This window comes from Flavobacterium lacustre, from assembly GCF_027474525.2.
Classification (GTDB): domain Bacteria; phylum Bacteroidota; class Bacteroidia; order Flavobacteriales; family Flavobacteriaceae; genus Flavobacterium; species Flavobacterium lacustre.
Genome location: NZ_CP114882.2, coordinates 2,767,333 through 2,825,003 on the forward strand (window position 1 = coordinate 2,767,333; position 57,671 = coordinate 2,825,003).

Sequence of the window (57,671 nt, forward strand, 5' to 3'; positions counted from 1 at the left end):
TGAATTTATCTCAGCACCTTTTTAAATAAGGAGCTCAATGTGTTATAATTTAGGATTAAATAATCTGAAATGAGTTCAGATTAAACAAAAAAAATCCCGATTTACATCGGGATTTAGTAGTATGAATTAAGAAATTATGCTTTTTCAGCAACAATTTCGTAAGCTAATTCTACGATTACATCTCTGTGTAAACGAACGCTTGCAGCGTATTTACCAGTACGTTTAACGATACCGCTAGTGATGAATTTTCTGTCAATTACTTGACCTCCTTTAGCTAAAGCTTCAGCGATATCAATATTCGTGATTGAACCGAATAATTTTTCACCACCTGCTTTTGCAAAGATTTTAATTTCGATAGCTTTCAAAGCTTCAGCTAATGCTTTTGCATCTGCTACAACTTTAGCTTCTTTGTGCGCTCTTTGTTTTAGGTTTTCAGCTAATACTTTCTTTGCAGAAGGAGTTGCTAATTGTGCGTGACCTTGTGGAATCAAAAAGTTACGACCGTAACCATTTTTCACAGTTACTACATCATCTTTAAATCCTAAATTTTGAACGTCTTTCTTTAAAATAAGTTCCATGTTGTTGTCCTTTATTATAGAAGTTAGGTTTCATGTTTCAGAAAACCAACAACTGAGTTAAATATTATTTTAGTAAATCAGCCACATATGGCATTAAAGCTAAGTGACGAGCTCTTTTTACAGCTACAGACACTTTTCTTTGGTATTTTAATGAAGTTCCAGTTAAACGACGTGGAAGAATTTTCCCTTGTTCGTTTACGAATTTCAATAAGAAATCAGCATCTTTATAATCAATATATTTGATACCTGATTTTTTGAAACGACAATACTTTTTAGTTTTGTTAGTTTCTATGTTCAAAGGCGTAAGATATCTGATATCTCCGTCTTTTTTTCCTGAAGCAGATTGTTGTAATGTTGCCATGATAATTAAGCTTTTTGAGATTTAAGTTTTGCTCTTCTTCTTTCAGCCCAAGAGATAGCATGTTTGTCAAGACTTACAGTTAAGAAACGCATAACTCTTTCGTCACGTCTGAATTCAGTTTCAAAAGCAATAAGAACTTCTCCTGATACTTTAAATTCGAACAAATGGTAAAAACCACTTTTCTTGTTTTGGATTTCGTAAGCCATCTTTTTAAGACCCCAGTCTTCTTTAGATACCATTTCAGCTCCTCTACTAGTAAGAAAATCTTCAAATTTGCTTACTGTTTCCTTTACCTGAACTTCAGATAAAACGGGATTTAAAATGAAAACAGTTTCATAATGATTCATAAATAATGTATTTATTTGTTAATTTGGGTGCAAAAGTAATGATAATTTTTTAATGCACAAAGAAATTTTGGCTTTATTCGTTGTACTACGAAAAAAACCGATAAAAATTAGTTTTTCTAATTATTTCGTGGTATATTTACTTTATATTATTAATAAATATACTATTATGAAACTAAATTGTGTTGTTGTAGATGATAGCTCCATACAAAGGATGATCATTGCAAAGTTAGTGAATAATCACCCAAATTTACATTTAATTGGTGATTTTTCTAATGCAATTGAAGCAAGAAGTTGTATGTCTATTCACACCGTGGATTTAATATTTTTAGATGTTGAAATGCCGGTAATAAGCGGATTTGACTTTTTGGATGGTTTGAAAATAAAACCTCAAATTGTTTTTATCACTTCTAAGGCCGAATATGCAATGAAAGCCTTTGATTATGATGCCACAGACTATCTCCAAAAACCAATTGCCATAGATCGATTTAATGCTTCTGTAAAAAGAGTAATGGATTTGTATATGCTTAAAAAAGAGAATAAAGAAGACGAAGGCGAACATATTTTTATCAAAAGTAATTTGAAAAAATTAAAAATTTTCACTTCCAAAATAAAATGGATTGAAGCTTTTGGTGATTATGTAAGAGTCGTAACCGAAGAAGACAGCAATCTGGTTCTTTCTACTATGAAATCTTTCGAAAATGATTTGTCCAAAGAGAAGTTTATACGCGTACACAAATCATATATTATCAATATTGATAAAGTAGAACGTTTCAACAGTAAATTTGCCGAAATCGGTCTGACAAAAATTCCATTAAGCAGAAACAAAAAAGAAGATTTAGTAAAAGCACTAACTTTTGCATAAGCAATATTAGTACTTTAATAAAAATCGACGTTTAACGTAACTTTAATTGCTCTGTAAAGCGCAACAGCCTCAAAACTATTCAATATTTTTTGAATAGTTTTTTTTGTGCTTCCTATCGGCGTATTTTGCGGTATCTTAATCAATATTGTTCGAATATATTCATTTCTGATTCGGCTGATGGCGGGTTCTTCCGGCCCCAAAACCGGCATATTCAGATTTTGACTCATTACTTGATACAACCACATCGCTCCTTCTTTTAATTTATCAAAATCACGGTGTTTGAGCGTCACTTTTATAATTCTGAAATAAGGCGGATATTTATAAATTTGTCGGTCGTACAATTGCTCCTTGTACATACCAAAATAATCATTATTTGTAACCTGCTGAATTGTATTATGATTGGGATTATAAGTCTGAATAATCACTTTTCCTTGCTTCTCTGAACGACCTGCACGACCTGCAACCTGCGTCATCATTTGAAAACTTCGTTCGAAAGCTCTAAAATCAGGATGATACAACATCGTATCGGCATTCATTATTCCTACTAAACTCACGTTGTCAAAATCTAATCCTTTTGCAAGCATTTGAGTGCCCACCAAAATATCTACTTCCCTATTTTTGAAACTGTCGATAATTTTCTCGAAACCAAATTTCCCTCGCGTTGTGTCCTGATCCATTCGACCAGTTTTTGCCAATGGAAAAATAGAAATCAATTCTTGCTCGATTTGTTCGGTTCCAAAACCCTTAGTCGTCAAATCAATACTGGAACACGAATGACAGTTTGTAGGTTTTGCCATCGAGTAGCCACAATAATGACAACGCAATTGATTCTTATGCTTGTGATAGGTCAAACTAACATCACATTGCTGGCATTGTGGCACGTGTCCGCAAGTCATGCATTCTATAATAGGAGAATATCCTCTCCTGTTTTGAAATAAAATTACTTGTTCTCCCAATGACAAAGCCAAAGTAATATCGTCTATCAAAGTATCACTAAAATGTCCCGTCATTCGTTTACGGAAGTATTTATCTTTCAAATCAACCAATTCAATTAGGGGCATTTGTACGTTCCCAAAGCGTTCTGAAATTTCGACTAAACCATATTTTTCTGATTGTGCATTAAAATAGGTTTCTAAACTAGGTGTTGCCGAACCCAAAAGTACTTTTGCCTGATGCGAATGTGCCAAAACAATCGCTGCATCACGCGCATGATAACGTGGCGCAGGATCTACCTGCTTAAAGGTCTGCTCGTGCTCTTCATCGACGATGATAAAACCAAGCTGATAAAAAGGCAAAAATAAGGCCGACCTCGCTCCTATTACGATTTGAGCTTTTGGCGAATTCTCTAGAACCTGTTTCCAGACTTCAACTCGCTCGTTGTTGTTGTATTTAGAATGAAATACGGCTACTTTATCTCCAAAATAAGCTCGCAAACGACCTACTAATTGTGTCGTCAAAGCGATTTCGGGTAACAAATACAAAACTTGTTTGCCTGTAACCAAGTATTCTTCAATAAGCTTGATATATATTTCTGTTTTTCCACTGGAAGTTACGCCGTGTAACAAACAAACTTCTTTTTGAGTGAAACTGTCTTTTATTCCGTTAAAAGCCGTTTGCTGTGCCTGACTCAATAACAAGGCTTTTTCTTGTGCCTTTCCGGCAAAATTTACTCGGTCTTCCTGAATAAAATATTCCTCGAATATTTCTTTTTCAATTAATGCTTTAACTACCGCCGAGGAAGAATTAGCAACTTCTATTAATTTTTTTACAGTAATGGGTTTAGCTTCGCCTCGGGTCTTTTCGGAAGCGCTGAGTTGAAAATAACTCATCACAATTTCCCTTTGCTTATTAGCATTTTTCAAGGTTTCAATCAATTCGCTTAAACCGGTATTCGATTCGTATTTAGAGTGCAAACGCACATAACGAACCAGTTTGGGTTTATAACTTTCTTGAATTTCTTCTTCGAGTACCAATATATTTTTGTCTATCAATTTTTGAAGAACAGGAACTATATTTTTCTTGTTTAAAATGGAAATGATATCATGTACTTTCAACGAACTCTGCTGTTGCAACGCCTGATATACCAAAAATTCATCATCCGAAAGCTGACTTTCATCTACAAACACATCCTGTTTATGAGTAATAACCGTTTCACTTTCTAATAGCAAAGCACTGGGCATGGCACCACGATATACATCACCGATAGCACACATATAATAGGTCGAAATCCATTGCCAATGTGCAATTTGTATTTCGGTTACAATGGGTTTTTCATCCAGAATTTGATGAATTTCTTTGGCTTCGTATAAAGTGGGTTGGTTTTGATGTGTTGCTATAACCAGAGCCGTGTACATTTTGCTTTTACCAAATGGCACTGCCACGCGCATTCCTTTTTTGATATAATGGAATTCGGTTTCCGAAATACGGTACGTAAAGGTTTTGGCTAGAGAAAGTGGTAAAATTACTTCGACAAAATACATGGAAAGAGATTCAGGTTACAGGACAAATTTACGATTCTATTTTAATTTTTTACCCGATACCAATATTGGGTTCTTCCAAACAATGAAACCCCAATATAACCGCGCACTTTGAGTTTATCTTTGGATTCTAAAGTGATGTAGCATTTATAAAGCTTTCCGTTTTTGGGGTCCAGGATTTTACCTGAGCTATATTCGGATCCTTCTTTGGTTAATCCTTTGATGATAATCATACCAAGAATGGGTTTGTTTCTATCTTCACCTGAACAATTTAAACAAACTTTGTCGCGGTGTTCGGCTTCTAAAATCGCCGCTACTTTGCCATAGATTTTTCCTGATTTCTCGTAAATTTCTACAATTGATTTGGCTTTTCCGGTTTCATCATCGATGGTTTTCCATTTTCCGATGACGGTAGGTTGTTGCGCATGAAAAAGTATTGTAAAAAATAAAGTCGAAAGGTAAACAATCCATTTGTTCATAATTGAGTGGTGTTTTAGCCCAGATAGTAGTGAAAATCCTTGTGTGCCGGCGTTCGGCACATAAGATTGTAACGTATAGCTGGATTAGCTTCTGAAAAATTAAACGGTATTTTTCTTTTTTAATTTGTTGATGGTAGCATTCAATTCGAAGCCCAAAAGCAGAATCATGCAGTTAATCCAAATGTAAAACATCAGGATAAGCAGGGTTCCGATGGAGCCGTAAAGTTCGTTGTATTTAGAGAATTTCACTACCCAAATTCCGAAGAAATAGGAAGAAATAATAATCAGAATGGTTGTAAAAACAGAACCAATACTGATGAATTTTGGTCGATGAACTTGCTTCGTTCCAAAGCGCAACAAAACCGAAGAAGTCACCAAAATCATCAAAATAACAAATGCATATCGCCCGAGAATAATCAACGGAATACGGTCGCTTAATACATCCTGAATGATGGTTCTCTGGATGAAAACCTCAAAGACTACAATGATTGCCACGGTAACCAAGAGTATAAAAGACAGGACTAATGACATGCCTAAAGCAACTAAATATTGATGAAAAAAACCACGTTTGATTAATACATGTTTTGAGGATTCGAAACCGCCGAGTATGCCCGATAATCCGTTGGCCATTAAAAAAATGGACAAGATAAATCCGGACGATAATAAGCCGGAATGACTGTTGTTCAGGATATCGCTGATGATTTTATAAATCGCATCATAGGTATTGGGCGGAACTCCTTCCTTGACAAATTCGAGAAAATCATCCTGAAAACCTACTATTGGTATGTATGGAATAAGATTTAAAATAAAAAGCGCAAAGGGAAACAACGCCATAAAAAAACTGAAGGCAACGGCGCTGGCATGGTACGAAAAAGCCCCTTCGATAATGCCCAAAATATACAATTCAAGCAAATCATAAAGGGATAATCCTTGCAGCCATGGCAGTTTTATCTTCTTGAGTACGTTTGCGATGTTGCGTACTATGGGGATTTTTTGGAGCTTTACTTCTATTTCCGCTGACATGATTTATATCGCTTTTAGACTTAAATCCATATTAGAAACAGAGTGTGTTAAAGCCCCTGAGGATATGTAATTTACACCACATTCAGCATACAATCGTATCGTGTCCTCATTGATGTTACCGGAGGATTCTGTTTGGCATTTGTCCCCTATTAAAGCTACGGCGGTACGAGTATCTTCGTAGTTAAAATTGTCTATTAGGATTCGGTGAATGCCTTCGCTTTGCAGGATTTCTTTGATTTCGTCGAGGTTTCTGGCTTCGACTATGATTTTTAAATCTAGATTATTTTCTTGTAAAAAAGCTTTGGTTTTGGCTATTGCCAAAGTGATGCCGCCAGCAAAATCATTATGATTGTCCTTGAGCATAATCATGTCATAGAGGGCAAAACGGTGGTTTTCGCCTCCTCCTATTTTCACTGCCCATTTTTCGGCAGCACGGAAACCGGGTGTGGTTTTACGGGTATCTAATATTTGGGTTTGGGTTCCTTCGAGTAGCTTAACGTATTCCTGAGTTTTTGTAGCAATAGCAGACATGCGTTGCATGGAGTTTAATACTACGCGTTCCGATTTTAAAATAGATTGTGAACTTCCCGAAACGTGAAAAACTACATCACCATATTGTACGGCAGTTCCGTCGTTGATAAAAGTCTCTATTTGCAAACTTGGATCGACATATTCGAATATCATTTTGGCCAAAGCGACACCGGCAATGATACCGTTTTCTTTGACTAACAATTTGGCTTTTCCGTTAGCAGTAGCAGGAATACATGCCAATGAGCTGTAATCTCCAGGACCTACATCTTCGCGGATGGCATTAGCAATTAAGATTTGTAATTCGTTTTGAAACTGGGATTCGCTAATCATTTGGTTGCTTTTTTTAGAACTGCTAAAGTAAGATTTATTTTGCGGACTTGAAAATTTGAAGGTTTGATAATTTAGGTGCGTTTGAAATTATAATGAAATAATATAGCCGTTGTGTGTAATTCATTTTAACACATAGAAACAGAGTAAAAAAGGCATTCCATGTAAAATAAAATGCATAGTGCCATTTGAAAAAGATATTTTGAAAAAGTAATTAAACATAAATGTATGCTTTTCGTTCCATTCTATTTTTTATTATTTGAGGCTCTAAAATAAGTAGCTAAACGTAAACCTTTACCCTTTTGACCTAAAATTTTACGTACAGTAGCGTAAAATTTTACGCTGTACCACCTAAAATTTTACCTTGCCAACCTAAAATTTTAGGTTCAAGACGTAAAATTTTACGTAGGGATACGTAAAAACTTAGATTCTTGACGCAAAATTTTAGGTTATTTTTGAGTTTTTATTGAAAAAATCAACACTTGTTTTTACAACTTATAAATGAAATACTACTAATTCTTTTTTATACCTAATTTTTGAAAATAGCACAAATTATTATTGGAAAATAATCACCCTTTCAGGAATTTATTAACACTACAACGTTTTCCTAAAAACAAAAAAATAGGACACTCTCGTTTTAAAAAGTGTTTTACCTACATTTAACCAACTACAATAATTAATTTCTAAATAAATGAAAAAAATACTTTTTTATGTACCGCTTTTGGTGACTTTCTTTGCTTCGGCTCAAAAGGATTTCACACCCAATTGGAGTAAAGGCGTGGTTTGGTACCAAATTTTCCCAGAGCGTTTCAGCAATGGTGATTTTACAAATGACCCTAAAGGCAGTGATCAGGAAGGTGCTTATCCGTTTGACAGCACTTCGGAATTCCAAGTACATCCTTGGTCAAGTGACTGGTATGAATTACAGCCGTATGAACAAAAAAACGGGAAAGACATTTGGCATAATATTCAACGTCGTCGTTATGGTGGCGATATTCAAGGTATTATTAACAAACTCGATTATCTGAAATCTTTGGGGATAACCTCTCTTTATTTGTGTCCGGTTTTCTGGTCGCCATCTTCACATAAATACGATGCGTTGACGTACCATCATATCGACCCTGCCTTTGGGCCTGACCCAGAAGGAGATAAAAAACTAATTGCTGCGGAAGATCCGTTAAATCCAGAAAAATGGGTTTGGACCAAAGCAGATCTTTTAGCTGTAAAACTGATTGAAGAAGTCCACAAACGCGATATGCACATTATTTTTGACGGAGTTTTTAACCATTTAGGAATTAATAGTTTTGCCTTTAAAGATGTGATTAAAAATCAGGAAGCTTCGGCTTACAAAGACTGGTTTATGGTCGACAGCTGGGACAATGCGGCCAAAAAAACCAAGTTTGAGTACAAAGGTTGGTTTGGCGTAACCACATTACCCGAATTAAAGGAAGATGCCAACGGAATTGTGGAAGGTCCTAAAAACTATATTTTCAATGCTACAAAACGATGGATGAATCCAATGAATAAAGGCAGTCAATACGGTATTGACGGTTGGCGATTAGATGTGGCGTATTGCGTGGCGCATCCGTTCTGGAAAGACTGGAGAAAATGGGTGAAAAGCATTAACAGCGAAGCGTATTTAACCGCAGAATTAGTAGATCCTATTGCTAAAACCCTGCCTTACTTGAGCGGAGATGAATTTGATGCTTCTATGAATTATAATTTTGCTTTTATTACGCACGACTTTTTTGTACAAGATACAACAGGCAGTTCGGTAACCGAATTTGACCAAAAACTGAAAGAATTACGAGATGGTTTTGGCGAAGGTGTTGCACAAAACATGCAAAATTTAGTAGGCAGTCACGATGCAACACGTATTAGTAGTGCGGTGGCCAATCCTGACGGAAAGAAATTTGGAGATTGGGGCGCGTATTTTAATTGGAGTCAAAAGAGCGGTAACAAAACATACAATACTCAAAAACCAACGCCTGTACAACTACAAAAACAAAAATTGATTGCGGCATTCCAAATTTTGTATTTGGGTTCACCAATGATTTATTATGGAGACGAAGCTGGAATGTGGGGAAGTAACGATCCTGATTGTCGCAAGCCTATGGTTTGGGACGACATTAAGTATGACCCGGAAACTACTAATCCGGATCAAAGTAAACATGAGCCAGACCTTGTAGGTTTTAATACCGAACTGTTTCAATGGTACCAAAAATTCTTAGCGGTACGCAATCAATACGATGCGGTTAAAAAAGGAAATTACACCACCATCTTGACAAATGATGCTGAAAAAGTGTATGGTTTCAGTCGTAAATATGAAAATCAGGAAGTATTAGTGTTCATCAATCGAGGTGCTACAACTGCAACGATTACGTTGCCAATCCTCAATAAAGGAAAATACAAAGACGTATTTACCCAAAAGCGCGTAAAGAAACTTTCTGTCTCACCAATGGATATTGTGGTTTTAACTGGAATTTAAACCGTAAAAATCAAATCGAAAAAGGGCAACATTTCAATTGGAATGTTGCCCTTTTTTTATTGTACATGATTTTCAATTCAGGCTAAAATATATTGAAAATTATTTCGTTTTGTAAAATCAACAATAAACAACGCATACCACTGATTATTAATAAATTATCAATATATTTAATACCTGTAAAAGTCCCCGATATTTTAACTGAAAATCATTTTAAATTCGTTAAAAAAACAAAATAAACCTACCAAAAGAAGCTTTTAGAAGATCATTCATAAACGCAAAAAATGGTATGCAACCCACATCTACAGATAACTTTTGGCAGTTTGACACTGACTATTGGTTTAAAAAGCTAAAGAGTTCCAGACAAGGAATAACAAAATTAGAAGCGGAAAAAATCTTACTTCATGCAGGACTGCATCCCAAAAGTAAATCGATACTAAAAAAAGATTTTTTACTTTTTATCCGTCAATTTAAAAGTCCAATTATGTTATTGTTGATAGGAGCAATATTTCTTTCTGCATTTCTAGGCGACACCTCTGATATGTTTATTATTATATTTATTGTGACATCATCGGGACTGCTTAGTTTTTTTCAGGAAAGAAACGCCAGCAGAATTGTAACGCAATTGCAATCGATGATTTCTATAAAAAGTAGCGTGTTGCGCGATGGAATTGTAACAGAAATTATTTCGAAACATATTGTGGCCGGCGACGTACTACTTTTGAATGCCGGTGATTTGTTACCCGCAGATTGCAGAATCATCGAAGCCACTGAACTCTATGCGAATGAATCCAGTTTAACCGGAGAATCGTTTCCGGTGAGAAAAGAAGTTGGAATTCTGGAAGAGTTGACAGAACTTTCCCAAAGAAAAAATTGCCTTTGGGAAGGAACTAATATTGTTAGTGGCAATGCCAAAGCTTTAGTGATACAAACTGGAGACCAAACTGTTTTTGGTTCTATTGCCCAAAGCGTAACTAATGTAGTGGAAACCTCTTTTGAAAAAGGAATTAAGGACTTTGGTTTTTTTTTATTAAAAATAACATTGCTACTCGCCGTTTTTATTTTGGTAGTTAATTTATTAAATCATAAAAACCCAATTGAATCTGCATTATTTGCATTAGCGTTAGCTGTTGGTATGGCTCCTGAACTACTTCCTGCTATTTCAACTATTGCCATGAGTGCCGGTGCAAGACGAATGCTGGATAAAAAAGTAATTGTAAAAAAATTATCTTCAATTCAAAACCTTGGAGAAGTAAACTTATTATGTACTGATAAAACGGGTACTATAACGGAAGGTAACATCAAAATATCAGGTTTAATTGATGGTTTTGGACAAGAAAGTGATTTTGTACAACAACTAGCGTATTGGAATGCCACTTTTGAAACTGGCTACTCTAATGCTATTGATGACGCCTTACGACAATTGAAATTAAAAACCGGAGAAAATGCACAAAAAATTGGAGAAGTTCCTTATGATTTCATCAGAAAACGATTAAGCATTGCCATAATAACCAACTCCCAAAAGCTATTAATCAGTAAAGGTGCTTTTCTACCTATTCTCAGCATTTGTACCAAAATAAAATTAGGAGATGGAACTCATGATGATATTGCTCTGTACAAAGAGGAATTAGAAAATAAATTTGAACACTTTGGTTCCGATGGTTTTCGTGCCATTGGAATTTGTTACAAAGAGATATCATCCGAAAATATTTCTAAAGAAATGGAAACCGAAATGGTTTTTGCCGGTTTTATTCTGTTAAATGATCCCGTAAAAGCTGATATAATTGCAACCATTATCGAATTACATAAACTGAATGTAGGTTTAAAAATTATAACCGGAGACAATAAAAATGTAGCGAAATCAATTGCACAACATATTGGTATAAAAAATCCTGTAGTGCTGACTGGAAAAGAACTTTTCAACATTAATCCGGAAGGCCTAAAACAGCTCGTAAAGAAAACACATATTTTTGCCGAAGTAGAACCGCAACAAAAAGAACGCATCATTTTAGCTTTACGAAAAACCTACACAGTTGCTTATATGGGTGATGGAATCAATGATGTTTCGGCAATTACAGCAGCCGATGTGGGAATATCTGTAGAAAATGCTGTTGATGTGACCAGAGAAGCCGCAGATTTTGTATTAATGGAAAAAAATTTAATGGTTATCGTTGACGGAATCAAAGAAGGAAGAAAGACCTTTGCGAATACGCTCAAATATTTATATATCAGCACCGGTTCTACCTTTGGAAACATGTGCAGTGTTGCTGCAGCTTCCTTAATATTGCCTTTTTTACCCATGCTCCCAAAACAGATACTATTAACTAATTTTCTAACCGATTTTCCTTTTCTCACCGTAACATCAGACAATGTGGATGCGGAACAAATAGTAAGACCCGGAAAATGGAACCTAAATTTAATTCGTAATTATATGGTTATTTTTGGAATTCATAGTGCGCTGTTTGACGTTATTACTTTTATCACTCTTTTGTTTGTCTTAAAAGTTAAAGAATCCGAATTTCAAACTGGCTGGTTCATAGAATCTGTATTATCTGAACTCTTTATTCTTTTCATCATTAGAACCCATAAAAGCTTTTTCAGAAGCAAACCCGGAACATATCTTTTTATATTGAGCAGTATTGCCTTATTAACAACAATTGGACTACCCTATTTACCTATTGCTAAAGAAATTGGCCTAAGTCCTTTACCTCTAATCAATCTTTTTGCTATGCTGCTTATTGTAATACTTTATATCATTACGGCAGATATTTTGAAAGTTTGGTTTTTCAAAAAATACCATCGTGCCTGAAGTAATATAAGTGAATCTATTTATAAAAAAGGGCAACATTTCAATTGGAATGTTGCCCTTTTTTATGATCTAAAAGTAGTTTTTAAGAGTTGCTTTGTCTTGCTACTTCTCCGTGATGTAAAATATCTAATCCTACCGTTTGATCCTCTTCGTTGATGCGAACCGGAATAAATCGGTTGATAATTTTAAATAATAACACCGTAAAGAAAAAAGCATAACTGGTAGCAAACAAAATTGCTATACATTCTTTGAACAGTAACATTCCGTCACCACCGTAGAATAAACCATTTGGAATTGCTTCATTAATTGTGCTGTTCGCAAAGAAACCCATACAAATTGTTCCAATGATACCTCCCATCCCGTGAACGCCCCATACATCAAGCGCATCATCCCAACCTTTGTGTTCTTTGAATTTAACCGCTGCAAAACATCCAAAAGCAGCGATAATACCAATAATAGCCGATGAATAAATATCGACATAACCGGCAGCTGGAGTAATTGTTGCTAATCCGGCTACTGCACCAGTCATTAAACCAATAAACGTTGGTTTCTTTTTACCGGTATTCCATTCGATTAGTAACCAAGTCACAGCGGCAAATGAAGCGGCAGTATCGGTGTTAAGAAAGGACGAAATAGTAATTGAATTCACAGCCAATTCACTTCCCGCGTTAAAACCGTACCAACCAAACCAAAGCAAGGCGGTTCCAATTGCCACCAACGGAATATTATTAGGTTCGTGTTTCGTTTGTCTTTTCCCTACAAAATATACAGATGCCAAAGCAGCAAAACCTGCAGTAGCATGAACGGTAATTCCACCTGCGAAATCAAAAACACCCCATTCAGCAAGCAATCCGCCACCCCAAACCATATGAACGAATGGATAATAAACGAATATTTGCCACAAAATAAGGAAAACAACATATGATTTAAACGAAACTCTATTGATAAAAGCACCTGTAATTAAGGCTGGCGTAATGATGGCAAACATCATTTGGTATGCAATAAATATATATTCCGGAAAACGTTTGTCAGCAGAATATAAAGTAGAAGGTGTAATTCCGTGATAAAAGGCTTTATCAAAATTCCCTATGATTCCAAAAAAATCAGTTCCGGAGTCCACATTTCCACTAAAACAAAGCGAGTAACCGAAAGCAAACCAAAGTACTGTTCCTATTCCCATAGAAACAAAGCTTTGCATCATAATACTCAAAATATTTTTATTACAACCCAATCCGCCATAAAAAAAAGCAAGACCAGGTGTCATCAACATTACCAAACTAGTGGCAAGAATCATAAAGGTGGTTAATCCAACATCTAACATAATATTTTTTTTAGTTTTGCGCAAAATTATACAAATCCGCTAATATTTTTACGCCATTTTTATATCATTTTTTATAAAAATTGTTAATTTTATATAAAACGAGGTGGTACAGACTGCTATTTTACATTATTAAAGATTATTACCCCCTAAAAATTAGCAGTGTATAATTAAAATAAATGAATTATTTTAATTTTTTCAGGATTTGACTTCATTTTTTTAAGTCTACCAAATCATTTATATTTACACCCGATTTAGTCTCTTATGAAGCCCTTATTTTATGGTGACTAATGCTTTTTAGACCTAAAATAACTCCTATGAAATTACACTATACTCTTATTTTTTCAATAGTTATGCAGCTTGGTTTTGCGCAATCTGCCAGCCTTTATTTTGACAAAATAAGAACCAATGAAGCCGCTTTGACCGCATTCTTTTCTCAAATGCCCAAAGGAGGCGATTTACACCACCACTATTCCGGTTCTATATATGCGGAACCCGTTTTAAACTATGCCATTACCGAAAATTTTTATTTAAATACCGAAACAATGGTCGTTGCCAGAGAAAAGCCGACCAAAGGAAATTGGGTTCTTTTTTCGGATTTAAAAAATGAAAATCAATTAGACCGTTACAAACAACAGATTATGCAAAAATGGTCTGTCAAGGATTACAATCACGTGGATTATCCATCGGATAAATTATTTTTTGAGTCTTTTGAAAAGTTCATGCCCGCTGCAGACGAAATGTTTAAATCAGGTTTATTAGAATTGAAAAACAGAGCTATAAAAGAAAATTTGAGCTACATAGAAACCCAATTGTCTACCATTCCGGCGCCAATAAATCTGGAGAATTGGACAAAATTTAATGTCCAATTGCGGGAAATGGCAGCCAAAAAAGACGAAAAAGCAATTTTGGCTTTATTAGACAAACTGTATATTGCTTTGCAGGAAAAGAATGTTTCAGGCTACGCCAAAGATTTTAATACCAATTTTGTCGCAAAATTACATACTGATTTAAAGATTGACGATGAACGTTTCACGATGCGTTACCAGAATTTTGTATTGCGTTTTATGGAACCGACTGAGTTATTCAAGAATTTGGTTGTGGCTTTTATATCAGCTGATACGAGCCCTTTAATGGCGGGTGTAAACATTGTTTCTCCCGAAGATGGGGAAACTTCAATGAAAGATTATTGGTTGCATATGCTGATGTTTAAATATTGCCATTCTCGTTTTCCAAATGTAAAATATACATTGCATGCGGGCGAATTGACTTTAGGATTGGTTCAACCGGAAGAATTAACTTGGCATATAAACTCCGCAGTTTATGATGCAGGTGCCAATAGAATTGGCCATGGAGTTGACATGGCGTATGAAGCAAAATCATATGAGTTGTTGCAATACATGGCTAAAAACAAAATTGTTATCGAAATTAATTTGGTTAGCAATGAGTTTATTTTGAAAGTAAAAGAAAACCGTCATCCTATAAGTTTGTACAAAGAATTTGGTGTTCCCATTGTTATCAGTACGGACGATGCGGGGATTTTAAGAACAAATATGACTGAACAATACGTTTTATTGGCCAAGCGCTATACAGACATTTCATACTCAGACATCAAAGAATTTGTATACAACAGCATCAATTACAGCTTTATCAAAGACGCATCGGTAAAGAAAGAATTATTGCGAAATCTGGATGCCCGATTCAAAACTTTTGAGAAAAATTTTGAAAAGAAGTAATTCTTTTTTCTAATTATTTTATTTCAATTCTAAATTTCCACCTTTGAAATTATAATCAAATGAACATTAAACTCATCGCAATTGGCAAAACGGATAATAAAGCATTACAATCTTTAATTGATGATTATACCAAGCGTTTATCTTTTTATATCAAATTTGAACTGGATATTATTCCTGATATTAAGAATGTGAAAAATCTGTCTGAAGATCAGCAAAAAGAAAAAGAAGGCGAATTGATTTTGGCAAAAATAACTCCGACGGACCAACTTATTTTATTAGATGAAAACGGAAAAAACTTCTCCAGCGTAGGTTTTTCAGCCGAATTACAGAAGAAAATGAATTCAGGTGTAAAAACATTGGTTTTTGTAATTGGTGGTCCTTACGGTTTTTCGGATGCCGTTTATGCTAAAGCGCAAGGAAAAATTTCACTCTCACTTATGACATTTTCTCATCAAATGGTTCGTTTGTTTTTTATAGAGCAAGTATATCGTGGCTTTACAATTTTGAAAAACGAACCGTATCATCATCAGTAAATTTCAGTTGGCAGATGATGAGATTTAGTAAATGAATTCTTCAATACTATCCGATTGTTTTTCTAAGGATTCCATCAGAATTTTATTTTGAATGTACATTCCGTAACTCATATTGGCATCAAAAGCAAAACGGATTGTGTCCGAATTGATTTTTACATTTTTGAAAAATGCATTAAAATAAGCTCTTTTTACAGCTAAATCATTTACCCAAATTTCATTATTTTTATTAAAAAAGACAATAGTTCCAGATTTTGGTTTCCCCATTTTATAATATACTTCCGTGAAAGGAATAAAAGCCATGTTTTTACCAATACTGTCTGCGTAGGAATAATAATTCAGTGCTGCTTCGTTCTTATGTGCTTTTTCTTCCCGCTTTTTTTGTTGCAATTTCATGACTTCTAGAATTACTAATCGCAAAGGCAAACGCTTGTCGATATTCAAAATCCAATTAGTCGTAATAATGCTGTTTTTTCGGTTTACATCGGCTACCGTATCTTTACCATTTATTTTAAAAAAAATGTAAATCGGCGAATGATCCTGAATATCTTTTACCAGAGTTACATTTGATTTTGGCAACAAAATATCTTTTTTATTTCCACAGGAAAAGAAAATAAAAAGAAAAATCAGCATGGAGTATTTCATAATTTTAGTAGATTTTATTGAATAAAGTCACACATTCCATCGCTTCTTTCACATCATGAACCCGAAGGATTTTTGCGCCTTTTGTCAATGCAATTGTATTTAAAACAGTAGTTCCGTTTAAAGCTTCTTCTGCATTAGAATTCAGTGTTTTATAAATCATTGATTTTCTGGAAACACCGATCAACAAGGGTAATTCTAACAAGTTGAATAAATCTAGTTTTTGAAACACTTCGTAATTTTGCTCTACTGTTTTTGCAAAGCCAAATCCAGGATCTGTAATCAAATCATTAATGCCAAAACTTCGTGCTTTTGCAATTCGTTCCGAAAAATAAAAAAGCATTTCTTTCACAATATCGTCATACTGAGTCAATGTTTGCATCGTTTGTGGCGTTCCTTTCATGTGCATCATAATATACGGAACGCTGTATTTTGCAACTGTTTCCAACATTTTTTCGTCAAGATGCCCGGCAGAAATATCGTTGATAATTGCAGCGCCACTTTCGATACTGGCTTTGGCTACTTCGGCACGAAAGGTATCAATAGAAAGAATGGTTTCCGGAAAATGTTTAAGTATCAAATTCACCACAGGGATGATTCTCGAAATTTCTTCTTGTTCTGATACAAACTCGGCGCTTGGCTTGCTGGAATATGCACCAACATCAATAAACGTGGCACCTTCTGAACTCATTCTTTCAACTCTGGAAAGGATTTCACTTTCGTTTTTATATTTTCCACCATCAAAAAAAGAATTCGGGGTAACATTCAAAATCCCCATTATTTTGGGAATGGTCAAATCGATGAGTTGTCCTTTACAATTTATTGTCATTCGTTTTCGGTATTCTGTTAAAAAAATTGTGGCACTCAAAATTCGAAAATCTTCAATCTTGAATTTCAATCAAAAAATAATCCTTATTTTTGAGCAAATTTACACAAATAAACAGCATTAAATGAAGAATACTTCACAAGAATATGATAGCGTAATTGCGATTTGCCGCACTTTATTTATCAACAAAATGAAAGATTACGGTAGTGCTTGGCGCATCTTAAGACTACCTTCTTTAACGGATCAAATTTTCATAAAAGCACAACGGATCAGAAGTTTACAAGAAAACGAAATTCGAAAAGTTGATGAAGATGAAACCGGAGAATTCATTGGAATCATCAATTATTCAATCATGGCTTTAATTCAATTGGAATTAGGCGTTGTAGATCAACCTGATTTAGACGTAGAAAAAGCAACAGCATTATACGATTCAAAAATCAAACTTACCAAAGATTTAATGGAAGCTAAAAACCATGATTATGGTGAAGCTTGGCGCGAAATGCGAGTAAGTTCTTTGACTGATTTGATTCTGCAAAAACTCCTTCGCGTAAAACAAATTGAAGACAATAAAGGAAAAACTTTAGTCTCTGAAGGAATTGATGCTAATTATCAGGATATGATTAATTATTCTGTTTTTGCCTTGATTTTGATGGGAGAAAACAAATAACTCCTTTTTTGATTTAGTAATTACACTTTCAAAATAAATCCTAAAAATACAAATCAAATAATATGATTTCTCTAAAAAATGCCCTCACTCAATTCTCACGAATTTTCGTTGGAATTTTATTTATCATTTCTGGTTTAATTAAACTAAATGACCCGCTTGGATTCTCTTATAAACTGGCCGAATATTTTAGTGAACCCGTTTTTAATCTGCCGGTTTTTATTCCGTTTGCTTTGGCTATAGCCTTATTCTTAGTTATTCTTGAAGTGATTTTAGGTGTTATGTTGCTTATTGGTTACCAATCAAAATTGACGATTTGTAGCCTGTTGTTACTCATTATCATGTTCACATTTCTCACTTTTTATTCCGCTTATTTTGATGTGGTTAAAGATTGTGGCTGTTTTGGTGATGCGTTACATTTAACACCTTGGCAATCGTTTACAAAAGACATTATACTATTGTTTTTTATTCTGATTTTGTTTTTTAATCAAAAATTGGTTAAGCCTTTATTTAGCAATCGTGTCCAAAATAGTTTAGCGATTATAAGTTTTATTTTGTGTGCTTTTATGGGCTATTGGGTCATAAATCATTTGCCTTTAAAGGATTTTCGTCCGTTTCAAGTGGGAAATAACATCCAGAAAGGAATGCGAATTCCGGATAATGCGCCAAAAAGCATAGTCGAAATGGTTTTCATTTATAAAGTAAATGGCGTGGATAAAGAGTTTACAGAGAAAGATTTAATGTCAATTCCGGAAGGCGCGACCTTTGTAGACCGAAAAGATAAAGTAATCGTAGAAGGATACGTTCCTCCTATTCATGATTTCGGTATGGAAAAAGATGGTTCTGATTATAAAGAAGAATTCTTGGACAAGCCAAAACTAATGCTTTTTGTAGCCTATGATTTAACGCTTTCAGATAAAAAAGGAATGTCAGAATTAGAGAAATTAAAACAAACTGCTTCCGCAAAAGGGTATACCGTTATTGGAATGACAGGATCATCACCGGAAGAAATTGCCAAAACTAAAAAACAATTTGGTTTTACCTTTGATTTTTATTTCTGTGACGCTATTGCTTTAAAAACTATCGAAAGAGCCAATCCAAGTGTTGTAATTCTTGAAAAAGGAACTGTGAAACAGAAAGTGCATTACAATGATATTGAAGATTTGAAATTGTAAAACACAAAGAGTAAAACCTTAAGTGTTAGTATTAATTTTTTATTAACTATATCGATATTGCTTGTTATTTTTAGGATTCTGCTCTCAAAATTCTTAAAACTACCAACTGCTTTCCATTTCTTTGATTAACTTTGTGAAAATTATAAATAAATGAAAAAAATAATTATTTTACTAATCGCTTTTGCCACTTTTTCTTGTTCCAATGCTCAAAAAACTTCCTTTTCAAAAGAAGCTTTATCAGAAACTTTATTGGCAACTGACGGAAGTCAGGTAGCTTTTCAAGATATCTTAAAAAAATATGAAGGTAAAACTTTAGTAATTGAAATTTGGGCTTCTTGGTGTGGTGATTGTGTAAAAGCAATGCCAAAAATTAAAGAACTGCAAGCCAATAATCCAGAAGTGGCTTATCTGTTTATTTCGATGGATAAAACTGCCGACAAATGGAAAACTGGAATTGAAAAACACGAATTGAAAGGCGATCACTTTATGGCCAATGACCAAATGAAAGGTGTTTTTGCCAAAGCAATGGATGTAAATTGGATTCCAAGATATATCATAGTTGACAAAACGGGTAAAATTGCTCTTTATAAAGCCATCGAAACTGATTTTGATATCATAAATGAAACGTTGAAAAAGTTGAAATAATCACTTTTTACATAAAAACAAAAACACGAATACCTTAATATAAATACAATTAAAATGAGAAAGAAGATTGTTGCAGGAAACTGGAAAATGCATAAAAATGCAGAACAAACTGAAGATTTATTAAACGAATTAATAGCACAAATCCCAACCGAAACAACTGCACAAGTAATTGTAGCACCTACATTTGTTAACTTGGCATCTGCTGTTGATCATTTAGAATTCACAAATATTGCTGTTGCAGCACAAAACGTACATCAAGCAGAAAGCGGAGCTTTTACAGGTGAGATTTCAGCTGATATGCTTAAAAGTGTTGGTGTAAATACTGTAATTCTTGGACATTCAGAGCGTAGAGCCATTTTCCATGAAACAGATGCATTAATTGCGAGTAAAGTAAATACTGCTTTGAAACATGAAATGACTGTTATTTTCTGTTTTGGAGAAGAATTAAAAGACCGTCAATCTGCTAATCATTTTAACATTGTTGAAAACCAATTGAAAGATGGTTTATTCCATATCGAAGCAAAAGCTTGGGAAAACATTGTTTTGGCTTACGAGCCAGTTTGGGCAATTGGAACCGGAGAAACAGCTTCACCGGAACAAGCACAAGAAATGCACGAATTCATCAGAGAAACTGTTCGTAAAGCATTTGGAAGTGACGTTGCCGAAGATGTTTCTATCCTTTACGGTGGAAGTGTAAAACCAGATAACGCAAAAGAAATTTTCTCTAAACCAGATGTAGACGGAGGTCTTATTGGTGGAGCAGCACTTAACGCAAAAGATTTTGTTGCGATTATTAACGCAGCAGTTTAAAATTTTATACACAAATCAAAAAGCGGTAATTCCAGAATTACCGCTTTTTTTTGTTTTTAATTCTTCTGTAAAAAGATAATGTTACCTTTGCAAAAAAAATTAAACATGTCAAACATTTATATCGGATATCATTTTACCATTGAACCTAAAGAACTGGGTTCAGAAATATTAATTGCAGAGTTAGGCGAAAAAGCATTCGAAAGTTTTACCGAGACGGAAACGGGCATTTCTGCTTATGTTCAAAAAGATTTATGGGACGAAATGATTTTAGAAGATATTCACATTTTACAATCAGAGGAATTCGAAATTGATTATACTTTTGAAGAAATCGAACAAGTAAATTGGAATGAAGAATGGGAAAAGAATTTTGAACCTATCGACGTCGATGGGAATTGTCATGTTCGCGCCCCATTTCATCCCCAAACAAATGCCGAGTTTGACATTGTAATTGAACCAAAAATGAGTTTCGGAACCGGTCATCATGAAACAACTCACATGATGATTCAGCATTTATTAGAAATAGATGTAAACGGATTAAAAACACTTGATATGGGCTGCGGAACAGCTATTTTGGCAATTCTTGCCGAAATGAAAGGGGCTCAACCAATCGATGCTATTGATATTGACAATTGGTGTTACCTCAATTCCATCGAAAATGCAGAACGCAACAATTGCAAGCAAATAACAGTTTACGAAGGTGATGCGAGTTTATTGAAAGATAAAAAATACGATTTAATCATCGCTAATATCAATAGAAATATTTTGTTAAACGACATGCAAAGTTATGTTGATTGTCTAAATCCAAAAGGGACATTACTATTGAGTGGTTTTTATGAAGAAGACATCCCTTACATTGATGCTTCTTGCACAGAGAAGGGCTTAACTTATGTTAAAAAATTTCAAAGAAACAATTGGGTTTCTTTAAAATACGTAAATTAGTATTATTTTTTATTAATTACGAAAGTACAAAAACCTACCAAATGAGTACTAAAGAAAAAGTAAGAGAAAGAGTAAGTGTCAAAGAAATTACAAGTCTGGATAATGAAATTGTAGTTTATAATGACGACGTAAATACATTTGACCATGTAATTGACACCTTAATCCGTGTTTGTAGTCATACCGCGGAACAGGCCGAACAATGTTCGCTAATTGTTCATTATAATGGAAAATGTACCGTAAAAACGGGTCCTTATGACAAATTAAAACCCCAATGCACCCAATTACTCGAAGCTGGCCTGAGTGCCGAAATAGTTTAATATAGAAATTGGCTTTACATCACTAAATTAATTATTGTTAATAATTCAAAAAATAAGTGCTTTTATTTTATATTTGAATAAAAATACTTGCTTTATGGAACAATACGGTAAAATTTTAGTTTTTGTAATGCCAATTTTTTTAATATTAATTCTATTAGAAAAAGCATACGGTCATTACAAAGGGGAAGATACTGCCCCAAATATGGATTCAGTGGCAAGTGTGAGTTCCGGAATGGTCAATTCTGTAAAAGATGTTCTTGGACTTAGCATCACCCTAATTTCTTACGATTGGATTGTTTCCAAAATAGCAATTTATAATTTGGAAGCTTCTGTTACAGCCTATATAATTGGTTTTATAGTAATCGATTTTTACGGATATTGGTCTCACCGTTTGTCTCATCAAATCAATTTTTTATGGAACAAACATGCCATTCATCACAGTAGTGAGGAATTTAATTTGGCTTGTGCTTTGCGGCAACCCGTTTCCAGTTTTGTAAACTTATTTACATTTTTATTAATTCCTGCGGCTTTTTTGGGAGTGCCCGCCAAAGTGATTGCGGTTACACTTCCTATTCATTTATTTTTACAATTCTGGTACCACACCAAACACATTAAGAAAATTGGTTTCTTAGAAAAAATTCTGGTTTCTCCTTCCCATCATCGCGTACATCATGCGATTAATCCGGAGTATATGGACAAGAATCATTCGCAAATATTCATTTTTTGGGATAAGCTGTTTGGCACATTTCAGGAAGAATTAGAAACAGTACCTCCTGTTTTTGGCATAACAAGACCCGCAAATACCTGGAATCCGATTCGGATTAATTTTCAACATCTTTGGTTACTGATTACTGATGCTTGGCGAGCCGAAAACTGGAAAGATAAATGTACTATCTGGTTCAAACCAACCGGTTGGCGCCCAGAAAATTTTGAAGAAAAATATCCGGTTTATAAGATTACAAACGTATATGATTTTAAGAAATATGGTACCCAACATTCAAATAAATTAATGTATTGGTCTCTATTTCAAGCAATCATTACGTTGTTGTTTATCAGCTATTTGTACAGCTCTATTGCAATTATTGGCATTCCTAATGTGTTTCTGTTTGGAGCCTTTATATTCATTACCGTTTACAGCTACACAGAATTAATGGACACCCGAAAATTTTCTTTACTGTGGGAAAGCATCCGCTTTTTATTTGGCATCACTTTAATCCTTTATTTTGGTGATTGGTTTGGAATGAGTCAATGGTTTCCTTTTGCTAATTATATCATTATTGGGTACTTAATACTTTCGCTTTTGGTCAATATTTACTTTGTAAGTATCAATTTTGAAAAAGAAAAAATAGCTTTAGCTTAACTTAAAATCACTTCATGAAAGACAAATTATTATTGAAAAGTTATATTGGTTTCAGTGCACTCTATCTTTTGATTATTCTTATGGACCGGGACGATTTAGCGTGGTTTATGAAACCTTTTTTGCTTCCTTTTTTAGGATTAGCCGTTTTGTTTTCTGAAGGATTTTCGACAAAAAAAGTGTTGTTATCGGCCTTGATATTTTCATGGATTGGCGATATTATTTTAATGTTTGCTGACAAAGGGGAATTGTATTTCATCTTTGGATTAGTAGCATTCCTGATTTCCCATATTATTTATATTACATTGTTTTACAAACAGAAAAATACCAGGACAAACGAAAAAACAGCTCTTTATTGGACGGGCATTTTTGTAATTCTTGTGTATTTTGCAATGATGATATTTTTGTTATTTCCTAAATTAGGTCCTTTAAAAATTCCCGTTTTAGTTTATGCAACTGTCATTACAACCATGCTTTATTTTGCTTTTAAAGGCAGTTTAATATGGGAAAAATCAGCTGCTAATGCTGTTTTATCGGGAGCGATATTCTTTGTGAGTTCGGATAGCATATTAGCGTTCAACAAGTTTTATGCTCCTGTCCCACTCGCTTCGTTTTTAATAATGATTACGTATCTGGTAGCACAATATTTAATTACAGTAGGGATTTTAAAATTAAACCAAAAAAAATAGCATCTTCTTTTTTTAAGAAAATGCTATATTATATTTTTGATTTTTTTTAAAATTTAATGAGGTAGTTTATCTTTCAATAATCCGTAGATAAAAGTACCTACCAAGGCGCCAAAAAGGACCAAAATCACAGGAAAAAAACCTGCACCTAATAGAATAAATATAGGTCCCGGACAAGAGCCAACCAATGCCCAGCCCAATCCGAAAAATAATCCGCCAATCCAATAACGGGTGGATCCTTTCTCTTTATCCAATATTTCAATGGGAAGTCCCTTGATGTCTTTTATATTTTTTCTTTTTATAATTTGAATCCCAATTACACCAGTTATAATGGCAACGCCAATGATTCCATACATATGAAACGATTGAAATTGAAACATTTCATAAATTCGATACCAGGAAACAGCTTCCGATTTTGTGAGTACAATTCCAAAAACTAATCCGACCAAAAAATATTTTAATACATTCATCTGCTAAAAAATTAAGGGTAATAAATAATGAGACATAATCAATCCGCCTACAAAAAATCCGATAACGGCTTTTAATGAAGGAAGTTGTAAATTACTCAAACCTGATATGGCGTGTCCCGAAGTACAACCACCAGCGTATCGTGTTCCGAAACCTATTAAAATTCCACCAATAATTAAAATGAGAATCATTTTTGGTGATTCAAAAACTTGATTGCCAAAAAGCATATCCGGAACTAATTTTCCGTTTGGAGCATCAATACCCAATTGAGCTAATTGTTCGATTGTTTTTGGGTTAATGGCTACATTAGAAGGATCGTTCATAAAATTAGCGGCAATAAAACCGCCTGCCATCGCGCCTAATACCACAACTAAATTCCAGCGTTGTGATTTCCAATCGGTATCAAAGAAAGGAACTCTTTTACCAATTCCGGTCATCGAACACAGTGTTTGTAAATTAGATGACATTCCGAAAACTTTTCCAAAATAAATAAGACAAAGCATAATCATGCCAATCAAAAAACCGGAAACATACCAAGGCCAAGTTTGAAAAATAATATTCATGCAGTAATTTTTTTTGACAAAAATAGGAATTATGTTTTTTAAATTTATCACAATAAAGGCATAATTATTGTTTAAAGTAAGCTTCCGTTTAAAGTTCTATTTATATTTGTATCACTAAAAAGATTCTTTCTTTGGAACAGATTTTAATCAAAATAGACTTTTTTTGGAACTGAAATAAAAAAATAAAAGAAACCGCTATGAAAAAAACAGTGCTTTTTGTCGCTTTACTAATTGTTACTGCTTCTTGTGTGAGCACTAAATCAACTTTGAAAAACGTAGATAATAATGCTCCAATTCCAGTGTTAAGCAAAGACAATACTTTTGTAATTACACAATTCAGCACTGATAAAAGATACGGTTACAACAAGGATTATCCTATCAATATTTTTTTTAGAACCAGTAAAGACGAAAGCATTAATCAGCAACGCTATTTGAATGCATTAGCCGGACCAAAAGGTGAAAAATTAACGTACACAAAATTAGAAAGTTGTTGCCCGTTTCCTTCAACCAAAAGTGATATGGGAGCCGGTTTTCTTGACGTTTACGAAGTAAAATGGGAAGGTCAAAAAAAACCTGTTCTACTCTATTTAAACATTTATGAAAAAGGAGTTTTAATGGTTCCCGTAGGTTTCAGCCTGAAGAAAAAATAGACAATCCATTTGATACTACCTCATTTATCAGTATCTTTAATACTGTTTATGACTGTAGAAACGCTCCATATTATCTTTAAACTTGCTGCAGGCATAGGCTTGTTCCTTTTTGCTATGCATTTGCTTGAGGAATCCTTAAAAAATCTTTCGGGAAGAAATTTTAAGCTTTTTCTGCAACGCATTACTAAAAATAATATTGGCGCTGTAGCCGGAGGAATTATAGTTACTGTTGTGCTTCAAAGCAGTTCTATGGTTTCATTGATGGTTTTAGCTTTTGTAGGTGCCGGAGTATTTAGCATGAAAAATGCAATGGCAATTATTCTCGGAGCAAATTTAGGCACTACTCTGGCGAGTTGGTTAGTGGCTACTTTAGGTTTTAAAGTGAATATCGAAATTGTTGCTTACCCAGCCATTTGTATTGCCGGATTATTGCTCATTCTTTTTGGCAATCGCAAAACGATAAAATATATCTCTTATTTTCTATTTGGATTTGGTTTATTGTTCATCGGACTTTCCTTCATGAAAACGGCAATGGAGAATCAGGTACAAAACTTTGATTTTTCTCCATATGCACAAATGCCGTTGATTGTTTTTTTACTTTTAGGATTTGTTTTTACTGTCTTAATACAATCCAGCTCAGTAACAATGGCGCTCACACTAAGTGCGCTGTATGTAGGGGCAATCAATTTTCCTATTGCTGCAACAATTGTGCTCGGGGCAGAAACAGGAACTATAATCAAAGTATTGTTGAGTGCAATAGGCGGTAATGCATCAAAAAAACGAGTGGCGCTTGGAAATTTACTTTTTAATATTTTCATTACCGCTTTTACTTTTGCTTTACTCAATCCCATTTTGCGGCTTATAACAGATGTTTTTATTATCAAAGATCCGCTGATTGGTTTAGTTGCTTTTTCTAGTTTCATTAATCTGTTAGCTATTCTTATTTTTCTGCCGATTCTAAATTTCTATTCTCGATTTTTAGAACATTTCTTTAAAGAAACGGATGCTTCTGCAGCTGCTTTTATTGGACATGCTTCAGTTGCTGAGCCAGAAACAGCTTTGGATTTATTTCGAAGAGAAACAAAATATTTCATTCACAACTCCATGCTTTTCAATTTAGAACTTTTTAAAATTGACACACAATCCCTTCGAAAACAAAGTGATTTTAAAGGAATAAACGAAAAATGGGATTATTTTTCAAAAACTAAAGAGGAAAAATATGAGTTCCTCAAACAGTTGCAAGGCGAGTTGCAAGCTTTTTATTTAGCATTGAGAACAAAATTGCAACCCGAGCAGGTTTCGGAACTCAATCAGTTGATTGCTGCCGTACGAAGTGCTATGCATGCGGTGAAAAGTGTTAAGGATATAGGAAGTAATATCACAAATCTTCGAAGTTCATCAAAGGATATTAAGTACAATTTTTTTCTGTATCACAAAAAAGAAACCGAAAAACTGTATCAGGAATTAAATGCATTCATCACCAAAGAAAAAGAAGCCAGTTTTGAAAATCTACAAGCTGTTTATGATACCATTCAAAATAATTATACTGCCGTTCTCAACGATTTTTATACCAATGCTCAAAATACGGCGATTGAAAATATTGATATAACGACTATTATTAATTTTAACCGCGAACTTTTCACCTCTAATAAAGCGATACTGATGGCGGTAAAAGATAGTTTATTAGACGAAAAACAGGCTGCTGAATTTAATGAAATACCGGTATATCGTACCTAAATCCATGAGAATCTAAAAAGAGTAAACTTCCAGCCATATACTGTTTGCGCGATTTTATAGTATTTAATACAATAATTTTATAATTATAATTTAAAATTCTATAAAAAATACTGATTTCGAATTTTGATCTTTGTGATTAAATCCATTTTGATATAAAATTGCTATTCCGCTATAATTTGGCTAATTTTATACCTAAATCCCAAATCACTTGAAAAAGCACCTAAAGAAAATACTTACTATTTTTCTACGAATAGTAGCAACATTTTTAGTGTTGTTTCTTATGTTAGTACTTGCAATTCAGATTCCATCAGTACAAAATTCAATTAAAAATCAAGCGGTTACTTACCTTGAAGGAAAAATTAAAACTAAAATACAGATTGAAAAATTAGAAATTGCTTTTCCACAAAAAGTAATTCTAGCAGGAGTTTATTTTGAAGATCAAAAAAAAGATACTCTTTTGTCTGGTGAAAAAATAATAGCCGACATTAGTGTATTGCAAATAATCAATAACAAGATACAAGTTAATGCTATTGAATTAGAAGGAATTACTACTCATTTGAACAAAGATAAAAAAGGTATTTTTAATTTTGATTATATTATCAAAGCCTTTGCAACTCCCGATAAACCAAAAGAAGATGATACTACACCGATGCAATTTTCGCTGGAAGAAATAAATCTGAATCGAATACGCATAAAATATTCGGATGCTACTTCAAAAAACAACACTTCAATCGACCTAAAACACCTTAATACGCACATAAAAACATTTGATTTAAAAGGAATGAACTTTGAAATTCCTAAAGTGACTGTTAACGGATTACAACTGAAATTAAAACAAGAATTAGTTAAAACAACCAATATTGCTAAAGAAACTTCAGGTCAAACGAAGTTGAAATTAAATATAGGAGAAATTGATTTAAAGAAATTTGCGGTTGATTATGACAATGAAAATGACAAACTGAAAACTACAGTTTCCTTCAAAAAACTATTTGTAAAATTCAATAAAATTGATCTTAATAAACAATTTATACTTGTAGAAAGTATTGATTTATCGAATGCTAAAGGAATTCTTGCTTTGGCAAAAAAAGATAAAATTATTCCAAAAAAAGTTGCAATTGCTAATGAAACGAACGATTGGGAAATTAAAATCAGTGAAACAAATTTTGACAAAGTCAACTTTCGTTATGACAATAATGATGTTGTTGCGGTAAAAAAAGGAATCGATTACAATCATTTAAATCTGAGTAATTTAAACCTGAATATTGAAAACATCAATTACAATCCTGAAAATATTTCGGGGAATATTAACTCTTTAACCGTTAAAGAGCAAAGTGGTTTAGCTATTGAATCCTTTAAAACTGACTTTTTCTACGGCAAAAAAAATGCGTATCTAAAAAATTTATACCTTAAAACACCTCAAACCCTTTTGAAGGATGAACTCGTTATTGGCTATCCCAGCATCGAATCTATAACTGAAAATCTAGGTGAATTATCGATAAAAGCTTCTTTAAAAAATAGCAAATTAGGATTTAAAGACATTTTGCTTTTTGTGCCTAAATTGTCCGAAACCAATCCTTTTAAGAATAACCCAAATGCTATTTTACGCATCAACAGTACCGTTTCCGGGAAATTAAAAAACATTGAAATTCCAAATTTAGAAATCAGCGGTATCGGAACAACGAAAATTGTCGCCAGTGGAAGAATTATGGGATTACCCGACATGAAAAAAGCGAATTTTGATATTGTGATTAAGGATTTCAAATCAAGTTCAAAAGACCTTAATCAGTTTGTGCCAAGGGGAACTATTCCTAACTCGATTGCATTGCCGGCACAATTTGGAGCCAAAGGGATTTTTAAAGGAACAATCGCTAATTTTAATACGAATATGAATGTGCAAAGTAGTTTTGGTAACGCCAAAATCAAAGCAACTTTTGATCAACGAATAAAGAATAAAGAGAAATATAATGCCGAAACCGAATTAGAAAATTTTGATTTAGGAAAATTTATAAAAAATGATTCTATTGGAAAAATAACTGCAAAAGCTACTGTAAAAGGAACAGGATTTAATCCAAAAACTGCAAATGCAACAGGTAGCGGAACGATTCTGAAGGTGAATTTTAACAAATATACGTATAAAAATTTAGCTATAAAAGGCAAAATCAATAACGGAAGTTTTAATGTTACAGCGCAGGCAAAAGACCCAAATCTAACTTTTGATTTGATTAGCAGTGGTGGATTTAAAGATAAATATCCAACCGGAAAATTAAAACTGAATGTCGATATTGCTGATTTAGAAAAATTGAATTTACACGCCGGGCCATTAAAATTAAGAGGCGTTGTAGAAGCTGATATTCAATCTGTTGATTTAGATTATCTAAACGGAAAAATGACAGCACATACTCTTTTTATAACGAATGAAAAAGGAGAATTTGCGGTTGATTCCATTACAATTAGAGCAACTACAACTGCCGAAAAAAGTGCTCTTGTATTAGAATCTCCTTTTTTGGACGCAACCGTAAATGGAAAATACAAACTTTCGCAACTGCCAACCGCTTTGTCGAATTCTCTTTCAAAATATTATAATTGGAATCCAACTTCCAAAAAAAGTAAAGCAACAAACAACTATTTTGATTTTAAACTTAATGTTAAAGACAATCCTGTCGTAACACAATTAATTACTGATTTAAAAATTTTGGCGCCTATCCTTATAACTGGCCGATATAATGCTGAGAATGATTCCATTGTTTTAAACGGTGCTGTTCACAAGCTAATTTATGGCGATAATACCGTAACTAATGCCGTTTTTACTATTGATACTCAAGACAAAGCATTAGTGTACAATTTGATCGTAGATGACATTCAAAATACTCAAATTCAATTGCCTTATACCTCAATTTCAGGAAAAGTGCAAAACAATACGGTAGAATATGCTTTACAGCTTAAAGATTTAAAAGATAAAGAACGGTACTTTATAGCAGGAACTATGAATGCTGCCAATGGAAATTCGGAAATTAATCTGGATTCGGAAAAACTGATGTTGAATTACGAATCTTGGAATATATCGCCTGAAAATTTAATTCGTTTTGGAAAAAAAGGAATATATGCTTCTGATTTTGAATTAAAAAAAGAAGAAAACAGCATTAAAATACAATCCCAATCAGAAAAACCCAACGCGCCAATTGAAGTTGATTTTAAGAATTTTGAAATCGAAACCATTACCAGTATGGTCGAAAAAAGCGACTTGAAAATGAGTGGAAAAATCAATGGAACCGCTTTGTTAAAAAACGTAGATAAAAATCTGTTATTCACATCTGATTTAGTAATTGAAGATTTCACTTTCAAAAAAGATACTGTAGGAACAATTGCCGTGCAAGTCAATAACGAAATTGCGAATCAATATGATGCGCATATAAAGTTAACAGGGCAGGAAAACCAAGTTAATCTTGATGGTGTGTACCGTTCAAATGACAGTAGTTTTGATATGACATTGCTAATTGACAGGTTGAATATGAAAAGTATTCAAGGGTTTTCGATGAATCATTTAACAGAAAGTACCGGATTTTTTACAGGGAATTTCACTCTAACGGGAACTACAAAACAACCCGAATTAATTGGAACATTAAAGTTTAATGATATCAGTTTTAAAGCTACAGAACTCAACGCCAGATTCCAATCGATGAATGATTCAATAGCCTTTACAACTAATGCTGTTTTATTTGATAATTTCATTATAAAAGATGAAAAAGGAAATGACCTTTCTATAAACGGAAAAATTGACAGTCATAATTTTAGCAATTTTGGTTTTGATTTGGCTATTGATGCAGAGAATTTTAAAGCCATCAATTCTAAAGCAAAAGACAATGATTTGTTTTATGGAGAATTATATTTAGACAATCATCTGAAAATAAAAGGTACGCTTAATAATCCGATTGTTGACGGTAATATCAAGGTAAATAAAGACACTAAATTTACGGTTGTATTGCCGCAATCCGATCCTTCTATTGCAGATCGGGAAGGAATTGTAGAGTTTATTGACCAAGATCATCCGCAAATTGTGACTACGGTAAAAGCGGAAGAAATTTTAAATCAATCAGAAATTAAAGGTATTAATGCTTCGGTAAATATTGAAATTGATAAAGAAGCAGAATTCAGCATTATCATAGATAAATCTAATGGTGATTATTTAAAATTAAAAGGAGAAGCTAATTTATACGGAGGCATCGATGCTTCGGGCAAAACGACATTAACAGGGAAATATGAGTTTACCGAAGGAACGTATGAAATGACTTTTAGTGCTTTGAAAAGAAAATTTGATATCAAAAAAGGAAGTTATATCCTTTGGAACGGAGAACCTACAACCGCCGATGTCAACATTACTGCCGTTTATAAAATAAATACAGCGCCCTTAGACTTACTAAGTGGTCAACTGGGAGCGGTTTCCGAAGAAATACGAAATACTTATAAAGAAAAAGTGGCGTTTGAAACCCTGTTAATAATGAAAGGGGAATTAATGAAACCCGACATTACGTTTGATATCATTTTACCCGAAGGAATTAACAGCGTCTCTCCTGATGTTCTTTCGACAACGCAAACTAAGTTAACGCAATTAAGACAAGATCCGAGTGAATTGAATAAACAAGTATTTGCGTTGTTATTGTTAAATCATTTCATTGGTGAAAACCCGTTTTCGAGCGAATCCGGAAGTGGTTCCGTTTCTTCGTTGGCAAGAGTTAGCGCCAGTAAAATTTTGTCGGAACAATTGAATAATCTCGCAGGTGATTTGATAAAAGGAATCGATATTGATTTCAACCTGCAATCAACCGAAGATTACACATCCGGACAACGACAAGATAAAACCGACTTGAATATTGGTATTTCAAAAAAATTATTGAATGACCGACTCAAAGTTACCGTTGGAAGCAGTTTTGGTTTAGAAGGAACGCAGCAAGCCAACCAACAATCGAACAATATTGCCGGAGATGTTTCTATAGATTATCAATTGTCTAAAGATGGACGCTATAAAATTCGTGGATATCGAATCAACAAATACCAAGTCGCACTTCAAGGCGAAGTAGTCGAAACCGGAATATCGTTTATCATTACATTAGATTACAATAAATTTAAAGAATTGTTCCAAAAAAGTAAAGTAAAAACAGCAACAGCGAAAAAGGAAAAAACCTTAAAAAAGAAATCCGATGAATAAAAATACAGTCATATTTTTTCTTTTTTTAGCATTATTCATAAGCTCCTGCAGCAATACAAAATATTTGGCAGAAGGCGAAATGCTTTATACTGGTGCCAAAATTAAAGTAGAAGGCGAAACACCAAAGAAAGAGCGTAAAGTTCTAAAAACAGAAATGGAAGAACTCGTTCGCCCAAAACCCAATGCTACGCTGCTGGGATTACGACCTAAATTATTCATTTATAATTTGGCAGGAACTACAAAAAAAGAAAAAGGCTGGCGCTACTGGTTAAAAAATAAAGTGGGTGAAGCACCTGTTTTAGCCAGTCAAGTAGATTTAGAATACAACAAAAGCATTTTGCAAAACTATAGCGAAAATAAAGGCTATTTTAATACCAGAACTACAGCTGACAGTACTCAAAATGGAAAAAGAGTATCTGCTGTTTATACTGTGAATCCGGCACTTCAATATAAAATCAGGAATATTAAATTTCCCGATGATTCCTCTGCAATTGCAACCGCAGTGCGCAATACCAGCAGACGAAGTTTATTAAAAAAAGAAGAAGGATACAGCTTGGATGTGATAAAAGAAGAACGAATTCGAATTGACAACCGACTCAAAGAAAAAGGATATTATTATTTTGGACCTGATTATTTGAAAATTCAAGTCGACAGTACCGTTGCCAATCATCAAGTAGATCTTATTGTAAAAGTAAAAGACGAAGCACCTCGAATTTCAAAAGAGCAATTCAAAATCAATAAAATCATTATTTATCCCAATTATTCTATTGAATCTGACCCTGTAAAAACAAACACAGAAATCGTTACAAAATATAAGGATTTTACCATTATTGATAACGAAAACACATTTAAACCTCAAATTTTTGACCGCACTTTATATTTTAAAAAAGATGATTTATATAACCGTACCAATCATAATTTATCCCTGAATCGATTGGTAAACTTGGGTACTTTTAAGTTTGTGAAAAACGAATTTAAAACTGCTGATACCATCGGAAATTACTTAGACGCATATTATTATCTGTCGCCTTTAACCAAAAAATCAATTCGATTAGAACTGCTTGCCAAAACTAATTCGGCAAATTATAACGGAACTGAATTAAACTTGAATTGGAGTAATCGAAATGCTTTTAAAGGAGCGGAACTACTTACGGTTTCCGTTTTTGGCGGATATGAAGTACAAGTTTCGGGACAAAATAATGGTTATAATGTATTCCGTTTAGGCTCAGAAGTTAATTTAGTTTGGCCCAGAATTATAGCGCCTTTTACATTCAAAGTATCTAGTGGTTTTGTGCCAAAAACAAAAGCAACAATAGGATATGAATTTCAAAACCGGACACAATTGTATTCATTGAGTACTTTCAAGGGATTATTTGGGTATTCCTGGAAAGCCAGTGAACGCAAAGAACACAATTTAAGTGTTACCGAAATAACTTATGCCAAACCACAAAATGTAACCGATTTATACCAACAACAAATTCTTGCAAACCCTTCTTTGGGAAAAGTAATTGAAAAACAATTGATTTTTGGCCCCAGTTATTCCTACATCTACACAAATACAATGCAGAAAAGGAAAAAGAATACCTTCTATTACAAAGGATCAATTGATCTTTCGGCAACGCTTACCGGATTATTATCCGGCGCAAATATTGACAAAAAAGATACGCTTAAAGTCTTTGGAGTTCCGTTCAGTCAATTTGTAAAAATAGAAAACGAATTCAGGCATTATTATAAATTGGGTCAAAATTCCCAATTGGCCAGCAGAATTTTGGTTGGCGCAGGATTTGCTTATGGAAATTCAAAAGAAATGCCTTTTATCAAACAGTTTTTTATTGGAGGAACCAATAGTTTAAGAGCATTTCGCGCACGTTCTATAGGACCCGGAAGTTTCTTGGATCCGGCAACCAATACCAATTCCTTTTTGGCAGACCAATCCGGAGATTTAAAAATTGAATTCAATACTGAATACCGTGCAAAAATTTACGGAATCGTAAAAGGTGCTATTTTTCTTGATGCAGGAAATATCTGGTTGTTGAATGATAATCCGGATAAACCCGGTTCAAAGTTTACTAAAAATTTTATGAATGAAATGGCATTGGGAACAGGAGTTGGATTGCGATTTGATTTATCGTTTCTCGTCTTGCGTACAGATTTTGCTTTCCCTATCCGAAAACCTTATTTACCCGAGGGTCAACGCTGGGTAATTGATGCTATTAATATTGGTAGCAGTTCATGGAGAAAAGAAAATCTAATTTTTAATTTAGCGATTGGCTACCCGTTTTAAACAAAAAAAGAGCGCGATTAGCTATCGCGCTCTTTCTGATTTCAAATTTTATTTTAGGCTAGTTTACCAGAAATAAAGCATTACTGAACAACAAGATTCCATTTTCCCAAAATCCTCTGAACAACGGATTATCAATCATATAAATTACTTCTCCATCTCCTTTTTTCTCTACAGCATAACTAACCGTTTCATTTAGTTTTTTGCTGATTCCATTCCCTATAAACCCATAGCTTTTATAATCTTTAGGAATGTAAGCCACATTAGAAGCTTTTTTCAAAAGTGAATAATGTCTGTCGTCTGTTTTTAAACTGAAATAATTATCTCCTAAACCAAAAGCCATCGGATGTGATTTGTCAAGAACATTCTCAATAACAGCTCCTGGAATTGAAGTTGAAATAGCGCGTCGTTCTCCATTTCCAAAATCAAAAATTCTTGCTTTTAATTCTAAATCATCCGCTTCTTTCTCGGATTTTACTTTGTCTTCATCACTGGCAAATGGACTTAATGCATACCCTTCTTTTCCTTCAAAAAGAGATAAAGCACCATTCATTGCAATTACTTTTCCGCCATTTTTTATCCACTCTCCTATTTGTTTTTGCTGTTCTTCAGAAAAATCATAATATCCGTCGGCTAAAATCAAAGTATTGTATTCATACAACTTAATTCTTCTGAATTTGTCAACATCCACAATACTTACAGGATATCCAATCGTTTGATCTAAATAATACCAAACGGCTCCAAACTCTGTAGATCCTACTCCATTTCCTGACAGTAAAACGATTTTTGGTGCTTTCAATAAAACAAAATTCTCTCCTCCTAAATCTTTAGAATTAGTTGAAAAACCTGTTTTTATAAAATTATAATCGGTCTTCGTTTTAACAATCTCGTTAACCGTTTTGGTAAAATCAGTTACTTTAGGATTATCAGCTTTACTCACAATTAAACTTCCCGCTTTAACCGTAATGTCTCCAAAAATAGCTTCTCTCATGGCAGATCTTACCTTAATTCCATTTTGATGCAACAAAGCCAACACTTGAGCTGAAGTTCTGTTATTCCAAGGAATATGAAAAGCATAAACACTTTCAGGAACTGTTTTTTCAGCAATAGCAATAGTCGCTTTCGTTTTGATTCCTAAGCTGTTTTTTACTGCATATCCTTCTACTCCGTAAGCTAATGGTAAAGCCCAAGCAGTAATGTCATACGATAAACTGTCATTTAATTTTTGATTGGGTTCAAAAAGCACTTGAGTCATAACCGCTCTGGGTTGATCTACTTTTATAATTAAATCATTAGGCTCTATAGTAAAACTTTTCTCTTTTTTAGTTTGATAATTATAACCGGAAGCACTTTGTTTGGCATCCGCAAACGAAAACTGAATATCATTCTTTTTAAGCAATTCGGTTAATTGTATTAGTTTTGGATTGCTTTTCAATACATAAGTAGCATATTTACCTTTGATTGTTTTTCTGGAATGCGTCATGAAACCTCTAAATCCTTTTATCAATTTATCCGATTGTGAAACTGCTGATTCTACAACTGTTAACACTGCTTTCGCATGATGCGTCAAACGATCTTTAATAGTCAGACTTGCACCGTTTTCCATAGTAATTTCACGACCTGCTCCAATTCCGCCTTGTTCCATTGTCATTCCAACCGCACCATTATAAATCGGATACGTATCGCCATAACTTGGATAAAATAAATCGAAACGTTCTCGTGTATTATACATCCAATTTTCCTGATCAAATTTTGCAGAAATATTTTTACCTAAAAGATTGTGAAAGTCTTTTTGATACGGTTCTATAAACTCATGCAAAGGTTCCGCTGCAGGAGGAAAGAAATACGGTGAATCATACCCCATTTCATGCACATCCGTATGCACTTGTGGCATCCATTGATTATACAATGCAATGCGCTGTTGGGTTTCGGTTTGTGTCTGCCAAGCCCAATCTCTGTTTAAATCAAAAATATAATGACTGTATCGACCTCCCGGCCATTCTTCCATATGCTCTCTGTCCGTTAAACCCGGATGCGTTTTTGTTCCGGAAATTTCTCTTAACCAATTCCCATATCTTGAAAATCCATCTGGATTTAAACAAGGATCTAAAATAACAATGGTGTTTTTTAACCATTCTTTGGTCGTTGCATTGGATGGATTTACTAATTCATAAGCCACAGTCAAAGCGCTTTCGGCACCGGCAAACTCGTTTCCATGAACATTAAAACTCAACCAGACAATTAATTTATCACCAATTGTTTCTGTTTTTTTATCTGACATTCCGATGGCTGCCAAATTATTATTTCTGATTTGCTCTAAATTAGCTAAGTTTTCCGGAGTTGAGATAAAATAAACATTCATGTCTCTTTGCTCTGGAGTCAGCCCGTATTTTTGATGTTTAATATAGCTAGATTGCTCCGTCAAGTGCTTAAAATAAGCTTCAATTTGATGATAATACGTGATTTGTTTACCATAATTAGTCAAAAATTCTGATGGACTTTTTACCTGCGAATGAACGGTAAACAGGAAATTGAAAATAAAAAATAAAGAAAGAATTGTTTTTTTCATCGGGTTATGGGATTAGTATCTTTTTTGAAAATTTTAAACTAAAAGAAACAAATATATTATAAATTGTTATAAATCTATCAGTAATGCATTCATTACTATGAAAAAAAGAATGCTTTTGCATTTAGCCTAAATAAGATCTGTATTAAATGACATCTGTCAAAAAAAAGGCAGTATTAATTATTAATTCATGAGGAATTCATTAAATTTGATAGTAGAGTAAGGTGTTTTTTATACTTTTTCTGAACGGATTACTAACCAATATGTCGAGAAACATGAAAAAATCGAAGTCCCCCGATAATACAAATCCAAAAATTATAAAATCAACTTCAAATCTCAAAAATTTTAAAAACCTGAGTCGGAAAGAGCGCATGGAGCGTACCAAAAAATTTTCGGAACAATACCGCATCACCGAAGGAAATTCATTTGAACTGAAAAAATACAATACCGATATCTCTTTCGATACAGATGCAGAGGATAAATCATTGGTTGCCGAAACCCTGCAATTAGGTGTTGAAGCTTTAGCAACTATGCAGGATATTTTATATGCTCAGGATAAATGGTCAGTATTACTCATTTTTCAAGCTATGGATGCTGCGGGCAAAGACGGCGCTATAAAACATGTTATGTCCGGTGTAAATCCTCAAGGTTGTCAGGTTTCTTCTTTTAAAGCGCCAAGTTCAGAAGAATTAGATCATGATTTTTTATGGCGTTGCCAAAAGCATTTACCGGAACGAGGGCGAATAGGTATTTTTAACCGTTCCTATTATGAAGAAGTTTTGGTGGTACGGGTTCACGAGCAATTATTACAATCTCAAAAACTAGCCGAAAAATTAATTACAAAAAACATCTGGCAAGAACGGTTTGAAGACATTCGAAATTTTGAAAAATACTTGCATCGCAATGGAACGGTTGTAATTAAGTTTTTCCTGAACGTATCGAAAGAAGAGCAAAAAAAGCGATTTATAGAACGAATTGAAGATGCTGATAAAAACTGGAAATTCAGCACTACCGATATAAAAGAGCGAGGTCACTGGGAAGAATACATGAACGCTTATGAAGACTTAATTCAAAATACAGCAACCAAAGATTCCCCTTGGTATGTTGTTCCAGCCGATAACAAATCGTATGCCCGAATTGTAATTGCTTCGGCTATAATTAATGCGTTGGACGACATGGATTTAGAATATCCAAAAGTAAGTGACGAAAAAATAGCAGAATTAAACGAGGTAAAAAAAGCGCTTCTCAATGAAAAATAATCATAATTTATTCTGATTTAAAAAGAATATTTCAACAGATACTGATTTCACACCCTAAATATTACATTTTTTGCATTCATTAATTTATATTTGCTTAAAGAATATAGCACACTTAACATGGAAGAATGTATCTCAGTTTTTGATATGCTTAAAATTGGTGTAGGACCATCGAGTTCACATACACTTGGGCCTTGGCGTGCAGCCGAACGTTTTCTTTCGGAACTGCGAGCGGAAAAAATAGTACCAAAAGTCACCCGAATACAAGTCGATTTATACGGTTCACTTTCTTTAACAGGAAAAGGACATGCCACAGATTTAGCCATTATGCTCGGTTTAAGCGGACAAGATCCAGAATATATTCCGGTTCAAAATATTGCCGGAATTGTAGAAACTATAAAAAGTAAAAAAGAAATTATTCTTGGTAACGAAATCAATATCCCTTTTGATTTTCTAAATGACATTATTTTCAATAAAAACTTTCTTCCTTTTCATGCCAATGGATTGACTTTTATCGCTTTTTTAGAGAATTCGAAAGAATATGTTGCTACCTTCTACTCCATAGGCGGCGGATTTGTTGTTAAAGAAGAACGCATCAATGCCAAAAAGAAAATTGCCATAAAATGTGCCTTTCCTTATCCTATAAATAACGCTGCAGAATTATTAAATTACGCTGTTCGTGAAAATAAAAAAATATCTGAAATCGTTTTTGAAAACGAAAAATCAATGCGTTCCGAAACAGAAATTCATCACGAGTTAATGCGAATTTGGAATACCATGCTCGAAAGCATGTACATTGGTTGTCATTCCGAAGGCATACTTCCCGGCGGATTAAATGTACGCAGAAGAGCCTTTGATATGCATCAAAATCTAATTGGTTTAGCCCATTATGACAGTCCGAAAACCTGGCTGGAAGAAATCAGAAAAACGGAAGTTAAATTTCGTCAAATCCTAAAATGGGTTTCTTGTTTTGCCCTTGCGGTAAATGAGGTAAATGCAGCATTAGGCAGAGTTGTTACCGCCCCAACTAACGGTAGTGCCGGTGTAATTCCCGCTGTTTTAATGTATTATGCTGTAATTGAAAATCACGAAGCCGGACAAAAAGAAATCAAACAATTCCTCATGGTTGCCAGCGAAATTGGCAGTGTTTTCAAAAAAGGATCTACTATTTCTGCAGCAATGGGAGGTTGTCAAGCCGAAATTGGCGTTTCGTCTGCAATGGCTGCTGCTGCCTTGTGTGAATTGATGGGAGGTACTCCTGCCCAAGTTTTAATGGCTGCCGAAATTGCTATGGAACATCATTTAGGTTTAACTTGTGATCCTATTGGCGGTTTAGTCCAAATTCCGTGTATCGAAAGAAACACAATGGGCGCTATAAAAGCCATTAATGCCGCCGAATTAGCCTTAGAAACCAATCCAAAAAACGCAAAAGTTCCTTTAGACAAAGTCGTAGATACGATGTGGCAAACGGCAAAAGACATGAATAATAAATACAAAGAAACCTCCGAAGGTGGACTGGCAATTGCCGTAAATATGGCCGATTGTTAGTCTTTAATTGAATATAAAATAGAGTCCGCTTAACAAATGTCATAGTAAAAAACTCAAAAAATGAAATTCAGAACCGAAAAAGATACGATGGGTGAAGTGTTAGTTCCTGCAGATAAATATTGGGGCGCACAAACAGAACGTTCGAGAAACAATTTCAAAATTGGTCCTACGGCTTCCATGCCATTGGCAATTATCAGAGGTTTTGCTTATTTAAAAAAAGCGGCTGCCTACGCCAATTGTGATTTAGGTGTTCTATCAATCGAAAAAAGAGATGCTATTGCGCAAGTTTGCGAAGAAATACTCGAAGGGACTTTAGACGATCAATTTCCACTTGTGATTTGGCAAACGGGTTCGGGAACACAAAGCAATATGAATGTCAATGAAGTCATTGCCAATCGGGCACAGGTTTTAAAAGGACTTACTATTGGCGAAAGCGAGCCTTTTATAAAGGCGAATGATGATGTAAATAAATCGCAATCGTCAAATGATACTTTTCCAACAGCGATGCATATTGCAGGGTATAAAATAGTTGCAGAAAGCACTATTCCAGCTGTAGAAAAACTAAGAGACACTCTATTAGAAAAAGCAACCGCGTTTAAAAGTGTGGTAAAAATTGGTCGCACACATCTCATGGATGCTACTCCCCTTACATTAGGGCAAGAAATATCAGGTTATGCGGCACAATTAACTTTTGGCTTAAAAGCCGTCAAAAACACCTTAGCCCATTTATCCGAAATCGCATTAGGCGGAACTGCTGTAGGCACAGGATTGAATACGCCGGAAGGATATGATGTTAAAGTAGCCCAATATATTGCTGAATTTACTGGACATCCTTTTATAACTGCCGAGAATAAATTTGAAGCATTGGCAGCACACGATGCTATTGTTGAAACACATGGTGCGCTAAAACAATTGGCCGTTTCTTTAAATAAAATTGCAAATGACATTCGGATGCTGGCTTCTGGTCCGCGTTCCGGTATTGGAGAAATCCTGATTCCTGAAAATGAACCCGGCTCTTCGATTATGCCCGGAAAAGTAAATCCTACACAATGTGAAGCACTGACAATGGTTTGTGCGCAAGTAATAGGAAACGATGTGGCAATTGCTGTTGGCGGAATGCAAGGACATTATGAATTGAATGTTTTTAAACCCTTAATGGCGGTAAACTTTCTACAATCGGCGCAATTATTAGGAGATGCCTGTATATCTTTTAACGAACATTGTGTACAAGGAATTGAGCCAAACTATACCCGAATTGAAGAACTGGTTAACAATTCACTGATGCTTGTAACTGCTTTGAATACAAAAATTGGCTATTACAAATCTGCAGAAATTGCTCAGACTGCCCATAAAAACGGAACAACATTAAGAGAAGAAGCGATCCGTTTAGGCTATGTAACTCCCGAAGATTTTGATTCTTGGGTTAAACCAGAAGACATGGTGTAGTTAATTAAAAAACTCATTATAAACATTTTAAGATAAAAAAAAAAAAAAAACTGCAATATGATATTGCAGTTTTTTTTTAAAACAATCATTGACCTATTTCATGTCATCAATAACTTCTTTCATTAATTGTATGCTTTTCAATTTTTCCTGATGATCAAAAATAGGACTCGTAATCATCAACTCATCTATACGGGTATACTTTATAAACTGTTTCAACTCCGTTTCTAATTTCTTTTTACTGCCAACAAACGAACAGGAAGTCATTTGGTTAACATGAAAATGTTCTTCTTCACTCATCAATCCGTCCAAAGAATCTAAAGGCGGTTGCAGTGGTTTTCTGTCATTGCGAATTAAATTCAAAAACATTTGTGTCAAACTGGTGGATAATCTTTCCGCTTGTGCATCAGTATCTGCAGCAATTGCATTTACACACGCCATTATTTTAGGTTGATCTAAAAATTCGGACGGTTGAAAATTATTTCGATAAAATTCAAAAGCTTGTACCATTTGTTTTGGTGCAAAATGTCCCGCAAAAGCATACGGCAATCCTTTGGCTGCAGCCAAGGCTGCACTATCCATACTGGAGCCTAAAATCCAAATGGGAACTTTTATCCCCTCTGCAGGAAAAGCCCGTACTTTTGCACCAGCATTCTCCACCGAAAAAAATTCCTGAAGTGCTGCTACATTTTGTGGAAATCGTTGGGATTGCTCAAAAAAATCTTTTCTGATGGCTTGTGCTGTTAAACCATCTGTTCCCGGAGCCCTTCCTAAACCTAAATCAATCCGATTGGGATATAATGTTTCTAAAGTTCCAAACTGCTCCGCAATAATTAGCGGTGCATGATTGGGTAACATTATTCCACCGGAGCCTACACGAATATGTTCGGTTTTACTGGCAATATATCCTATGAGAACAACCGTTGCAGAACTCGCTACGTGAGGCATATTATGATGTTCGGCTAACCAAAACCGGTTGTATCCTAATGAATCAGCAAGTTGAGCAATTGCTGTTGTTTTTTGTAATGTTCCGCTGGCATCGCTGTCTTGGGTAATTATTGCTAATTCTAATATAGAAATTGGAATGTTTGGTGTCATTATAAATTTGGAATTTTGAACAAAAATAATCATTTCCAAAGCCTCCTTAAATTCTTCTGTGTTAATTGATTTATAATGTTTAGAATAATGAGGTTGCCAAATCTCAAGTTAAAACAAACAATTACTACCATAAAAAAAACCTGTAATATTGAATTACAGGCCTTTAAATTATAAAAAATATCAGATTTATTTTCCGTCTACGTAATCTTGTAAGTAACTAAATCTTGGCGTTAATTTTCCTTTTTCGGTGATTTTGGCTCTTTGTAAAATACCGTCTTTATCACCATTAAAAAATGCTGGAATCACATGCTCCATAAACATCTCACCAAAACCTTCGCTGGCATCCTTTGGTAATTCACAAGGTAAATTATCAACTGCCATAACTACAATTGCGGCCGGATGAAAAACATCTACTTCTTTATTTTCGGTGGGCAAATATCCGTACAAAGGCTCTGAAATTGTTGAAGATTTCAAGGTGCAAGCAATAGGTCCGTCAACATCACAAGAGATATCTGCTACAACTTTTATTTTGCAATCTTTAGACTGTAACATTTCTCGGGTCAATATGGCAGGTGCTGCATTAGCATGAAAATGCCCCGTAATATAAATATCCGAAACTTTGGTAAACCGTTCAAAATTCGATTTATATTCCTGTGGATTATTATAAAAATCATTAAAATCTAATACTTGACCGTCAATTCTTTGGTTGTATTCTAATACATCAATCTGTGTGTAAACTGGTTGCGTATAGTTTTTTGTCAAGTAATTTTCAACCGAAACTTCTTTGATTTTCATGGCATCCAAAATTTCTTTTGCCCCATTCCCTACTTTTCCGGTTCCGGTAACCACAATCTTCAACGGAGGAAGAATTAATCGTTTCAAATGCGCGACCAAAGCTTCTTTGCCCGAAAGTGTTTCTGCTTTTGGCAATTTAAATAATTCGAATTTTATTCCAAATGCCCGTATAGCATTATATGTCCCTACAATTCCGGCATATTTTCCAAAACCAATTAATCGGCGATTGTGCGCATCAACAATGTTTTCATGATCGTATAAATCAATATTTTTTTCGAGGATGGCCTGCAATAATTTTCTGTTATGAGGCTGCTTTTTGATAGTATGTGAAAAAAAGAAATACGATTTCTCAGGTATCAAATTCTCAATGGGAACTTCTTTGACACCAAATAAAAAATCACAATCCGAAACAGTATCGGTAACTTCAATACCTAAACTTTTGTATTGTAAATCTGTGAAAATTCGAACATCAGAACTTTCCACTTTTACAGTAATAGAAGGATGAAGCTGTTTCAAGCGAGCCAATTCATTTGGAGAAAACACAACTCTTCGGTCCGGTGGATTTTTCCTTTCTTTTAAAATTCCGAATTTCATTTTTTATAATTTTTAATATAACTAAATTGACTTATTTTGTTACAAATATAACATTTTTAACGAATCTGATTTGATTTTTAATAATTTTTTAGCGGAATAAAAACAGTAGCTCCTGATGACCAAATGAATATCAAAAAATCAAAAAAAAGTCCTGCAAAAATTAGGAAACAATTTAGAGAAAAATAACAGCGCAAAAAGGATTGATTCTATATATTTGCTTTCCAGAAAAACTAAAATGAATTTATTAAAAAAAGCAAATATACTACAAATAGTACTCCTTACCTTGGTTTTGAGTTCTTGTACAAAAGAGAAAAAAAAGGTAGAACTAAGTGATGCACAACTTCCAAAAAGCATCTTGCCCAGTATGAAGCCGTTAAGGAACGAGTCTCCAAAACTCACTGCCGAATATATCAAGACTACAAAAGAAGCAATTGATTCATTTTATAAAAAAAATTGGCCCGGAAATAGTGCAAACGGTGGTTTTTTGGTGGCTAAAAACGGCCAAATTATTTATGAAAAATACGAAGGATATACCAATTTCAGAACTAAAGATTCCATTACAAGTTCAACACCGCTACACATTGCATCCGTTAGTAAAGTGCTTACCGCAACTGCTATTTTAAAATTAGTAAATGCAAAAAGAATCGAGTTAGATCAAAAAGTAAATACAATTTTGAAAGAATTTCCGTTTCCGGATGTAACTATCAGAACCTTGCTGAATCACAGAAGCGGAATGCGTAATTATGCCTATTTTACAGATCGTGATAAAAACATTTGGGACCGACATAACATATTGACTAATCAAGATATTTTGACGATCATGGCGACAAAAAACATTGGATTAGAATCAAAAACCGACACCCGATTTGCCTATTGCAATACTAATTATGCCATGCTGGCTTTAATCATAGAAAAAGTCACAAAGCGCTCGTATAAAGACGCTATGAATACAATTATATTTAAGCCATTAGGAATGAAAAACACATTTGTGTTTGATTATGAAAAAGACAAAGACAAAATTGTTCCTTCATATAAAGCGAATCGAGTTGAAATAGGAAAAGACTATTTGGATGCTGTTTATGGTGATAAAAACATCTATTCTACACCAAGAGATTTATTAAAATTTGACCGAGCCAGAAATAGCCGTACTTTTTTAGAACCTAAATTATTAAACCAGGTTTACAAAGGCTACAGCAACGAACGTGAGGGCAAGAAAAATTATGGTCTTGGCATTCGAATGATAAATTGGGAAACCGGACAGAATTTTTATTTTCATAATGGTTGGTGGCATGGCAATACATCAGCGTATGTGACACTACAAAAAGAGCAGGTTACCATGATTGCTTTATCAAATAAGTTCACCAGACAAACCTATAATATTCGAAAATTATCTAAATTATTTGGTGATTATCCTTTTGAAACTGATGATGAATAACAAAAACCTCCACAATTGACCCGTAAATTTCAGGTTTTAGATAGTGGCATTCTGCTAAAAAGGATTAGATTTGCAAACTCAATTTTGGAATAGTTTTTGATAATTGAAAAATAAAATGGGGTCGACTGGTTTTGACAGCAAGTCGAATTGAGAAGTAAGCACGTCGAGCATTGAGACCTTGCTCGTAAATATAAGATCTTACACTTTTACACGGCGAAAATAACTACGCTTTAGCTGCATAATCCGAATTATAGTACGATTAAGCCACGTTCCTATCAGATAGGAAAGCTGGATTCTCCTTGAAAGCCTTGGTTTGTGGCGGTCAATATAGGGGAACCGTAAAAATAAACCTAGATTTCCATGAGCTTCGGGTGGATTTCGAAATTAAGAAGATAAGTTTTGTGCGACTGTTTCTGGTCAAACACAAAATCGAAAATTCAATCAGAAAATAAACGTGTAGAAAGCCTTTTAGTTGCTTGTTTGGACCCGAGTTCGATTCTCGGCGACTCCACAAAAAAACCTGTAATATATTGATTTACAGGCTTTTTTATTTTTAGTTGACAATTCAGTTGATGTTATTAATGTTGATAAATTATTTAATCAATAAACTTTTTCTTTAATCAATTATTTCAATTCTAAAAATTTAATTTGTTCTTTAATTAAATCACTTTAAAACCAGCTTTATTTAGTTCAATTTAGGATAACATTTCCCCAAGTTTAATTGTAATAATTGGAACATCAATTAGAAAAATTATACCAATATATATTTTAATTATTCTTCATTTGATTCATAAATCATTAAACTATTGATTTAAAAGTATATCTTTTTCATTACTAAATTGAATCTGGATAGATTCAGATTTGCTCTTTAACTCAACTTTATTTGTATTGTTATTTATTAAATCTTCTCTATTAACTATAATAGCATCTACAACAATTTGACTTAGATAACCTATTTCAAAATCCAAACCATGTAAAAAATAGATCGACTTAATATTCTCTGATATCATAAAAACTCCTTTGTCTTTACATGTCTCTAATAAATAATTTATTTCCTCTCTATTTTCATTCTTGAAAGTAAATCCATTGAATTTAACTTTAAGAGATCGTTTTTCTATATACGCCATTACTTTCTCAACAATGTTTTCATTTATTTGATCAAGATCTATATTATTAAATTTAACATTAAAGTATTGTTCAATTTTTTTTAATTTTTGAAAATAATCTAAAAGGAATTTAGCATCAAAAGGATCTCCTTCAAATTGGATTTTATTTCTGTAGTTATAAAAAAGTTCATCATTTTTAAAAAGTTTAAAAGTTTTATTATTAGTTATTCTTGAAACTATGTTATAAAAATTCAAACCTGATTTTACTAATAAAATTGGCGTGTTTGGATATACTTGAATATTGTATTTTGTATTATTTCTTAAACTATTAAATAATATTTCTATTTTAACAGTAAAATCAGCAACATCTAATTTAATATGATATTGATTTTTGTGTGGTTTAATAATGAAAACTTCCATTTTGTAATTGTCCAATTCGAAACCATCATCGAATACTATTTCAAAATTACCATGAATATTAGGAACTTTTTTTAGCCAGAATTTTTTTATATTGTCTCCGTTTGAAATCCGAATATCGTTGAAATAATGACTAAACTCTTTAATGATTTCCGCATCTAATATAACATCATCAAAACTTTTGCCGTTTAAAGCATCTAATATTCCTTCTCTTTTGTCATCAGGCAATTCAAGATTAAATTTTATTTGAGTTTTACCAAAGCCTTTTAAAGAAGTAACATTTTGTACATTAATGTTGCCATTATTCTTACTAAGTTGTAAACTAATCTGATTAGAAATTGCAAAATTTAAAGCAGTATCTGCATTTCCGTTTCCCTTACTAAGTTCAGGCAAGTAATTAAATTTCAAGTCATCAAAGATTTTCTTTATTAAATCTTCTCCTGTAGATTCAATAAATTCAATTCCTTTTCGGTCTAAAAATTTCTTTTTAGTTTGACTAATTGATGGAGCTACAAAAAACAACTCTTTTCTATTTTCGCCTAGTTCTCTCAATATTCTTTCGAACATAAACATTATGTTATCATCTTCTAAAGCATAACCAATGAATAAAATATGATTTGATGCTAACCTATCTTTGACAGCATTCCAGAAAACTGTTTCGTCTTTGTTCTCAATGAAAAAATTATTGTAATCGGACTTTGTTAAGATTATATTTTTTGTATCCGATAAATCACCATGTATTTTAAATAATTGTTGTTTTTTCAGATTAGCTATGGAGTAATCTGAACTTCTTCGAATTACTTCCAAATTTTTGTTTGTGGTTTCAAAAAGGGTATCATAATTTGTAGTAATTACAGTTTTTATTTGTGGTATTTTAGCAAGTATATTATGTATTTCTGTTGAAATAGGATCTTTTTGAAATTCTCTTTTTAAAATCTCAATTAGGTAATTTTTATTTCCACTTTTTAAATTATATATGTCCTCTGACAATTTTAACAAATCAGGAGTAAAATCAATAGCGTTTCTTTGGGTAAGAGTTAAATTATCGTACATTATTCGTGCTAAAGAATTTCCTGATGGATACCCAGCATATAATGAAAGACCTGCACCAGCAAATAATATCATTTCTTCTTTACGAATTAACTCATAAATTCTTTCCTTTTCCATATGATAAATTATATATCGATATTGTTAATATCCTTTGTAGTTCTACTTGTCAACATTTAAAACCTTAATAATTAAATCCGGATAAACTAAAAGCTTTACTTAGATATTTTGAAGTATTCATTACTTGTCTACTTTTGTCTGCTAACTTTTGAATATAATCGAAAAGTCATATAAAGTATCAGCCAGTTCGTTTTGCACTTACCTAAACTTATTAATTTAATAAATACCTTCAAATCTATTTCTAACAATGATTTAACTTATTTTATTTTTTTTTTAGTTAATGAATTTCAGATTTAGATTTTCCTGTTAAATTAATAAAATTCCTACCTAGAATAACTATAAGATAATAGGCTGTTTTAGATTCTAAAATATATGCTACCAGTCCAAAAAGTATCTTTCTAAGTATTATAAGTTTTCCATAACTTATTGCCTTTGTGCGTATTATTCCTAAATGGACTAAACGAATAATTATCTATGAAACCCAATGAATAGTTGATAAAATTTCACTATTATTTTTTACAAAGAAATTACAACATTATCAGAAAAAGTATTAATTTGTTTGGATTATTATTGAATCTTGAGAAGTTTTATACAATCCAAATTCTGAATATTACATATACTTTGATTCTTATATTTATAAGGATTATTATTAATAAATTAAAAAAATTAGATGTAATAGTAAAGTTTAAATTTATCTAATAAAGACTATAAATTATTCAATTGAAACAAGTTTTTTAAGATCCATAATATTATTCTTCACACTAATTTGTAAATCTTTATATTCTTCAGTTACTTGATCTTGACTTTTATTTGCTATAAAAAAAAGTTTTTCAGAAATAGTAATTAAACAATTCTTTAGTAAATCATTTGTAACATTATTAGTAATTAACCAACTATCTATTGCAGGTTTAGACAAACCATTTAATTGGTTTTTAAAATCCTTTTTATTAAGAATCTTGATTACTTCTCTTTGTAAATCAACTCTACTATTAAATTCTGCTTTCATAATTTACTAATATTTCATTAAACCAATTCTCTATCTTATTAAGATCCGACTCAAACAAAGATAAATTATTATCCTTTAGTGAATAATTTATTCCCCTCGTTGAACTTATTCTTGACATCATCAATAAATCTTTAACTTTATCATCTAATTTCAAAGGGTAGTCATATAATTTTTCAAATGTTAGCCTACTAAATATCGGCTTTTCATAACAACCTAATGTATAACAAGTAGCGAAATTTCTGATTGCTAAGAATATCATTGCAAGATCAAAAATAATTGAAAAATCATTTTGGCGAATAGAAATAATACTATCATCAAATAATTTTTTAAATTTCAACAAATCAGATTTGCAATTTGTATAAGCGGAAGGCTTACCTAAACTAAGCAAAAAATCTTTCCCTGAAGTGTAAACCAACTTTGATTCATAGAACAAATGCCAAGCAAAAGGATTTCCTTCTGTATACAATTCTTTTATTCTCTTTGGATTATAAATAGAATATTTATTGGGATCTATATTTTGCAAAGACTCATCACTAATTAACAATAAATCTACATCAGAATATTGATCAATCTCTCCTCTAACTTCCGAACCAAAAATATAAATATTTTTCATCGTCTATTATATTTTTTAATAATTATAGACATTAATAATCCAAAACATATCAGTCTAGTAATCACTAATATCAAGCTTAACCAAGCTGGATAATATTCAAAATAGTCCTTACTATTTGAGTCTATTATTGTTATTCCAAAATAATTACTAGGTATTTTAATTATAAAAATATTAATTATTTGAAAAGTATTTTTAATAGATTTTTCAACAATATGATAAAAAGTTAATAATGCAAATATCAATAAATTAAATCTTATTAACCTCCATAAGCTTTCCCCATTTCCCCATACGAAATCTAAAGCACTAACCTTAAACCACTTCCAAAATTGCTCGGATCTTCGTTTAATTCCTCCATATTTTAAATTATACCATTCTTCTCCAGAAAGCCAGCTATCTTTTAAGTGACTTTTTGTTGCTTCTAGTTCTATGGTTACTGCTTTGGATGCTTTTATATAATCTCCTATTGAAGCATAGTTCAACTTGAGAGATCGTGCAAATTTATATTTTAAATTATCTTTTTTTGGAGCACATTCGAAAATTTCATCATCCACAAATGTCTTTTCAAAAGTTACATAATCAAAATTACATAGCTCAAAGTAGGATCCTTGTAAATTACAATTCATAAACTTTGCTCCTTCAAATTTACAATTTATAAAAAGACAATCTCTTAAATAACAATTGTCAAATATAGTTTTAGAAAAATCTATATTTCTAAAAATAAAATCTGTAGCTACAGCTCTTGTAAACAAATAATTAATATATTGAAAATTTTCAATAGAAAAATACCTTTTTTTAGAAATATACTCAGGATTTGAGCTAAAAAATTTAATATCTTTTTTTTCAATTTTACCTGAAGAAATTAAATTCTCTTCCGATTCCGCAATTTTGATTCTTAACTTTTTTATAGCAATTTCATCTTTTGGATCATTGGTTTTTAAATTCAAAGACATAATTCTATTTTCTACATAATAGCTTTTTTCTTCATTTAGTCCGTTAGAAGAACCATTTTTATTTTGGTCATTTTCTGCCATAAAAATTGAATTTAATTATAATATGTCAAAACGTTTTTAATTTAATCTTCCAAATAAATATCAGAGGTTCCAAAAGCAAGTAAATTTTTCAAGTACAAATGAGATTGACTTGAATTATAAACATCTCTCAATATTTCCGTTTTTAGTTTTTCAGTAGTTTCTTTTCCATATCCATAATCTGAAGCAATTAAAGCTATCATTTGTTCTCTTGTCAGTTCTTTTTTCATAATATTAATTTTTTATCTAATATACTCACTAAACCAAAATAGTAAATACTTCTTAAAATAATTTTTACTTCCTATAACTTTCTCTCTCCTCAGCAACCATAATCAATTCTTCGCAACATCTCTCATGCTCTCTTACCTAATTTATATACATAGTCAACCAAGGTTAATTTAAATGTAAATATTCATTGATTTTATATAATTAAATTACTTATACTCTTCAAACTTATTCCAAAACCAATTTTCATCTATTCCATGTTTTGTAAACTCCTTTTCTAATAAATTCGAGAGCGACTCTATATCGTTCATAAGTGCTATGTTCTTTTTCCCAATTGTTGAGAATTCTTCTTGATTCAGATAATTTTTTAATTCCAATGGGCAATCCTTCAGTTCTAAAAGTATTTTGTTCTTCCATATAGAGATTAACTCTTTCTCCGAATCTTTTAATTTCTCTGTCAATAGATTCTTCCTCAATTCGGATTCCATTAATAAACTTTCTTTCTTCTTCTCCAAGGTATCTGATAATTGCCGACTCTTTTCTTTCAAATTCAGTTGTAAGGGAATCGATTTCTGTTTTAATTGATCGGTAAGACTCTGCAAAACTTGATTGTTCTGATTTTTCGAATTCATCAATTTCAAATTCTTTTTGTCTAAACTCGTCTGATAAGGTATCAATTCTTGCTCTAATTGCTCGGTAAGATTCTGAATATCTTGATTGTTCGTCTCCTCTTCGTTTAGTAATTCCTGTTCTAAAATCGTTTTCATTTCCTGAAATGCCTTCAATTTCGATTTGTAATCTTCCTGAAGCTTCTCGAATTGTTTCTTTTCTACTTCCGATTCCGTCGAAAGATTCGATAAACTCGTCAATTTTTCGTTCTTCTCTGAAATATATGATTCTTGAACCTTCAAGTTCTCTTTTCTTTGATTGATATCGTTCTTCCAATTTTTCAAAGTTTTCATCTTGCTTTCTTTTAGCATCATCAAAACTTCCTTGTAATTCTCCGTCTGTTCGTCTGTAAAGTTCTGCACATTCACTTTCTTCTCTTTCAAGCGATTCGAGCGTATTTTTGTATCTTGTTTTAACTCTTTCTCGTATTCCTTTTCGTAATTCTTCGAGTCGGATTCTATTTGATTCTGTATTTGTCTTAACTCTTGATAATTCTTGTTCAAGTTCGCTAGCAATATCTCTGTATCGTTGGCTTCCCATACATTTTTCAATCGAACGTATAAGGTTTCCAAGTTGATTCTTTCTGCATTCGAAAGATTCTCTAAAAAGTCTTTTTTCGAGTTCATCAACTGGTAATACCAGCGTTCTATCTCGTTTGGAAATTTGAATGAAGTTAGTGCGTTCTTGCTCATTATTATAAACCCATTGGGTGTTGACAGATGTTTCTAAACCTTTTTTAATATTCTCTTCTGAATCTTTAGGAATCTTTATTTGAATAGTATCAATTCCAAGGCGTTTTAATTTTACCTTCTTTTCATCATCTATTTTGTGGGAGACAACGATTTCTAATAATAGAAGAGGTTCGCCTTTAGCATTAAAGAAAGTTAAATCAGGCCTTATTAATAAATTCTTAGTAGTTAAATCAGGATTTTTGCCCCAATTTACATTACCATCATCGTCCTCATAAAAAGTAAGCTCTGCTCTTACGTGATCCGCTTCTATGAATTTGGATTCTTCTAGCAATATTTTTTTCTTACCATCATGCGAATAGCTATAGAGGTTGGGAACTTTTATGCGTTTGGTGAATTGAAGAATTTCAATGGCCAGTTTATGCCTAAACTCTTCATTGCTAAAAGTGCAATTTCTTTTTGTTTCAACGCCTTCTGCAACGTGTCTAAAAAATTTTTTACGGTTTTCTATTGTACCATGTACAGCAATCATTTCAAAACCACAGCCAATGCACCAGTACCCTTTTTGACCACTTTCAACATCAAGAATGTAAACGTGATTACCATAGTTATCTTTAGCATGTTCGTTTTGTTCTATAGTAGAAATTATTTTAATCATATTTTTTTGTTTGAATTTTTATCAAATCGAGTTCTTTAATACAATAATCCAAATCAAAAATAAAACACATATTTTTTTACCTCCATTTTTGGATGATTAAAACTTCATTTACGAATTTCTTTCGATTTCAATTATTCTATTTGGCATTTCATCATAAGTTTTACCATTTAACAATCTACCTGCTGCTTTTTTGTTTTTACCACCCCATTGTTTAAAGAAAAAGGAAACTTTTGCTTTTTTACATTGTTCATAAATATCCAAAACCCATTCTTCATCCATGGGTCTTGCTTTATATCCACTTTCACCTCCAACAATAACCCAATCAATTTTTTTAAGATTTAAATTATTGAGAGGACCAATTAATGGTTCAAGTGATAAAAATTTTATTTTAGCTTTTGTTTTTCTCAAAAAATCAATTCTACCAACAACTTTATCATCTTCAACAGATACTCCCATCCAGATATTATGAGTCCAATTAAGTTTATTATGCACTTCAAATAGTCTTACAGCTCTTTTAGTCAATACTTGAAAGACATGTTGAGGGTTATCATTCATAACTTTAAAAACTTTTTTAATATAGTCCAATGGAATTTCTTCATGAAATAAATCACTCATTGAGTTTACAAAAACAATTTTTGGTGATTTCCAAGTGTAAGGTGTATTAAGGGACGGTTTATGAATCTTGACATCGAAGTTGTCTTTGTATTTGTCAACACCCATAGCTTTCAATCTTTTAGACATAACCTCTGCATAACAAAATTTACAGCCTGCTGATATTTTTGTACATCCAGTTGTAGGATTCCATGTCATCTCTGTCCATTCTATACTTGATTGTGCCATTATTATTAATTAAAAGTTACAATTATATCATCACCAAATGTGCCATGCCTTGGAGGTTTACCTGAGTTTGAGATTGCATATATAAGATCATTTTTATAAAGGTATGATAATGCATCCTTATAATTTTTTTTGATATAAGGAGTATCTACATTATCTTCTTCATAAATTTGTAGCATTGTTATTTTTCTTTTTTTAAATTTATTAAGAAGTTTATCTTTTAATTCATCTAAAGGCCTTGAAAGTTGAAATAATAAAGTTTGCTCGGGTAAAAAGTTTGCAGGATCATAAGCAAATGAAGGTACCCCTTGATTATTTGCAGTACTTTCCCGAGCCATTATATCTTTCATTATTTCATAGCCTTTTGAATTTTTACTTACAAAAATTAAATGATGACTTGTTTTATTACCTTTGCTATCTTTAAATCTAAAAGGTAAAACATATCTAGAACCATATTTTTTTAATGATTGACAAAGTTCTTCGATTATAATTAATTCTCTTTCATTCTTTCCTTTTTTGTTAATTTTTTCTCTTAATACTTCACATTGATTTTCACCAAACAAAGCATTCATATGTGATAATACTTTATCATTATTTAACCCCATATTAATTCTATTATAATTAAAAAAGAAAATTGCATCACAACCCCAATCTTTTAAAACAGAATTTACTAATCTTAATGATAAACCTTTATATCCCCATGGATCAACAAAAAATAGTGTTGGAATTAAACTAATTTTTTCAAATTTTAAAACGATGTTTTCACCAACTTCTTGATTCCATATGTCTGGTTTGAAAGCCAAATTATTAATGTTTGGTATTTCAGAAATTGTTTTTTCAAGTTCTTTAGTATTAGATTCATCTTTATCATTAAAAATTGTCACTAGACGATTTTTTAAATCTTCATTTTCAACAGCATTTGATAAAATCATATGTGGAGTAGAAACTGTTCCATCTTTATATCTTCCAGGACCTGCAAATAAATCTATATATGCAATTTTTTGCGAATTATTTGGGTATCTTTTTTGAGTACTTATTATAACTTTTGACCACACATCAAAATATTTAGATACAATAGTTGATTTAACTAAAGATTGCTCTTTTTGTTCTTCAAAAAATAGTTTTTTGTCCATATTTATTTTTTATTTTTTTAACCCGTTTTCAATAATTTTTATAAAATTATCAAAAGCTTTATTATCGTTACCTAATATATCATCAAGCTTTTTAATTAAATCTTTTCTATCATTAAATTCATTTTTTATAATTGACTTTAAAGATTTGACTTTTATATTTTGAGGTGTTTCTAATTTAAAATTTGTTAACAAAGCAATTTCATCTTTCTGTGATAAAAAAGGCTCATACAATTTATGATAAGCACGACCAACTGCTCCTGAAAACAATATCATTTTAGGGTCTTTTGACTCATTACTTTTTAAAATATGATTTCTTGATATCCCAGGATATGGGTCAATATAATATATAATTTCTATACCTAATTGATAAGCTTTCTTAGCACATAATTCACATGGACTTGCAGTTGTAAATAGGAATCCGCCTTTTAAACCTTGACCACCATTACGTGAGATTTGCATCATAGCATTTTCTTCTGCATGCAATGACCTCGTGTGTACTTGATTCTTTTCTCCGGAAAAACTATTATAAGCTTGTTTGAAACAGTAGGGGCAATTTTTTCCACCTAATTTTTCATCAGGTAGATTTACCTCGTTATAATTTGCTTTTATATATTCATTAAACTTTTTTGATTCATTATCTAAAAGATTGTCAGCCTGATCGTCATTAATTTGTTCTGTTTCTTTTAATCCTTCACCGAGTTCAAACTTTGTAAATCCAAAAGAATTTGAAGAAATGTCTTTTATATTTCTCAAAGAGCAAGGAATGGCTCCTTTTGGTACATCATTCCATCCTATTGCTTTAGTTGAAAATTCATTATCCGTTACAACTGCACCAACTTGTCGTGAAATACAACCCGAATTTAATTTAGCTGTATAAGCAATTTGCATTACACGCTCGGTTGCATCAGGAGTTATAATTCCGGGTTGTTGTATTAATGCTTGTAGCTTCATCAATTGCTCCTCAATTGTGAAAAAACTAAATAGTTTTATTGAAGAATCTATTTTAGAATCAATTTCAGATTTTAGAATATTGTTATTTATATGAAAATCTGCTATTTGGATGCAGTTTTGTAAATCCGGAGTGTAAAAAATACCTTTTTGATAATCTGTACATTTATATTCATCTTCATCAATTTCTAATAACCTGTCAATTATTTTGGATTTTGCTTTGCCATGTAAATCTATTAATTTCGACTTTCTAGTGTCATTTTTAACTGCAACCAAGTAAAATGCTGAAAATCGTTCTTTAAAGAAATTTATTTCAAGTGAATTTCTTAATGAATCAATTACTATATGACATTTTTCATTTTTAGATTGTTGTTTTGTTGCCTTAATTATCCTATTTATTACTTTTGCAATAGTATAAATGTTTTTAGGGTCAGACTTATATGTCTGAAAAGGGTTTCCTGATTTTCTTAAATTATTAGCAGTATGATGCAATAACATTATCCGCTCTATAAACCCTTCTTTTTTTAGAATTTCGTTAACTTCATCAGCTAATTTATTAAAATCATCACTCCAAAATAGAGAATTTAATAATTCTAATTTCTTTTTAATCCTTACTTTAGTTAAGTCACCAATTTCATTAATTTGATTAATTAATTCTACATTACTTAATATTAATTTTTTTATTTCATCTTTAACCTTCATTATACGTTCCTCTGGCGATTCATCAGCAAGAAAATATCTATAATAGTCAAACAAATGTTTATTTTTAGAGTTTTTGTATAATAGTGGTAGTAACAATAAAAAAATTACTTTTTTATATTCTATTATTTTATATTCTTTCCAATTCTGTTTAGTATAATTGTAAACTATTTCATATTTTTTTTGAAAAACAGATTGTTCAATATTTTCTGGTTTGCGAATACTTTTAATTTTATCAAAATCATTTGATAAAATTTCAGCTAAGTCGGAGCAACCACTACCTGTTCTTCCCGTTAATCCGATAATTGTAAAATTTTTTCTTAAAGAATATAGTTGGTCTAATTTTGTGTTCATAAATTATTTTATTTTCTTATTTACTTTCTCCTTCACAAACAACCCTGCTGTATATTTCTCGTACAACTCAAACAAAAACTCCATCCGTTTGGCTTCACTGGTAAAGGTTTGTTTACTATAAGCTGCATCAACGGCTTTATCCAATTCATTATGCGATTTTACCAAAGCAGGAGGCATTGTCAACGGACTGTACAAATCTGCCAAGGAACTTGCAGGAAATGATGCTCGAACATCCAAAACGTTTTGGGCTTTTTCTTCGATGTTTTTTATCTGCTTTTCAGATGGATTTTCTGGCCAAGGATAGTTGTTGTAAACTATTTCATTTGAATATCTAAAATCACTTTTTATTCTACCACAAGTTGTTTTAATCCAAGACAAATGCATTATCGAATGCAAAATTCCAAAATGATAAAGTGTTGCATTTGGAATGGTTGCACAAGTATCTCCAGCAATATTATTGCTGTCAAAATAACCAAGAGGAATGTATCTTCGATTCTCTGACGAGTGTCTTGGTATTAGAATAAAATTATCTTTTGGTTGTCTAATTTCTGCAAATAGAAA

46 protein-coding genes and 1 other RNA gene (1 of these 47 running past the window's edge) are annotated in these 57,671 nt (G+C 32.8%); 22 read left to right on the top strand and 25 right to left on the bottom strand.

Annotated elements, in window-relative coordinates:
• Positions 1 to 134 precede the first annotated feature (134 nt).
• From rplI to rpsF, 3 genes are all read right to left on the bottom strand, one after another.
• Entirely contained in the window at positions 135 to 578 is a 444-nt protein-coding gene (gene rplI, locus O6P34_RS12020) for a 50S ribosomal protein L9 (RefSeq protein WP_269684753.1), read from the bottom strand.
• A 64-nt stretch (positions 579 to 642) separates the two neighbouring features.
• Positions 643 to 939, bottom strand: coding sequence for a 30S ribosomal protein S18 (rpsR, locus tag O6P34_RS12025; protein WP_007138295.1), 297 nt, complete (start codon positions 937 to 939; stop codon positions 643 to 645).
• A 5-nt stretch (positions 940 to 944) separates the two neighbouring features.
• Entirely contained in the window at positions 945 to 1,286 is a 342-nt protein-coding gene (gene rpsF, locus O6P34_RS12030) for a 30S ribosomal protein S6 (protein WP_077370382.1), read from the bottom strand.
• A gap of 166 nt (positions 1,287 to 1,452) precedes the next feature.
• On the opposite strand from rpsF, the gene O6P34_RS12035 reads away from it, so the two are divergent.
• Positions 1,453 to 2,148: a LytR/AlgR family response regulator transcription factor gene (locus tag O6P34_RS12035; RefSeq protein WP_269684754.1), complete on the top strand. Its 696-nt coding sequence runs from the start codon at positions 1,453 to 1,455 to the stop codon at positions 2,146 to 2,148.
• Positions 2,149 to 2,162: 14 nt separating this feature from the next.
• On the opposite strand, the gene priA is transcribed toward O6P34_RS12035, so the two are convergent.
• From priA to nadC, 4 genes are all read right to left on the bottom strand, one after another.
• A complete protein-coding gene (priA, locus tag O6P34_RS12040; RefSeq protein WP_269684755.1) occupies positions 2,163 to 4,628 on the bottom strand; it encodes a replication restart helicase PriA in 2,466 nt (821 codons plus the stop codon).
• A 41-nt stretch (positions 4,629 to 4,669) separates the two neighbouring features.
• Positions 4,670 to 5,104, bottom strand: coding sequence for a DUF2147 domain-containing protein (locus O6P34_RS12045; protein WP_269684756.1), 435 nt, complete (start codon positions 5,102 to 5,104; stop codon positions 4,670 to 4,672).
• 99 nt (positions 5,105 to 5,203) lie between these two features.
• Positions 5,204 to 6,127: a YihY/virulence factor BrkB family protein gene (locus O6P34_RS12050; protein ID WP_269684757.1), complete on the bottom strand. Its 924-nt coding sequence runs from the start codon at positions 6,125 to 6,127 to the stop codon at positions 5,204 to 5,206.
• Positions 6,128 to 6,130: 3 nt separating this feature from the next.
• Positions 6,131 to 6,988, bottom strand: a complete 858-nt coding sequence (gene nadC / locus O6P34_RS12055) for a carboxylating nicotinate-nucleotide diphosphorylase (protein ID WP_269684758.1) — start codon at positions 6,986 to 6,988, stop codon at positions 6,131 to 6,133.
• A gap of 688 nt (positions 6,989 to 7,676) precedes the next feature.
• On the opposite strand from nadC, the gene O6P34_RS12060 reads away from it, so the two are divergent.
• Both O6P34_RS12060 and mgtA read left to right on the top strand, forming a co-directional pair.
• Positions 7,677 to 9,473: a glycoside hydrolase family 13 protein gene (locus O6P34_RS12060; RefSeq protein ID WP_269684759.1), complete on the top strand. Its 1,797-nt coding sequence runs from the start codon at positions 7,677 to 7,679 to the stop codon at positions 9,471 to 9,473.
• A 286-nt stretch (positions 9,474 to 9,759) separates the two neighbouring features.
• Positions 9,760 to 12,279: a magnesium-translocating P-type ATPase gene (mgtA, locus tag O6P34_RS12065; RefSeq protein ID WP_269684760.1), complete on the top strand. Its 2,520-nt coding sequence runs from the start codon at positions 9,760 to 9,762 to the stop codon at positions 12,277 to 12,279.
• An 82-nt stretch (positions 12,280 to 12,361) separates the two neighbouring features.
• Here the strand turns inward: mgtA and O6P34_RS12070 are convergent, their stop codons facing one another.
• Positions 12,362 to 13,600 carry an ammonium transporter gene (locus O6P34_RS12070; protein WP_269684761.1) on the bottom strand — a complete coding sequence of 413 codons (1,239 nt, stop codon included), beginning with the start codon at positions 13,598 to 13,600 and terminating at the stop codon, positions 12,362 to 12,364.
• 314 nt (positions 13,601 to 13,914) lie between these two features.
• Here O6P34_RS12070 and O6P34_RS12075 point away from each other — a divergent pair, with 314 nt between their 5' ends.
• Together O6P34_RS12075 and rlmH are read left to right on the top strand one after the other, a co-directional pair.
• The gene (locus tag O6P34_RS12075) at positions 13,915 to 15,333 is read left to right on the top strand and encodes an amidohydrolase family protein (protein WP_269684762.1); all 1,419 of its coding nucleotides are present in this window, start codon (positions 13,915 to 13,917) and stop codon (positions 15,331 to 15,333) included.
• A 59-nt stretch (positions 15,334 to 15,392) separates the two neighbouring features.
• Entirely contained in the window at positions 15,393 to 15,866 is a 474-nt protein-coding gene (gene rlmH, locus O6P34_RS12080; protein ID WP_269684763.1) for a 23S rRNA (pseudouridine(1915)-N(3))-methyltransferase RlmH, read from the top strand.
• Positions 15,867 to 15,890: 24 nt separating this feature from the next.
• Here rlmH and O6P34_RS12085 read toward each other — a convergent pair whose 3' ends face one another.
• Both O6P34_RS12085 and folP read right to left on the bottom strand, forming a co-directional pair.
• On the bottom strand, positions 15,891 to 16,508 hold the full coding sequence (locus tag O6P34_RS12085) for a hypothetical protein (protein WP_269684764.1): 618 nt from the start codon (positions 16,506 to 16,508) through the stop codon (positions 15,891 to 15,893).
• Positions 16,509 to 16,512: 4 nt separating this feature from the next.
• Entirely contained in the window at positions 16,513 to 17,334 is an 822-nt protein-coding gene (gene folP / locus O6P34_RS12090) for a dihydropteroate synthase (RefSeq protein WP_269684765.1), read from the bottom strand.
• A gap of 121 nt (positions 17,335 to 17,455) precedes the next feature.
• Here folP and O6P34_RS12095 point away from each other — a divergent pair, with 121 nt between their 5' ends.
• The 8 genes from O6P34_RS12095 (at position 17,456) to O6P34_RS12130 (ending at position 23,927) form a co-directional block, all read left to right on the top strand.
• On the top strand, positions 17,456 to 17,998 hold the full coding sequence (locus O6P34_RS12095; RefSeq protein WP_269684766.1) for a DUF1599 domain-containing protein: 543 nt from the start codon (positions 17,456 to 17,458) through the stop codon (positions 17,996 to 17,998).
• Between the two features lie 62 nt (positions 17,999 to 18,060).
• Positions 18,061 to 19,170 carry a BT_3928 family protein gene (locus tag O6P34_RS12100; RefSeq protein WP_269684767.1) on the top strand — a complete coding sequence of 370 codons (1,110 nt, stop codon included), beginning with the start codon at positions 18,061 to 18,063 and terminating at the stop codon, positions 19,168 to 19,170.
• A 150-nt stretch (positions 19,171 to 19,320) separates the two neighbouring features.
• Positions 19,321 to 19,815, top strand: a complete 495-nt coding sequence (locus O6P34_RS12105; protein ID WP_269684768.1) for a TlpA family protein disulfide reductase — start codon at positions 19,321 to 19,323, stop codon at positions 19,813 to 19,815.
• Positions 19,816 to 19,869: 54 nt separating this feature from the next.
• On the top strand, positions 19,870 to 20,625 hold the full coding sequence (gene tpiA, locus O6P34_RS12110; RefSeq protein WP_269684769.1) for a triose-phosphate isomerase: 756 nt from the start codon (positions 19,870 to 19,872) through the stop codon (positions 20,623 to 20,625).
• A 105-nt stretch (positions 20,626 to 20,730) separates the two neighbouring features.
• Positions 20,731 to 21,564, top strand: coding sequence for a 50S ribosomal protein L11 methyltransferase (gene prmA / locus O6P34_RS12115; RefSeq protein ID WP_269684770.1), 834 nt, complete (start codon positions 20,731 to 20,733; stop codon positions 21,562 to 21,564).
• Between the two features lie 41 nt (positions 21,565 to 21,605).
• Positions 21,606 to 21,881, top strand: a complete 276-nt coding sequence (locus O6P34_RS12120; protein WP_269684771.1) for an ATP-dependent Clp protease adaptor ClpS — start codon at positions 21,606 to 21,608, stop codon at positions 21,879 to 21,881.
• Between the two features lie 94 nt (positions 21,882 to 21,975).
• Entirely contained in the window at positions 21,976 to 23,241 is a 1,266-nt protein-coding gene (locus O6P34_RS12125; RefSeq protein ID WP_269684772.1) for a sterol desaturase family protein, read from the top strand.
• A gap of 14 nt (positions 23,242 to 23,255) precedes the next feature.
• On the top strand, positions 23,256 to 23,927 hold the full coding sequence (locus O6P34_RS12130; RefSeq protein ID WP_269684773.1) for a lysoplasmalogenase: 672 nt from the start codon (positions 23,256 to 23,258) through the stop codon (positions 23,925 to 23,927).
• A 53-nt stretch (positions 23,928 to 23,980) separates the two neighbouring features.
• Here O6P34_RS12130 and O6P34_RS12135 read toward each other — a convergent pair whose 3' ends face one another.
• Positions 23,981 to 24,394 carry a DUF6691 family protein gene (locus O6P34_RS12135; RefSeq protein ID WP_269684774.1) on the bottom strand — a complete coding sequence of 138 codons (414 nt, stop codon included), beginning with the start codon at positions 24,392 to 24,394 and terminating at the stop codon, positions 23,981 to 23,983.
• 3 nt (positions 24,395 to 24,397) lie between these two features.
• Positions 24,398 to 24,955 carry a YeeE/YedE family protein gene (locus O6P34_RS12140; RefSeq protein WP_269684775.1) on the bottom strand — a complete coding sequence of 186 codons (558 nt, stop codon included), beginning with the start codon at positions 24,953 to 24,955 and terminating at the stop codon, positions 24,398 to 24,400.
• A gap of 197 nt (positions 24,956 to 25,152) precedes the next feature.
• Here O6P34_RS12140 and O6P34_RS12145 point away from each other — a divergent pair, with 197 nt between their 5' ends.
• The 4 genes from O6P34_RS12145 (at position 25,153) to tamL (ending at position 34,829) form a co-directional block, all read left to right on the top strand.
• The gene (locus O6P34_RS12145) at positions 25,153 to 25,605 is read left to right on the top strand and encodes a 2-dehydro-3-deoxyphosphooctonate aldolase (protein WP_269684776.1); all 453 of its coding nucleotides are present in this window, start codon (positions 25,153 to 25,155) and stop codon (positions 25,603 to 25,605) included.
• Positions 25,606 to 25,653: 48 nt separating this feature from the next.
• A complete protein-coding gene (locus tag O6P34_RS12150) occupies positions 25,654 to 27,342 on the top strand; it encodes a Na/Pi cotransporter family protein (protein ID WP_269684777.1) in 1,689 nt (562 codons plus the stop codon).
• Between the two features lie 208 nt (positions 27,343 to 27,550).
• Positions 27,551 to 32,545, top strand: coding sequence for a translocation/assembly module TamB domain-containing protein (locus O6P34_RS12155; protein WP_489886162.1), 4,995 nt, complete (start codon positions 27,551 to 27,553; stop codon positions 32,543 to 32,545).
• On the top strand, positions 32,538 to 34,829 hold the full coding sequence (tamL, locus tag O6P34_RS12160) for a translocation and assembly module lipoprotein TamL (protein WP_269684779.1): 2,292 nt from the start codon (positions 32,538 to 32,540) through the stop codon (positions 34,827 to 34,829). Before O6P34_RS12155 ends, tamL begins: the two co-directional genes overlap by 8 nt.
• 58 nt (positions 34,830 to 34,887) lie before the next feature.
• Here tamL and O6P34_RS12165 read toward each other — a convergent pair whose 3' ends face one another.
• Positions 34,888 to 37,395 (bottom strand): M14 family zinc carboxypeptidase, encoded by a 2,508-nt coding sequence (locus tag O6P34_RS12165; protein WP_269684780.1) that lies wholly within the window; start codon positions 37,393 to 37,395, stop codon positions 34,888 to 34,890.
• 272 nt (positions 37,396 to 37,667) lie between these two features.
• Between O6P34_RS12165 and O6P34_RS12170 the strand changes: the two genes are divergently transcribed.
• The 3 genes from O6P34_RS12170 to fumC all read left to right on the top strand — a co-directional run bounded on the left by O6P34_RS12170 (position 37,668) and on the right by fumC (position 41,642).
• Entirely contained in the window at positions 37,668 to 38,651 is a 984-nt protein-coding gene (locus O6P34_RS12170; RefSeq protein ID WP_269684781.1) for a polyphosphate kinase 2 family protein, read from the top strand.
• 117 nt (positions 38,652 to 38,768) lie between these two features.
• Complete coding sequence (locus tag O6P34_RS12175) at positions 38,769 to 40,196, top strand: L-serine ammonia-lyase (protein ID WP_269684782.1); 1,428 nt, start codon at positions 38,769 to 38,771, stop codon at positions 40,194 to 40,196.
• A 60-nt stretch (positions 40,197 to 40,256) separates the two neighbouring features.
• The gene (gene fumC / locus O6P34_RS12180; RefSeq protein WP_269684783.1) at positions 40,257 to 41,642 is read left to right on the top strand and encodes a class II fumarate hydratase; all 1,386 of its coding nucleotides are present in this window, start codon (positions 40,257 to 40,259) and stop codon (positions 41,640 to 41,642) included.
• Positions 41,643 to 41,735: 93 nt separating this feature from the next.
• On the opposite strand, the gene O6P34_RS12185 is transcribed toward fumC, so the two are convergent.
• A complete protein-coding gene (locus O6P34_RS12185; protein ID WP_269684784.1) occupies positions 41,736 to 42,737 on the bottom strand; it encodes an LLM class flavin-dependent oxidoreductase in 1,002 nt (333 codons plus the stop codon).
• A gap of 186 nt (positions 42,738 to 42,923) precedes the next feature.
• Positions 42,924 to 44,126 carry an NAD(P)-dependent oxidoreductase gene (locus O6P34_RS12190; protein WP_269684785.1) on the bottom strand — a complete coding sequence of 401 codons (1,203 nt, stop codon included), beginning with the start codon at positions 44,124 to 44,126 and terminating at the stop codon, positions 42,924 to 42,926.
• A gap of 235 nt (positions 44,127 to 44,361) precedes the next feature.
• Here O6P34_RS12190 and O6P34_RS12195 point away from each other — a divergent pair, with 235 nt between their 5' ends.
• Together O6P34_RS12195 and ssrA are read left to right on the top strand one after the other, a co-directional pair.
• Positions 44,362 to 45,561, top strand: coding sequence for a serine hydrolase domain-containing protein (locus O6P34_RS12195; RefSeq protein WP_269684786.1), 1,200 nt, complete (start codon positions 44,362 to 44,364; stop codon positions 45,559 to 45,561).
• Positions 45,562 to 45,678: 117 nt separating this feature from the next.
• Positions 45,679 to 46,075: a transfer-messenger RNA gene (gene ssrA / locus O6P34_RS12200) on the top strand.
• Positions 46,076 to 46,364: 289 nt separating this feature from the next.
• On the opposite strand, the gene O6P34_RS12205 is transcribed toward ssrA, so the two are convergent.
• The 10 genes from O6P34_RS12205 to O6P34_RS12250 all read right to left on the bottom strand — a co-directional run.
• On the bottom strand, positions 46,365 to 48,251 hold the full coding sequence (locus O6P34_RS12205) for an SIR2 family NAD-dependent protein deacylase (RefSeq protein ID WP_269684787.1): 1,887 nt from the start codon (positions 48,249 to 48,251) through the stop codon (positions 46,365 to 46,367).
• 712 nt (positions 48,252 to 48,963) lie between these two features.
• Positions 48,964 to 49,257 (bottom strand): hypothetical protein, encoded by a 294-nt coding sequence (locus O6P34_RS12210; protein WP_269684788.1) that lies wholly within the window; start codon positions 49,255 to 49,257, stop codon positions 48,964 to 48,966.
• Entirely contained in the window at positions 49,241 to 49,870 is a 630-nt protein-coding gene (locus O6P34_RS12215; RefSeq protein ID WP_269684789.1) for a nucleotidyltransferase domain-containing protein, read from the bottom strand. The genes O6P34_RS12210 and O6P34_RS12215 overlap by 17 nt, the downstream gene beginning before the upstream one ends.
• Entirely contained in the window at positions 49,867 to 50,901 is a 1,035-nt protein-coding gene (locus O6P34_RS12220) for a pentapeptide repeat-containing protein (RefSeq protein ID WP_269684790.1), read from the bottom strand. The genes O6P34_RS12215 and O6P34_RS12220 overlap by 4 nt, the downstream gene beginning before the upstream one ends.
• Positions 50,902 to 50,942: 41 nt before the next feature.
• Entirely contained in the window at positions 50,943 to 51,128 is a 186-nt protein-coding gene (locus O6P34_RS12225) for a hypothetical protein (protein WP_269684791.1), read from the bottom strand.
• Positions 51,129 to 51,369: 241 nt separating this feature from the next.
• The gene (locus tag O6P34_RS12230; RefSeq protein WP_269684792.1) at positions 51,370 to 53,139 is read right to left on the bottom strand and encodes a hypothetical protein; all 1,770 of its coding nucleotides are present in this window, start codon (positions 53,137 to 53,139) and stop codon (positions 51,370 to 51,372) included.
• 108 nt (positions 53,140 to 53,247) lie between these two features.
• Positions 53,248 to 53,979: a DUF5131 family protein gene (locus O6P34_RS12235; protein WP_269684793.1), complete on the bottom strand. Its 732-nt coding sequence runs from the start codon at positions 53,977 to 53,979 to the stop codon at positions 53,248 to 53,250.
• Between the two features lie 5 nt (positions 53,980 to 53,984).
• Entirely contained in the window at positions 53,985 to 55,109 is a 1,125-nt protein-coding gene (locus O6P34_RS12240) for a three-Cys-motif partner protein TcmP (protein WP_269684794.1), read from the bottom strand.
• 9 nt (positions 55,110 to 55,118) lie between these two features.
• On the bottom strand, positions 55,119 to 57,110 hold the full coding sequence (locus tag O6P34_RS12245; protein ID WP_269684795.1) for a cytidine/deoxycytidylate deaminase family protein: 1,992 nt from the start codon (positions 57,108 to 57,110) through the stop codon (positions 55,119 to 55,121).
• Between the two features lie 3 nt (positions 57,111 to 57,113).
• A protein-coding gene (locus O6P34_RS12250) for a DNA methyltransferase (RefSeq protein WP_269684796.1) crosses the window boundary here: on the bottom strand, positions 57,114 to 57,671 show its 3' portion. Its footprint extends 2,184 nt past the window's final position; 558 of the gene's 2,742 nt are visible here — the last part of the coding sequence; its start codon lies off the right edge, out of view; its stop codon occupies positions 57,114 to 57,116.

Bases quoted from the DNA above. Each gene is read 5' to 3' on its own strand.
- rplI (WP_269684753.1), bottom strand. From the start codon at position 578: ATGGAACTTATTTTAAAGAAAGACGTTCAAAATTTAGGATTTAAAGAT.
- O6P34_RS12240 (WP_269684794.1), bottom strand. From the start codon at position 55,109: ATGGACAAAAAACTATTTTTTGAAGAACAAAAAGAGCAATCTTTAGTT.
- priA (WP_269684755.1), bottom strand. From the start codon at position 4,628: ATGTATTTTGTCGAAGTAATTTTACCACTTTCTCTAGCCAAAACCTTT.
- O6P34_RS12045 (WP_269684756.1), bottom strand. From the start codon at position 5,104: ATGAACAAATGGATTGTTTACCTTTCGACTTTATTTTTTACAATACTT.
- rpsF (WP_077370382.1), bottom strand. From the start codon at position 1,286: ATGAATCATTATGAAACTGTTTTCATTTTAAATCCCGTTTTATCTGAA.
- O6P34_RS12170 (WP_269684781.1), top strand. From the start codon at position 37,668: ATGAAAAAATCGAAGTCCCCCGATAATACAAATCCAAAAATTATAAAA.
- O6P34_RS12165 (WP_269684780.1), bottom strand. From the start codon at position 37,395: ATGAAAAAAACAATTCTTTCTTTATTTTTTATTTTCAATTTCCTGTTT.
- O6P34_RS12050 (WP_269684757.1), bottom strand. From the start codon at position 6,127: ATGTCAGCGGAAATAGAAGTAAAGCTCCAAAAAATCCCCATAGTACGC.
- O6P34_RS12235 (WP_269684793.1), bottom strand. From the start codon at position 53,979: ATGGCACAATCAAGTATAGAATGGACAGAGATGACATGGAATCCTACA.
- tamL (WP_269684779.1), top strand. From the start codon at position 32,538: ATGAATAAAAATACAGTCATATTTTTTCTTTTTTTAGCATTATTCATA.
- O6P34_RS12190 (WP_269684785.1), bottom strand. From the start codon at position 44,126: ATGAAATTCGGAATTTTAAAAGAAAGGAAAAATCCACCGGACCGAAGA.
- O6P34_RS12070 (WP_269684761.1), bottom strand. From the start codon at position 13,600: ATGTTAGATGTTGGATTAACCACCTTTATGATTCTTGCCACTAGTTTG.
- O6P34_RS12225 (WP_269684791.1), bottom strand. From the start codon at position 51,128: ATGAAAAAAGAACTGACAAGAGAACAAATGATAGCTTTAATTGCTTCA.
- O6P34_RS12100 (WP_269684767.1), top strand. From the start codon at position 18,061: ATGATTTCTCTAAAAAATGCCCTCACTCAATTCTCACGAATTTTCGTT.
- O6P34_RS12095 (WP_269684766.1), top strand. From the start codon at position 17,456: ATGAAGAATACTTCACAAGAATATGATAGCGTAATTGCGATTTGCCGC.
- rpsR (WP_007138295.1), bottom strand. From the start codon at position 939: ATGGCAACATTACAACAATCTGCTTCAGGAAAAAAAGACGGAGATATC.
- O6P34_RS12195 (WP_269684786.1), top strand. From the start codon at position 44,362: ATGAATTTATTAAAAAAAGCAAATATACTACAAATAGTACTCCTTACC.
- O6P34_RS12215 (WP_269684789.1), bottom strand. From the start codon at position 49,870: ATGAAAAATATTTATATTTTTGGTTCGGAAGTTAGAGGAGAGATTGAT.
- O6P34_RS12120 (WP_269684771.1), top strand. From the start codon at position 21,606: ATGAGTACTAAAGAAAAAGTAAGAGAAAGAGTAAGTGTCAAAGAAATT.
- O6P34_RS12205 (WP_269684787.1), bottom strand. From the start codon at position 48,251: ATGGAAAAGGAAAGAATTTATGAGTTAATTCGTAAAGAAGAAATGATA.
- O6P34_RS12085 (WP_269684764.1), bottom strand. From the start codon at position 16,508: ATGAAATACTCCATGCTGATTTTTCTTTTTATTTTCTTTTCCTGTGGA.
- O6P34_RS12245 (WP_269684795.1), bottom strand. From the start codon at position 57,110: ATGAACACAAAATTAGACCAACTATATTCTTTAAGAAAAAATTTTACA.
- fumC (WP_269684783.1), top strand. From the start codon at position 40,257: ATGAAATTCAGAACCGAAAAAGATACGATGGGTGAAGTGTTAGTTCCT.
- O6P34_RS12135 (WP_269684774.1), bottom strand. From the start codon at position 24,394: ATGAATGTATTAAAATATTTTTTGGTCGGATTAGTTTTTGGAATTGTA.
- prmA (WP_269684770.1), top strand. From the start codon at position 20,731: ATGTCAAACATTTATATCGGATATCATTTTACCATTGAACCTAAAGAA.
- O6P34_RS12175 (WP_269684782.1), top strand. From the start codon at position 38,769: ATGGAAGAATGTATCTCAGTTTTTGATATGCTTAAAATTGGTGTAGGA.
- rlmH (WP_269684763.1), top strand. From the start codon at position 15,393: ATGAACATTAAACTCATCGCAATTGGCAAAACGGATAATAAAGCATTA.
- O6P34_RS12150 (WP_269684777.1), top strand. From the start codon at position 25,654: ATGACTGTAGAAACGCTCCATATTATCTTTAAACTTGCTGCAGGCATA.
- O6P34_RS12145 (WP_269684776.1), top strand. From the start codon at position 25,153: ATGAAAAAAACAGTGCTTTTTGTCGCTTTACTAATTGTTACTGCTTCT.
- O6P34_RS12130 (WP_269684773.1), top strand. From the start codon at position 23,256: ATGAAAGACAAATTATTATTGAAAAGTTATATTGGTTTCAGTGCACTC.
- folP (WP_269684765.1), bottom strand. From the start codon at position 17,334: ATGACAATAAATTGTAAAGGACAACTCATCGATTTGACCATTCCCAAA.
- mgtA (WP_269684760.1), top strand. From the start codon at position 9,760: ATGCAACCCACATCTACAGATAACTTTTGGCAGTTTGACACTGACTAT.
- O6P34_RS12185 (WP_269684784.1), bottom strand. From the start codon at position 42,737: ATGACACCAAACATTCCAATTTCTATATTAGAATTAGCAATAATTACC.
- O6P34_RS12035 (WP_269684754.1), top strand. From the start codon at position 1,453: ATGAAACTAAATTGTGTTGTTGTAGATGATAGCTCCATACAAAGGATG.
- O6P34_RS12075 (WP_269684762.1), top strand. From the start codon at position 13,915: ATGAAATTACACTATACTCTTATTTTTTCAATAGTTATGCAGCTTGGT.
- O6P34_RS12230 (WP_269684792.1), bottom strand. From the start codon at position 53,139: ATGATTAAAATAATTTCTACTATAGAACAAAACGAACATGCTAAAGAT.
- tpiA (WP_269684769.1), top strand. From the start codon at position 19,870: ATGAGAAAGAAGATTGTTGCAGGAAACTGGAAAATGCATAAAAATGCA.
- O6P34_RS12220 (WP_269684790.1), bottom strand. From the start codon at position 50,901: ATGGCAGAAAATGACCAAAATAAAAATGGTTCTTCTAACGGACTAAAT.
- nadC (WP_269684758.1), bottom strand. From the start codon at position 6,988: ATGATTAGCGAATCCCAGTTTCAAAACGAATTACAAATCTTAATTGCT.
- O6P34_RS12210 (WP_269684788.1), bottom strand. From the start codon at position 49,257: ATGAAAGCAGAATTTAATAGTAGAGTTGATTTACAAAGAGAAGTAATC.
- O6P34_RS12125 (WP_269684772.1), top strand. From the start codon at position 21,976: ATGGAACAATACGGTAAAATTTTAGTTTTTGTAATGCCAATTTTTTTA.
- O6P34_RS12140 (WP_269684775.1), bottom strand. From the start codon at position 24,955: ATGAATATTATTTTTCAAACTTGGCCTTGGTATGTTTCCGGTTTTTTG.
- O6P34_RS12105 (WP_269684768.1), top strand. From the start codon at position 19,321: ATGAAAAAAATAATTATTTTACTAATCGCTTTTGCCACTTTTTCTTGT.
- O6P34_RS12060 (WP_269684759.1), top strand. From the start codon at position 7,677: ATGAAAAAAATACTTTTTTATGTACCGCTTTTGGTGACTTTCTTTGCT.